At 58.4% G+C, this 56980-nt stretch carries 51 protein-coding genes, 1 tRNA gene and 2 pseudogenes (1 of these 54 cut by a window edge); 29 read left to right on the plus strand and 25 right to left on the minus strand.

Annotated elements, in window-relative coordinates:
- The 3 genes and pseudogenes from ACN1C3_RS00005 to hutC form a co-directional block, all read right to left on the minus strand.
- Positions 1-214 (minus strand): annotated as a pseudogene (locus tag ACN1C3_RS00005) (urocanate hydratase); the annotation flags it as partial.
- 530 nt (positions 215-744) lie between these two features.
- Positions 745-1317, minus strand: a complete 573-nt coding sequence (locus ACN1C3_RS00010) for a HutD family protein (protein ID WP_419113744.1) — start codon at positions 1315-1317, stop codon at positions 745-747.
- Between the two features lie 10 nt (positions 1318-1327).
- A complete protein-coding gene (gene hutC / locus ACN1C3_RS00015; RefSeq protein WP_419114212.1) occupies positions 1328-2038 on the minus strand; it encodes a histidine utilization repressor in 711 nt (236 codons plus the stop codon).
- A gap of 145 nt (positions 2039-2183) precedes the next feature.
- Between hutC and ACN1C3_RS00020 the strand changes: the two genes are divergently transcribed.
- The gene (locus tag ACN1C3_RS00020) at positions 2184-3548 is read left to right on the plus strand and encodes a formimidoylglutamate deiminase (RefSeq protein WP_419113745.1); all 1365 of its coding nucleotides are present in this window, start codon (positions 2184-2186) and stop codon (positions 3546-3548) included.
- Positions 3549-3710: 162 nt separating this feature from the next.
- Here the strand turns inward: ACN1C3_RS00020 and ACN1C3_RS00025 are convergent, their stop codons facing one another.
- Both ACN1C3_RS00025 and bamE read right to left on the minus strand, forming a co-directional pair.
- Positions 3711-4280: a lipocalin family protein gene (locus ACN1C3_RS00025; RefSeq protein ID WP_419113746.1), complete on the minus strand. Its 570-nt coding sequence runs from the start codon at positions 4278-4280 to the stop codon at positions 3711-3713.
- A 36-nt stretch (positions 4281-4316) separates the two neighbouring features.
- Complete coding sequence (gene bamE / locus ACN1C3_RS00030) at positions 4317-4571, minus strand: outer membrane protein assembly factor BamE domain-containing protein (RefSeq protein ID WP_419113747.1); 255 nt, start codon at positions 4569-4571, stop codon at positions 4317-4319.
- A 283-nt stretch (positions 4572-4854) separates the two neighbouring features.
- Between bamE and ACN1C3_RS00035 the strand changes: the two genes are divergently transcribed.
- Entirely contained in the window at positions 4855-6747 is a 1893-nt protein-coding gene (locus ACN1C3_RS00035) for a methyl-accepting chemotaxis protein (RefSeq protein ID WP_419113748.1), read from the plus strand.
- A 51-nt stretch (positions 6748-6798) separates the two neighbouring features.
- On the opposite strand, the gene ACN1C3_RS00040 is transcribed toward ACN1C3_RS00035, so the two are convergent.
- From ACN1C3_RS00040 to ACN1C3_RS00060, 5 genes are all read right to left on the minus strand, one after another.
- Entirely contained in the window at positions 6799-7401 is a 603-nt protein-coding gene (locus ACN1C3_RS00040) for a DUF924 family protein (RefSeq protein ID WP_419113749.1), read from the minus strand.
- A 4-nt stretch (positions 7402-7405) separates the two neighbouring features.
- A complete protein-coding gene (locus ACN1C3_RS00045; protein WP_419113750.1) occupies positions 7406-8416 on the minus strand; it encodes a class 1 fructose-bisphosphatase in 1011 nt (336 codons plus the stop codon).
- A gap of 208 nt (positions 8417-8624) precedes the next feature.
- Entirely contained in the window at positions 8625-9998 is a 1374-nt protein-coding gene (locus tag ACN1C3_RS00050) for a DUF3999 domain-containing protein (RefSeq protein ID WP_419113751.1), read from the minus strand.
- Positions 9995-13615, minus strand: coding sequence for a DUF2339 domain-containing protein (locus tag ACN1C3_RS00055; RefSeq protein ID WP_419113752.1), 3621 nt, complete (start codon positions 13613-13615; stop codon positions 9995-9997). Before ACN1C3_RS00055 ends, ACN1C3_RS00050 begins: the two co-directional genes overlap by 4 nt.
- Before the next feature lie 210 nt (positions 13616-13825).
- The gene (locus ACN1C3_RS00060) at positions 13826-16276 is read right to left on the minus strand and encodes a glycogen/starch/alpha-glucan phosphorylase (protein ID WP_419113753.1); all 2451 of its coding nucleotides are present in this window, start codon (positions 16274-16276) and stop codon (positions 13826-13828) included.
- Positions 16277-16547: 271 nt separating this feature from the next.
- Here ACN1C3_RS00060 and ACN1C3_RS00065 point away from each other — a divergent pair, with 271 nt between their 5' ends.
- Positions 16548-16982 (plus strand): YkgJ family cysteine cluster protein, encoded by a 435-nt coding sequence (locus tag ACN1C3_RS00065; RefSeq protein ID WP_419113754.1) that lies wholly within the window; start codon positions 16548-16550, stop codon positions 16980-16982.
- A 218-nt stretch (positions 16983-17200) separates the two neighbouring features.
- On the opposite strand, the gene typA is transcribed toward ACN1C3_RS00065, so the two are convergent.
- Together typA and thiI are read right to left on the minus strand one after the other, a co-directional pair.
- Complete coding sequence (gene typA / locus ACN1C3_RS00070; RefSeq protein WP_419113755.1) at positions 17201-19021, minus strand: translational GTPase TypA; 1821 nt, start codon at positions 19019-19021, stop codon at positions 17201-17203.
- 139 nt (positions 19022-19160) lie between these two features.
- Positions 19161-20615, minus strand: a complete 1455-nt coding sequence (gene thiI / locus ACN1C3_RS00075; RefSeq protein ID WP_419113756.1) for a tRNA uracil 4-sulfurtransferase ThiI — start codon at positions 20613-20615, stop codon at positions 19161-19163.
- A gap of 331 nt (positions 20616-20946) precedes the next feature.
- On the opposite strand from thiI, the gene glnA reads away from it, so the two are divergent.
- The 6 genes from glnA (at position 20947) to ntrC (ending at position 27193) form a co-directional block, all read left to right on the plus strand.
- Positions 20947-22353 carry a glutamate--ammonia ligase gene (gene glnA / locus ACN1C3_RS00080; RefSeq protein ID WP_419113757.1) on the plus strand — a complete coding sequence of 469 codons (1407 nt, stop codon included), beginning with the start codon at positions 20947-20949 and terminating at the stop codon, positions 22351-22353.
- Positions 22354-22557: 204 nt separating this feature from the next.
- Positions 22558-23178 (plus strand): hypothetical protein, encoded by a 621-nt coding sequence (locus ACN1C3_RS00085; RefSeq protein WP_419113758.1) that lies wholly within the window; start codon positions 22558-22560, stop codon positions 23176-23178.
- 87 nt (positions 23179-23265) lie between these two features.
- Positions 23266-23781 (plus strand): DUF4124 domain-containing protein, encoded by a 516-nt coding sequence (locus ACN1C3_RS00090; RefSeq protein WP_419113759.1) that lies wholly within the window; start codon positions 23266-23268, stop codon positions 23779-23781.
- Positions 23782-23803: 22 nt separating this feature from the next.
- On the plus strand, positions 23804-24421 hold the full coding sequence (locus ACN1C3_RS00095) for a DUF4124 domain-containing protein (protein WP_419114213.1): 618 nt from the start codon (positions 23804-23806) through the stop codon (positions 24419-24421).
- Between the two features lie 253 nt (positions 24422-24674).
- Positions 24675-25760: a nitrogen regulation protein NR(II) gene (gene glnL / locus ACN1C3_RS00100; RefSeq protein WP_419113760.1), complete on the plus strand. Its 1086-nt coding sequence runs from the start codon at positions 24675-24677 to the stop codon at positions 25758-25760.
- Positions 25757-27193 (plus strand): nitrogen regulation protein NR(I), encoded by a 1437-nt coding sequence (gene ntrC, locus ACN1C3_RS00105; protein ID WP_419113761.1) that lies wholly within the window; start codon positions 25757-25759, stop codon positions 27191-27193. Before glnL ends, ntrC begins: the two co-directional genes overlap by 4 nt.
- Before the next feature lie 468 nt (positions 27194-27661).
- Here the strand turns inward: ntrC and ACN1C3_RS00110 are convergent, their stop codons facing one another.
- On the minus strand, positions 27662-28102 hold the full coding sequence (locus ACN1C3_RS00110) for a hypothetical protein (protein WP_419113762.1): 441 nt from the start codon (positions 28100-28102) through the stop codon (positions 27662-27664).
- On the opposite strand from ACN1C3_RS00110, the gene ACN1C3_RS00115 reads away from it, so the two are divergent.
- The gene (locus ACN1C3_RS00115) at positions 28101-28556 is read left to right on the plus strand and encodes a tRNA (cytidine(34)-2'-O)-methyltransferase (protein ID WP_019691309.1); all 456 of its coding nucleotides are present in this window, start codon (positions 28101-28103) and stop codon (positions 28554-28556) included. The genes ACN1C3_RS00110 and ACN1C3_RS00115 overlap by 2 nt on opposite strands.
- 132 nt (positions 28557-28688) lie before the next feature.
- On the opposite strand, the gene secB is transcribed toward ACN1C3_RS00115, so the two are convergent.
- The 3 genes from secB to ACN1C3_RS00130 are packed head-to-tail and all read right to left on the minus strand — an operon-like array spanning position 28689 to position 29889.
- Complete coding sequence (gene secB / locus ACN1C3_RS00120; protein WP_419113763.1) at positions 28689-29177, minus strand: protein-export chaperone SecB; 489 nt, start codon at positions 29175-29177, stop codon at positions 28689-28691.
- A 42-nt stretch (positions 29178-29219) separates the two neighbouring features.
- Positions 29220-29474, minus strand: a complete 255-nt coding sequence (gene grxC, locus ACN1C3_RS00125) for a glutaredoxin 3 (RefSeq protein WP_419113764.1) — start codon at positions 29472-29474, stop codon at positions 29220-29222.
- 1 nt (position 29475) lies between these two features.
- Entirely contained in the window at positions 29476-29889 is a 414-nt protein-coding gene (locus tag ACN1C3_RS00130) for a rhodanese-like domain-containing protein (protein WP_419113765.1), read from the minus strand.
- A 153-nt stretch (positions 29890-30042) separates the two neighbouring features.
- On the opposite strand from ACN1C3_RS00130, the gene gpmI reads away from it, so the two are divergent.
- The 6 genes from gpmI to ACN1C3_RS00160 all read left to right on the plus strand — a co-directional run bounded on the left by gpmI (position 30043) and on the right by ACN1C3_RS00160 (position 37428).
- Positions 30043-31572 carry a 2,3-bisphosphoglycerate-independent phosphoglycerate mutase gene (gene gpmI / locus ACN1C3_RS00135; RefSeq protein WP_419113766.1) on the plus strand — a complete coding sequence of 510 codons (1530 nt, stop codon included), beginning with the start codon at positions 30043-30045 and terminating at the stop codon, positions 31570-31572.
- Positions 31573-31708: 136 nt separating this feature from the next.
- Positions 31709-32998 carry a murein hydrolase activator EnvC family protein gene (locus ACN1C3_RS00140; RefSeq protein ID WP_419113767.1) on the plus strand — a complete coding sequence of 430 codons (1290 nt, stop codon included), beginning with the start codon at positions 31709-31711 and terminating at the stop codon, positions 32996-32998.
- A 34-nt stretch (positions 32999-33032) separates the two neighbouring features.
- A complete protein-coding gene (locus ACN1C3_RS00145; RefSeq protein WP_419113768.1) occupies positions 33033-34349 on the plus strand; it encodes a S41 family peptidase in 1317 nt (438 codons plus the stop codon).
- A 1-nt stretch (position 34350) separates the two neighbouring features.
- Positions 34351-35148: a divergent polysaccharide deacetylase family protein gene (locus tag ACN1C3_RS00150; RefSeq protein ID WP_419113769.1), complete on the plus strand. Its 798-nt coding sequence runs from the start codon at positions 34351-34353 to the stop codon at positions 35146-35148.
- Between the two features lie 154 nt (positions 35149-35302).
- On the plus strand, positions 35303-36529 hold the full coding sequence (locus tag ACN1C3_RS00155; RefSeq protein WP_419113770.1) for a trypsin-like serine peptidase: 1227 nt from the start codon (positions 35303-35305) through the stop codon (positions 36527-36529).
- 110 nt (positions 36530-36639) lie between these two features.
- Positions 36640-37428, plus strand: a complete 789-nt coding sequence (locus tag ACN1C3_RS00160; protein ID WP_419113771.1) for a hypothetical protein — start codon at positions 36640-36642, stop codon at positions 37426-37428.
- A gap of 242 nt (positions 37429-37670) precedes the next feature.
- On the opposite strand, the gene ACN1C3_RS00165 is transcribed toward ACN1C3_RS00160, so the two are convergent.
- The 7 genes from ACN1C3_RS00165 to ACN1C3_RS00195 form a co-directional block, all read right to left on the minus strand.
- Positions 37671-38426 (minus strand): substrate-binding periplasmic protein, encoded by a 756-nt coding sequence (locus ACN1C3_RS00165; protein ID WP_419113772.1) that lies wholly within the window; start codon positions 38424-38426, stop codon positions 37671-37673.
- 78 nt (positions 38427-38504) lie between these two features.
- Complete coding sequence (gene hisF / locus ACN1C3_RS00170; RefSeq protein WP_419113773.1) at positions 38505-39275, minus strand: imidazole glycerol phosphate synthase subunit HisF; 771 nt, start codon at positions 39273-39275, stop codon at positions 38505-38507.
- 9 nt (positions 39276-39284) lie between these two features.
- Positions 39285-40022 (minus strand): 1-(5-phosphoribosyl)-5-[(5-phosphoribosylamino)methylideneamino]imidazole-4-carboxamide isomerase, encoded by a 738-nt coding sequence (hisA, locus tag ACN1C3_RS00175; RefSeq protein WP_419113774.1) that lies wholly within the window; start codon positions 40020-40022, stop codon positions 39285-39287.
- A gap of 42 nt (positions 40023-40064) precedes the next feature.
- Positions 40065-40319 carry a DUF2164 domain-containing protein gene (locus ACN1C3_RS00180; protein WP_419113775.1) on the minus strand — a complete coding sequence of 85 codons (255 nt, stop codon included), beginning with the start codon at positions 40317-40319 and terminating at the stop codon, positions 40065-40067.
- On the minus strand, positions 40319-40957 hold the full coding sequence (gene hisH, locus ACN1C3_RS00185) for an imidazole glycerol phosphate synthase subunit HisH (RefSeq protein ID WP_419113776.1): 639 nt from the start codon (positions 40955-40957) through the stop codon (positions 40319-40321). The genes ACN1C3_RS00180 and hisH overlap by 1 nt, the downstream gene beginning before the upstream one ends.
- Complete coding sequence (hisB, locus tag ACN1C3_RS00190) at positions 40957-41550, minus strand: imidazoleglycerol-phosphate dehydratase HisB (protein ID WP_419113777.1); 594 nt, start codon at positions 41548-41550, stop codon at positions 40957-40959. The genes hisH and hisB overlap by 1 nt, the downstream gene beginning before the upstream one ends.
- 269 nt (positions 41551-41819) lie before the next feature.
- Positions 41820-43481 carry an OFA family MFS transporter gene (locus tag ACN1C3_RS00195; protein ID WP_419113778.1) on the minus strand — a complete coding sequence of 554 codons (1662 nt, stop codon included), beginning with the start codon at positions 43479-43481 and terminating at the stop codon, positions 41820-41822.
- 221 nt (positions 43482-43702) lie between these two features.
- On the opposite strand from ACN1C3_RS00195, the gene ACN1C3_RS00200 reads away from it, so the two are divergent.
- The 5 genes from ACN1C3_RS00200 to ACN1C3_RS00220 all read left to right on the plus strand — a co-directional run bounded on the left by ACN1C3_RS00200 (position 43703) and on the right by ACN1C3_RS00220 (position 47924).
- Positions 43703-44101 carry an acetyl-CoA sensor PanZ family protein gene (locus tag ACN1C3_RS00200; protein ID WP_419113779.1) on the plus strand — a complete coding sequence of 133 codons (399 nt, stop codon included), beginning with the start codon at positions 43703-43705 and terminating at the stop codon, positions 44099-44101.
- A gap of 83 nt (positions 44102-44184) precedes the next feature.
- The gene (locus ACN1C3_RS00205) at positions 44185-46413 is read left to right on the plus strand and encodes an AsmA family protein (protein ID WP_419113780.1); all 2229 of its coding nucleotides are present in this window, start codon (positions 44185-44187) and stop codon (positions 46411-46413) included.
- On the plus strand, positions 46410-47477 hold the full coding sequence (gene mutY, locus ACN1C3_RS00210) for an A/G-specific adenine glycosylase (RefSeq protein ID WP_419113781.1): 1068 nt from the start codon (positions 46410-46412) through the stop codon (positions 47475-47477). Before ACN1C3_RS00205 ends, mutY begins: the two co-directional genes overlap by 4 nt.
- The gene (locus ACN1C3_RS00215) at positions 47474-47746 is read left to right on the plus strand and encodes an oxidative damage protection protein (RefSeq protein ID WP_095192313.1); all 273 of its coding nucleotides are present in this window, start codon (positions 47474-47476) and stop codon (positions 47744-47746) included. The genes mutY and ACN1C3_RS00215 overlap by 4 nt, the downstream gene beginning before the upstream one ends.
- A gap of 102 nt (positions 47747-47848) precedes the next feature.
- Positions 47849-47924, plus strand: a tRNA-Phe gene (locus ACN1C3_RS00220).
- Positions 47925-48043: 119 nt separating this feature from the next.
- Here ACN1C3_RS00220 and ACN1C3_RS00225 read toward each other — a convergent pair.
- A complete protein-coding gene (locus tag ACN1C3_RS00225) occupies positions 48044-48505 on the minus strand; it encodes a carboxypeptidase regulatory-like domain-containing protein (RefSeq protein WP_419113782.1) in 462 nt (153 codons plus the stop codon).
- A 297-nt stretch (positions 48506-48802) separates the two neighbouring features.
- On the opposite strand from ACN1C3_RS00225, the pseudogene ACN1C3_RS00230 reads away from it, so the two are divergent.
- The 4 genes and pseudogenes from ACN1C3_RS00230 to ACN1C3_RS00245 all read left to right on the plus strand — a co-directional run bounded on the left by ACN1C3_RS00230 (position 48803) and on the right by ACN1C3_RS00245 (position 51991).
- Positions 48803-49782 (plus strand): annotated as a pseudogene (locus tag ACN1C3_RS00230) (alpha/beta fold hydrolase).
- A 34-nt stretch (positions 49783-49816) separates the two neighbouring features.
- Complete coding sequence (locus ACN1C3_RS00235; protein WP_419114214.1) at positions 49817-50218, plus strand: hypothetical protein; 402 nt, start codon at positions 49817-49819, stop codon at positions 50216-50218.
- Between the two features lie 184 nt (positions 50219-50402).
- Complete coding sequence (locus tag ACN1C3_RS00240; protein ID WP_419113783.1) at positions 50403-51467, plus strand: PDDEXK nuclease domain-containing protein; 1065 nt, start codon at positions 50403-50405, stop codon at positions 51465-51467.
- Between the two features lie 65 nt (positions 51468-51532).
- The gene (locus ACN1C3_RS00245) at positions 51533-51991 is read left to right on the plus strand and encodes a hypothetical protein (protein WP_419113784.1); all 459 of its coding nucleotides are present in this window, start codon (positions 51533-51535) and stop codon (positions 51989-51991) included.
- An 86-nt stretch (positions 51992-52077) separates the two neighbouring features.
- Here ACN1C3_RS00245 and gabP read toward each other — a convergent pair whose 3' ends face one another.
- A complete protein-coding gene (gene gabP / locus ACN1C3_RS00250; RefSeq protein ID WP_419113785.1) occupies positions 52078-53469 on the minus strand; it encodes a GABA permease in 1392 nt (463 codons plus the stop codon).
- 555 nt (positions 53470-54024) lie between these two features.
- On the opposite strand from gabP, the gene ACN1C3_RS00255 reads away from it, so the two are divergent.
- From ACN1C3_RS00255 to ACN1C3_RS00270, 4 genes are all read left to right on the plus strand, one after another.
- The gene (locus tag ACN1C3_RS00255; RefSeq protein WP_419113786.1) at positions 54025-54798 is read left to right on the plus strand and encodes an ABC transporter ATP-binding protein; all 774 of its coding nucleotides are present in this window, start codon (positions 54025-54027) and stop codon (positions 54796-54798) included.
- A 13-nt stretch (positions 54799-54811) separates the two neighbouring features.
- Complete coding sequence (locus tag ACN1C3_RS00260) at positions 54812-55564, plus strand: ABC transporter substrate-binding protein (RefSeq protein ID WP_419113787.1); 753 nt, start codon at positions 54812-54814, stop codon at positions 55562-55564.
- An 86-nt stretch (positions 55565-55650) separates the two neighbouring features.
- Positions 55651-56346, plus strand: a complete 696-nt coding sequence (locus ACN1C3_RS00265) for an ABC transporter permease (protein ID WP_419113788.1) — start codon at positions 55651-55653, stop codon at positions 56344-56346.
- On the plus strand, positions 56343-56980 hold the 5' portion of the coding sequence (locus tag ACN1C3_RS00270; RefSeq protein ID WP_419113789.1) for an ABC transporter permease. Its footprint extends 52 nt past the window's final position; only the first 638 of its 690 coding nucleotides appear in the window; its start codon is at positions 56343-56345; its stop codon lies off the right edge, out of view. The genes ACN1C3_RS00265 and ACN1C3_RS00270 overlap by 4 nt, the downstream gene beginning before the upstream one ends.

The raw sequence follows: 56980 nt of genomic DNA on the forward strand, positions 1-56980 counted from the left end.
CGACGATCTTGTCGTAGCATTCCCAGTTACGTGCAGCGCGACCGATGCCACCGTAAACCACCAGTTCTTTAGGGTTCTCGGCGACTTGCGGGTCGAGGTTGTTCATCAGCATCCGCAGCGGCGCTTCCGTCATCCAGCTTTTAGCGGTCAGCTTGTTACCGCGGGCGGCGCGGATTTCAACGTTACGGTATTTGGTAGGTTTATTCTCGGTCACGAAAAAAACTCCTCAGCAGTCAATCCAAACCAGCCCAGGCAGTGGGCGAGCGAGCCTGCGCGCAGGGGCTGCGCTACAAGCGAATCAGGGGATGGTGCGAAGAGGGTATTCAGCAACTCTTACGCACACATCTTTACTTGTACATACAAGCATATGCAATCAAGCGGCCAACTCGCTGATTGAGCATTCAAGAAAATTTCAAAACGTGCGGGAAGCCGCCTGAATCAAGGGCTTTGAGACGAGATAAAATTTTTCGCGGGATTTTTTTGGAGGGGAAACATTTGTTACCGAAGCGTGGTTTTGCGCCACACTGGGGCGTTCGGTAACATTTTGGGAGATGTTGGTGCGCGATGGGGAACGACTGGGGCGAATGCTTTTGTGGCGAGGGGGCTTGTCGGAACGCCGCACCGCCCCGTTCGGCTGCGCAGCAGTCGTAAAACCGGCTGATGGGTTACGCCTGATAAAGCGCGGTTGCTGACTTTAGGGCTGCTTCGCACCCCAGCGGGAGCAAGCTCCCTCGCCACAGTAAATCAGTGTGCGGCCAGTTCGATCACGCAGCATTGACCGGTGACTGCTATTTCCAACAATCCGGCGTTACCGCCAAGCTGCAGGCAATCATGCCGCCCCAACACTTCAGGCGCACTGTTACCCAATTCGACCTGGGTCTGCTCAGCCACACTGAAGATCAGCACCGTACTCGCCGAGCTGAAAAACCGCTGCTCACCCTCAAGCCATTGCAACCGCGCGCTGTAGCGGTCCGGTGCATAGATCAGGTTGAAGTCGCGAATCGGTCCGCCGAGCAACGCACAGGAAACCTGGCTGGCACCACTGAAGGCAAACGGATCCAGCGGTAACAGCGGCCGCGTGTCCTGACCGTCGACCCGCAGTGTCATGCCCGCGCCTTGCAGCACAGTGATGACTCGCTGATAACCCGCAAAGGTAGAAAACCCGCCCGACTCACCGATATCGGCAATCGACAGGCGCCAGCCGAAGCCGTCCAGACCGGTGCCGGCGTCACGGGTGATTTCTTCGGTGCTACCGCCGCCGTTTTTCCACGGCATGCGCGGATAGTTGGCCGCGCGCAAAACGTTCAACTGACTCATGTATGTCTCTTTATTTGTGAAACCGTCCTTCCAGACGATGACGGGAACCGGGGTGAATCAAGCGTGCGGCGGTTACTGGCTGACGGCCGGACCAGGTCCGGCGACGAATCAGCAGACACGGCTCGCCGCGTTCGATCTGCAACAACCGGCACTCTTCCGGCTCGGCCAGAATCGCTTCGACTACGTGCTCGCCTTCGGTCAGCGGTGCGACCTGGGACAAATAGGCGTAGGGCGTTTGCAAGGTGAAGTCTTGTTTGAGGTAGTCCGGTGCAACCAACGCGTTGACGAAACGGTCTTCAATTTGCACAGGAATATCGTTTTCGAAATGCACGATCAGCGAATGGAAGACCTTCTGCCCTTCACGCATATCCAGCGCGACGGCGCGCTCGGAGCCGGCCGACTCCTCGCCAAGGGTAATCACCTTGCAGGTATGGCGATGGCCACGGGAGGCGATTTCATCGGCGATGTTGTGCACTTCGAACAAGGCCGACTGGCTTTTTGGCTCGGCGACAAATGTCCCGACACCCTGCATACGCACCAGCAGACCGTCTGCGGTCATCTCGCGCAGAGCGCGGTTGATGGTCATACGGCTGAAACCCAGTTGGCTGACCAGCTCGCTTTCCGACGGAACGCGATAGTGCGGAGGCCAGTTTCCACTCTCGATTTGCTGAGTGATCATCTGTTTGACGCGGGCGTACAAGGGCGCCGGACTGTCACCCATATGGGCAGCCAGCGGAGAGACGGCAGGCGGAGTCGGCACGGGAAATCCTTGTTCGTTGATTAAAGTGGATAGCTTGCCGGAGTTTACCGAGCAGGCAAACGTCTGTATATGTATATACAAATAACACACGATGGGGAACTGAACCATGTCCGCCTTCTTTGCCGAACGCGCGCTACTGCCTAGTGGATGGGCCAATAATGTACGTCTCGAGGTCAGTGCCGATGGCTTGCTGACCCACATCCAGGCTGATGCCAGTGCAGATGGCGCCGAACGGCTAAGCGGTCCGCTGCTGCCAGGCATGCCCAATTTGCACTCCCATGCGTTCCAGCGGGCGATGGCCGGGCTCGCGGAAGTCGCCGGTAATCCGAACGACAGTTTCTGGACCTGGCGCGATTTGATGTATCGCCTCGTCGGAAAAATCAGTCCGGAGCAACTCGGGATCATCGCCCGTCAGCTCTATATCGAAATGCTCAAGGCCGGCTACACCTCGGTCGCCGAATTCCATTACGTGCATCACGACACTCATGGCCAGCCCTATGCCGACCCGGCCGAACTGTCGTTGCAGATCAGCCAGGCCGCAAGCTCCGCCGGTATCGGCCTGACGTTGCTGCCTGTGCTTTACAGCCACGCAGGCTTTGGCGGGCAAGCACCGAATGAAGGCCAGCGACGCTTTATCAACAGCACTGAAAACTATCTGAATTTGCAGGCACGTTTGCAACCACTGCTGGCACAGCAGCCGGCGCAGCAATTGGGCTTGTGTTTCCACTCATTGCGCGCGGTAACACCGCAACAGATCAGCGAAGTGCTGGCGGCCAGCGATAAACAGTGCCCGGTGCATATCCACATTGCCGAGCAGCAAAAAGAAGTCGAGGACTGCCTGAGCTGGAGCGGTCGTCGTCCGCTGCAATGGCTGTACGAAAATACCGAGGTCGATCAACGCTGGTGTCTGGTCCACGCGACCCACGCCAATCCGGAAGAAGTCGCGCTGATGGCCAAGAGCAAGGCCATCGCCGGCCTGTGCCTGACCACTGAAGCCAACCTCGGCGACGGGATTTTCCCGGCGGTGGATTTCCTCGCCCAAGGCGGACGAATGGGCATCGGCTCCGACAGCCACGTCTCGCTGAGCGTGGTCGAGGAACTGCGTTGGCTGGAATATGGCCAACGTCTGCGCGACCAGCGGCGCAACCGCTTGTATCGCGGCGATCAACCGATGGTCGGCCGCACGCTCTACGACGCTGCACTGGACGGCGGCGCGCAAGCATTGGGGCAGCCGATAGGCGCCCTGGAAGTCGGCAAGCGCGCCGACTGGCTGGTGCTCGACGGCAATGACCCGTATCTGGCAACGGCAAATGGCGACGGGATTCTCAATCGCTGGCTATTCGCTGGCGGCGATCGCCAGGTTCGGGACGTGCTGGTCAACGGTCAATGGGTGATCCGCGACGGCCACCATGCCGGGGAAGAAGACAGCGGCCGGGCGTTTACCCAAGTGTTACGCGAGCTCTTAGGCTGAGTGCTGGTGATCATTTGTGGCGAGGGAGCTTGCTCCCGCTCGGCTGCGCAGCAGTCGTAAATCGGCAATTGCGTTATCCCTGATAAAACGCAATTGCCGATTTTGGGACCGCTTCGCGCTCCAGCGGGAGCAAGCTCCCTCGCCACAGTGAACGGCCACAGGCTAATTCGACGCCTTCGCCATCTTCGTATCCGACACTCGCCAGATCAGGCGGGTCGTATCATAACCCTGCTGACGCGCCCTGCTCAGCAGGTCCTCACGCTTGACCCCATTGACCTCAGGCGAACGTGACAGCAGCCAAAGGTGACGCCGATCCGGGCTGCCGACGATGGCAGTCTTGTAGTCATCGCTGACGTACAACACCCAATATTCGCCCTTGGAAAAGCCCGGTATCAGAGTGGTAAGCCAATTATCGAACTCAACCCACAGCTTGTCGGCTCTGCCGGGAATCTGCGGCGTTGCGGTGCCCTTGGCCTCTTCCCACTGCCAATCCGAAGTCAGGCAACGGTTTAACACCGCGATATCGCCATCGGCCTTAAGGGTGTAATGGGCTTCGGATTGCGCGCAGTTGCGCTGGAAATACATCGGCAGACGGGCCAACTCGTACCATGTCCCTTGGTAACGTTTGAGATTGACGCTGTTGACGGTCTTGGGCGCCAACGGGTCATTGCCAGAGGTGGCGCAGCCGGCCAATATCAGGCCGGCCAAAAGAACTATTAGGAACCGAATCATTATTTTTCTCCCGTGGGCGCGTGACCCCGGTGTTTTTTACTTCAGGCCTTGCCCGGAAAACATCAGTACTTTGTCACCGGCATACTGCACGCTGATAAAGCTGTTCTTGTTGCCCCAGGTGCAGCTGGACATGCCCAGGGCGCCAGAACAATCGGAAGGAGTCCCCAAGAGTTTTTCGACTTCAGCCTTGGGCATGCCGGTCGAAATTTTCGAGTAGTTTTCCTGATTGACCTTGCTGCATGCAGCTAACAGCACGCAGAACGACAACAGAGCGAGGGATCGCAGCGACATGGTGAAACTCCTGGGCGGAAGAGAGAAGGCATGGCTGCCAACCAGAAGCTTAGAAGAGAAAACCGCCATCTGGTTCCCCAAGCCACTGGCTATTTCTTACATCGCAAATCCCCCCATTTCCCCCTGAAATCAGCCACTTTCCCGCATTAACGGGTATTTCGTCGACTTTCTCAAAAACCGCCTAATCTTTGGCGCTGGGAAGCCGACATAAAAGCAGCACAAAGCCCCTCGATGGGCAAATTGACGCCCCCTCGTTGACCAGCCTCTTGCGGTAGCTCATTTAATGACCAGAAACATGAAATTCAGCCACAAGATTCTGCTGGCAGCCGCTCTTGTGGTCGCCGTTGCGTTCGCCTGCTTCATCTTGTTCAACGACTATCGACAACGCCAGACCTTGCGTAGCAACACCGAGTCCTCGATGCAGGAACTCGGCAGCCTGACCACCCGCAACATTCAGACCTGGCTGGAAAGCCGCATGCAATTGCTGCAATCGCTGGCCCAACAAATCGCCGTCGACGGCAGCGCACCCGACAATCTCAAGCGCAGCGTCGGCCTGCCTGCCTACACCAGCAATTTCCAGCTCAGCTACTTTGGCGGCCAGGACGGCGTAATGTTCTCGGTGCCGGCCGGTAACCGTGCGGCGGACTACGACCCGCGTTCCCGTGGCTGGTACAAGGCGGCCAACAGCGCCCAGCAGACCATCGTCACCGAACCCTATATCGCGGCGTCCTCGGGCAAGCTGGTGATCACCGTCGCCACCCCGGTGCAGCATCAGAACCAATTCATCGGCGTGGCCGGCGCAGACATCGACCTGTCCAGCGTCAGTGCGATCATCAACTCGCTGAACTTCGGCGGTCATGGCCACGCCTTTATCGTCAGCGCCGACGGCAAGATCCTGATCCATCCAGACAGCAAACTGGTGCTTAAAAGCCTCGCCGATGCTTATCCAAACGGCGCGCCGAACGTCAGCCCGGGCATGAAGGAAGTTGAAGTCGACGGCAAGTCCCAGTTCATCTCCTTCACCCACGTTAACGGCGTGTCGTCGGCGGACTGGTATGTGGCGTTGGTGCTCGACCAGGACACCGCGTTCTCGATGCTCAGCGAATTTCGCACCTCGGCAATCATCGCCATGGCCATCGCTGTCGTGATCATCATCACCCTGCTGGGCATGCTGATCCGCGTGCTGATGCAACCACTGCTGACCATGGGCCGCGCCATGCACGATATCGCCGAAGGCGAAGGTGATCTAACCAAGCGCCTGACCATTCATGGCCACGACGAATTCGGGGCTCTGGGCGTGTCTTTCAACCGATTCGTCGAGCGGATTCACACCTCGATTCGCGAAGTAGCGTCGGCCACCGGCCAAGTCAACGAAGTGGCCCTGCGCGTGGTCAGCGCTTCCAACTCGTCGATGTTCAACTCCGACCAACAGGCTTCGCGTACCAGCAGCGTCGCTGCGGCGATCAACCAACTCGGCGCCGCTGCCCAGGAAATCGCCCAGAACGCCGCCCTCGCCTCGCAGCACTCCAGCGACGCCCGCAGCCTGGCCGAAGACGGTCAACAGGTGGTGGATAGAACCATCGCCGCCATGCAGCAGCTGTCGGCCAAGATCAGCGATTCGTGCAGCAATATCGAGACGCTGAACAGCAATACGGTGAACATCGGGCAGATCCTCGAAGTGATCACCAGCATCTCGCAACAAACCAACCTGCTGGCGCTCAACGCCGCGATCGAGGCCGCCCGTGCCGGTGAAGCCGGACGCGGTTTTGCAGTGGTCGCCGATGAAGTGCGCAACCTCGCCCACCGCACTCAGGATTCAGCGCAGCAAGTGCAAAAGATGATCGAGGAATTGCAGGTCGGCGCCCGCGAAGCAGTCATCACCATGACCGACAGCCAGCGCCAGAGCGAAAGCAGCGTTGGCATCGCCAACCAGGCTGGCGAACGCCTGGGCAGCGTGACCCAACGCATCGGCGAGATCGACGGCATGAACCAGTCGGTGGCCACTGCGACCGAGGAACAGACCGCCGTGGTTGAATCGATCAACGTCGACATCACCGAGATCAACACTCTCAACCAGGAAGGCGTGGAAAACCTGCAATCGACCTTACGGGCATGTGCCGACCTTGAGCAGCAAGCGGCACGGTTGAAGCAATTGGTGGGGAGTTTCAGGATCTAGTGCCCTTCAGGGCCTCATCGCGAGCAAGTCGGCATCAGCAGCAACGAAAATCTAGAACCGCGACCCCGGTTCTTTCAAAAACGCCAACTCTTCAGGCGTGGAAACCCGCCCAAGCACTTCATTGCGATGGGGAAACCGGCCAAACCGGGCGATGATTTTTTGATGGCGTTCGGCGTAGTCGAGATGGTCGGCAAACACTGGCTGATCGGCCAGCGGTTGCTCTGCTTGCAAGGTAGCGAAGCGCGACACACCTTCGTTCTGCACCGCGAGGTTCTCGCAATGCTCAAACACCAGGTAAATGAACGCCCGACGCATGGCCGGCAGTTGCCGGTCGAAATCCGCAGCAATCCCTTGAGCCACTAACGCTTGAGCACGCAGGTCGCCCGAGAAGGCTTTTGGGGTGTCGCGAAAGATCATTCGCGGCAGTTGATCGAGCAATAACACTAGCGCCAGCCAACCTTGCGGGCATTGCGCCCACTCAGCCAATTCGCCGGCCAGTGCCTGCTCGACCTGAGCCCCGAAACGCTCACGCGCTTCGAGGTCCTGGCTGTCGCGCTTGCCGAACCACAGTCTGCCCTTGTCAGCCACTATCTCGGTGGGAGTCTCGGTTGAACCGAACCACCAATCGAGCAACGGCTGCCAAGGGGCGGACATGGGTTTATTCCTTGTGGTAAGCCGTGGCGCGTTCGACTTCTTCTTTCGAACCGAGGAACACCGCTACACGCTGGTGCAGGCCTTCGGGTTGAATGTCGAGGATTCGCTGGTGGCCATCGGTGGAAGCGCCGCCAGCCTGTTCGACCAAAAACGACATCGGGTTGGCTTCGTACATCAACCGCAGTTTGCCCGGTTTGGACGGCTCGCGGCTGTCGCGCGGGTACATGAACAGACCGCCACGGGTCAGGATGCGATGCACGTCGGCAACCATCGAGGCGATCCAGCGCATGTTGTAGTTCTTTTTCAGCGGACCTTCTTCACCCGCCAGCAACTCACCAACGTAGCGTTGTACCGGAGCTTCCCAGTGACGCTGGTTGGACATGTTAATCGCGAATTCCTGGGTGGTTTCCGGGATTTTGATGTCTTCGTGGGTCAGGACGAAGCTGCCCATTTCACGGTCCAGAGTGAAGCCTTTGACGCCGTCGCCCAAGGTCAGGATCAACATGGTTTGCGGGCCGTAGATCGCATAGCCGGCAGCGACTTGCTGGGTACCAGGCTGCAGGAAAGCCTTCTCGCTGAGGGTTTCGTTCTGGCTCAGGTGCTCATTCGGGCAACGCAGTACCGAGAAGATGGTACCCACCGAAACGTTGACGTCGATGTTCGACGAACCGTCCAGTGGGTCAAAAACCAGCAGGTAGGCGCCTTTCGGGTATTTGCCCGGGATCTGGTAGGCATTGTCCATTTCTTCGGACGCCATGCCGGCCAGGTGACCGCCCCATTCGTTAGCTTCGAGGAGGATCTCGTTGGACAGTACGTCGAGCTTCTTCTGCACTTCGCCTTGCACGTTTTCGGTGCCCATGCTGCCCAGAACACCACCCAGGGCGCCTTTAGAGACGGCGTGGCTGATTTCCTTGCAAGCACGCGCCACCACTTCGATCAGGAAGCGCAGATCGGCAGGAGTGTTGTTGCTGCGGGTCTGCTCAATCAAATAGCGACTTAGGGTAACGCGGGACATGGATGGCTCCGGATGAATAGGGGGGGCTAAAAACCCGCGCAGTTTAACGCGAGTCGAGGCGCATTTCCTCCTGTCAGACCCAGTTAAGGCAGATAGAGTTCATGCGCCGGGTTGAGCGTAGTCCGAAACCGACCGAAGGTGCCTGAAGATTCCTCACAGTTTCAGCATCTCGTCTGACTGAAAGAGTGCCTTCGCGGAGCGCCAAAAATCAGGTTTTCGCCGGTGGCTTACGCAACAAACTGAACGCCATTGCCGCGAGGAAAACCACGCCCAGCAAGAGCACGGCCCAAAGACCGACCCTCTTCCAATCGGTGCCAGAGGTAACCAGCGGCGGCGCCGTGGTCGGCTGAGTCGCCACCGGACCACCATCGACTTTGGCCTGGCCCAGTGAGGCCAATCGCTTGGCGCTGTAATCCGGAATCAATGTCGACAGCGACAGATTCGCCGCTTTCACCGTCGGACTACCCAGCGCCAGCGTGTACGGCCCTGCACCACGAGCCAGGAACACCAGCTGCGTCGCCCGCACAGCAAAGTGCAAGGCCGGGGCTTCGGCGCCCAAGCCGCCACCGCGTTCATCGACGATCAGTTTCAACTGCTGAACGGTCTGACCGGGCAATTGCAATTCGTCCTGCACCACATCCTGACCGTTCTGGGTCAGGCGATAGAGCAAACCGCTGCTCAGCAGCTGCCACGGCAGGCTGCTTTCGCGACGACCGAACAGGGTCACCGGCGCGAGGCTGTTGGCCTGGCTCAGCTCAATCCGCAAACGCTCGACGCTCAGGCCCATTGGCAGTTGCCAGGTGTATTCGCCCGCCTTCACGTTGCTGCCAGTCAGCGGCTGCGACCAAACCAACGGTAGCGGCAGACTATGGGTCCGGGCACTCTCCAATTGGGCTGAGGTAAGGACCGGCGCCAACTGCGGAGTCTTCCAAAGCAGGCGCAGATAGCGCGCCGACTGCCCAGGCAAACCGACCTCATGCTGCTCGACGCGTTCGTCGGCAAACGACAGGCGCGCCACCTGCCCTTCGCCCCACGACTGCCAATGCTGCAAGTCATCGCTGGCTTCAATGCTGAAACGCTGGAAGCCATCACGCTCGCTGGTCCAGTCAAGGATCAACTGCTGCAAGGGCGCTTTGATCGCGCTGGCATCCAGCAGCCAGCCACGGAGGATTTCTTCACCGGCCTCCAGCTGAGTGGAAGGCTGGACTTCAACCAAAGTGCCGTTGGCGCTCGATTGCACCCGGATACTCGGCGTGGCTTCGCTGGCGTCCGCTGCGTTATACAGCGGGAACCACTTCACGTCGTTCAGGGTACTGTTTTCGGCTCTCTGCGCCTGCTCACGAGCCAGCGCGTAGGCCTGGGCCTCACCGGCGGCGTTGAACACCCGAACGTCGCTGAGATCAGTCTGGCGTGCCTTCAGCTGCACCTCCATCGGCAACTCGAGGCGATACCAAGGGCCTTCGCCGCTCAAGGTCAACGGTACGTGGGTGGTGAAATCTCCCGGTTTATCCTGGGCATTTGCCGACAGCGCCACACACAACCCGACAGCCCCCAACCAACCCAGGCTCAGCTTCTGACTCAAGACGACACTCCTTCAGATTCATTGGCCGGTTTTTCAGTACCCGGCTCAGCTTCGGCACGCTTGGGCGGCAGCGGTGCGAAATAGCCCACCACCAGCAACAACACACCCACGCCGATAAACGACACGATCCGCGCCAGCCCGCCACGGTTGCTCAGCTCGACAAAGAACAGCTTGGCGACCACCACCGCGATCAGCGCCGCGCCGATCAGCCAGACTTCGCGGCGGTGACGCACATGGCCGCCGATCATCAGACTCAGGGCAATCAGCGTCCAGACGATCGACAGGCCGGCCTGCACCAGCATCGACTCGAGCAGCGCATCCAACTCAAACGGCACGCCGCCCCAATGGTGAGCGCTGCGCATCACCAGCGCGGTGAAGAAGGCGAACAGCGACACACCGGCCACCAGCTGCGTCGCGCGCTCGGCATAGTCGGCGCGGATCGCCCATTGCGTGACCGCACTTCGGGACCAGACATAAACCCCGAACAGCGCGAACAACAGACCCAACTCCAGCGGATTGAGCAGCGGCACATAGGGCAGTGGCTCGGCGGTACCGTCACTGACGATATTCGCCAGCCAGAACCAGCCGAGCATCAGCACTGCCAGTGGCAGCGCCGCGTACACACGGTATTCACGGGAATAACTCGAGACTGGCCAAGGCCAGGTGCGTGGGGCGGCCATCAACACCAGATACAGGCTCGGCAGAATCGCCCAGCCCAGCCAGCGCCAGGCGTTGTACTGCTCGGACAACAGCAGCAAGCCGTAACGCAACTCCAGCGCCAGCGCACCAATCAGCAGCCAGCAACCCAGCACATGGGCCGCACTCAACGCGGTAGCGGGCAGCATTGGTGCCAAGCGGCGCAACGAGATGAAATGCACGACGAACACCGCCGCCCATGCCAGCCAGCCGAAGTTCGCTGCCGGGTGAAAGCGAGCATGCCAGGCCGCGACCAGCACCAGACCCGCTGCCAGCACCAACAAGGTGCAGAGCAGGCCCAACGCCGGCCACTTCAGGCGCAAGGCCAGTACGGTCCACACGGCGACGCTCAGCGCCGCGACGCCGAGCAATAGCGTGGCTTGCAGATTCAGCGGTGCAAAACGCAACACTTCGCTGACCAACGCCAACGTCCACCAGGCCGCGCCCCACACCAACAGCAGTTCGGACAAACGCTGCAAACTCAAGGCATCGAACGCCGTCGCGTGATGACCGAGCTGCAAGCGCCAGGCCCCGACCATCGCCGCCAGCCCCAACACCATCGGTGTCCAGAAACCGCTGTGGGCCAGCGGGCGCAAGCCTTCGCTAGACAACGGCCCGAGCAACTCAGGCCCGGCAATCAGGAACGCCGCACCGCCAATCACCTGCAACAGCAGACCAAAAACGAAACTCACTCGCTGTTGCAAATACAAGCTCAACCAGATGATCAACAGACCGCTTGCGGCCCACACCGCACTCGCGGTTTGCCACGGCAGGACGAACAGCACGGCCAGATTGATCAGCACCAGCCCCGCCAGCAACACCACCGACAGACTGCGTAGTAGGCGTACATCGCTGCGCACCATGTCATCACGAGCCGCCAGCAACATGCCGCCAATTAATGCCAGTCCAATCAAGGACGCACCGAGCAAGCCACTCCAGCCGGCGCTGAACACCGCAGAGTCGCCCTGCGCGCCTTGCAGCCGTAACAGGAACAACGCGCCGCCCAGCAGCTGCACCGCGAAAGCGGTAAACAAAAAAGTCCGCGATTGCAGGCGCAGGCCGACAAACAGGGTCACCAGCCCGGCCAGCGCCCAACTGATGGCCGTGCCGTGAGTGAAGAAAAACAACGGCGCCAGCAGATAGAGGAATGCCAGGCCGCCGCAGGCCAATACCGGCAAGGCTTTGCGCTCCCGGTTCGAGGCTTGCTCGGGCGGGGCTTTACGCAACTGATAGAAACTGAACAGCAAGGCCGCGCCCAGCAATAGAGCCCCCAGCGGGGCGCCATCCAGCAGACTCGCCTCGCCAATACGCAGCTCACTGAGGAACGCCAGCGCCGAGCCCACTTGCAGCAGCAAGGCAAACGCCCGCGCCAAGGGTCGCTGCTGACGCAGGCCAAGCCAGAAAATGCCCGCGCCTTCTACCGCCCAGGCCGCAACGGTCCAACGCGCATCCAGTCCCAGCGGAATCGCCAGACTGGCGAAAATCACCCCCAATGCCAGGCAGGTTTCGCCCAGCATCAACGCTCGCCCACCGGCGAGTAAACGGGCCAGGCCCATGTAGATTATGCCCAGTGCCAGCGCGCTGAATGCCGCGGCAAATTCCAGATGCTGGACCAGCGCGAACTGCAAGCCGAAGCCAACCAGTGGAGGGCCGAACAGCATCGTACCGTCAACATAATCTCCCTTGCGCGCCGACCAGCGCAGTAGCGCCTCGCGGCTGTCGTCTTCAGGTGCATCGCTCATTTCGAGCAACTTGCGCCGCGCAAACAGCAACCCTATCGCCAGGTACATCAGGAAGAACAGAATCAGGAACGGCTCGGTGCTCCACAGCAACTCAGGCGTATAAGAACGCAGCCCCCAGGCGAAGCCAATGCCGAAGGTGCCGACGAAACCGATCAGGTTGAGCAGACGCCAGGCCTTGAACCAGGCGATGCCCAGAATGCCGGCATTCAGCAAAGCGAAATAGCTGAACAGCGCGACATGGTTACCGGCACCCGTGGAGGTCAGGATCGGCGCGGCAAAGCCACCCAGAGCCGCCGCTGCAGCCAGGCCCAGCGCGTCCTGTGTGATCGCCAGAATCGCCGAGAACACCGTGACGGCTACCAACAAACTCAAAGCGGCAGTCGGATCAAGCAACGGATGCAGACGCATGGCGGCGAACACCGTCAGGTACAGCACCGCGATCCCGGTACCTTGCAGCATCAACGCATAGCTGCTGTTGCGCAGACGCAGCCACCAGCCCACCCCGAGCAAGCCCAGGGCGCACGCTGCAACCCCGGCGTAACGCAGCTCGATCGGCACCACCATGCCTTCGGTGGCATAGCGCAGCAGGAACGCTAGCCCCAGGAACAACAACACCACACCGACCCGCAGCACGGTATTACCGCCGAACAACCAACTGCGCGCACCGGCGATGGTGCGCTCGATCAGGTTCGGTCCACGTGGTGCGGCCGGTTCTCTCGGTTCACGGGCGGCGGGTTCTGGTTTCCAGGCATCGGCAGGCAAAGGCTTGCTCGCCTCCGACACAACGGAAAATTGCTCGTGTTCAAGCTCGGCCGGCCATTCCCAGACCAGTTCGGGAACCGCATGCAAAGGCGCCGGAATCGATTCCGGCGCTTCGCTCACAATAAACTCAGGGGAATGGTCCGGTTGGACCGATTCGCTGGTAGCCATCGGCTCAGGCTGTCCGGCAGCGCCGACACCAGACATTTCAAGCAACGCCAGGCGTTGTTCGACAGCCGCCAAAGCCTTCTGCGCCAGTTCCAGTTGCTGGCGCTGCTGCGCCGCTTGCGAACTCAAACTCGCGAGGCGGATTGTCTGCCCAATGCCGAGCCCGATCAGTGCACCGAGCAGCGCATCGCTGAAGGACTCATCGAGCACCCAGCCCAGCACCAGCCCTATCAGCATGAAAATCCATTGCATGGTCGATATCCCTAAGCGCCATGGCCAACCGGAAAGGATTGGCGCAGCCCACATTGCCAAGATCGCAGCCTTCGGCAGCTCCTACAACGGCCGTGTTCACCAAAACTTTCTGTGAACACTGACCGTAGGAGCTGCCGCAGGCTCGGGCCGCGTTCGGACGATCTTTTCCGGGGCGCTAGTATATCGAGCCAATCAAACGGCGCCTAAAAGCTACTGAAGAGCCTTCCAGATATCCGTCGCATACTCACGAATCGTCCGGTCGGACGAGAACCAACCCATCCTCGCGCTGCTCAACACCGCCGAGCGCCACCACTCTTTCGAGTCGTGCCAGTGCGCTTCGACCCGCGCTTGAGCGTTCCAGTAGGAATCGAAGTCGGCGCAGACCAGGAAGCGGTCATAGTCGATCAATGAATCGATCAAACCGACATAACGCGCCGGATCGTCCGGCGAGAACACCCCGCCGCGAATCGCTTGCAGCACATCGTTGAGCCGATGGGAGGCAGCGATATCGGGAACGGCGCTGAACTCACTGTTGAGTTTGCGCGCTTCGACCTGCTGAGCGGTGAGGCCAAAGATAAACATGTGCTCGGCACCGATGCGTTCGCACATTTCCACGTTGGCACCGTCCAGCGTGCCGATGGTCAGTGCGCCGTTGAGGCCGAACTTCATATTACTGGTGCCCGAGGCTTCGAAACCGGCGGTGGAAATCTGCTCCGACAAATCGGCCGCCGGAATGATGCTCTCCGCCAGGCTGACGTTGTAGTTGGGCAGGAACACCACCTTGAGCAGGCCGCGTACGGTCGGGTCGTTGTTCACCGTGCGGGCGATGTCGTTGGTCAGCTTGATGATCAACTTGGCCTGGTGATAACTGGCCGCCGCTTTGCCGGCGAAGATCTTCACCCGCGGCACCCAATCGGTTTCAGGCTCTGCACGGATGGCCTGATAGAGCGCCACGGTGTGCAGCAGGTTGAGCAACTGGCGTTTGTATTCGTGAATACGTTTGACCTGTACATCGAACATGGCCGCCGGGTTGACGGCGATGCCCAGCTGATCATGGATGATTTGGGCCAAGGCCCTTTTGCTGTGCAGGCGCTGCTCGGCGAACTGCTTGCGGAATGCTGATTTCTCGGCGAACGGCTCCAGTTCAACCAGGCGTTGTTCGGGGTTATCCAGCAGATCAGGACCCAACGCCTCGACCATCATCGCGGTCAGTTCCGGGTTGGCCTGGTACAGCCAGCGGCGGAAGGTGATGCCGTTGGTCTTGTTGTTGATCCGTTCCGGATAGAGCTTATGCAGTTCAGAAAACACCGTGCTGCGCATCAATTGGGTATGCAGACCGGATACACCGTTGACGCTGTGAGAGCCGAGAAACGCCAGGTTGCCCATGCGGACCCGGCGACCGTTGTCCTCCTCGATCAGCGATACCGCGCGCAACACGTCGAAGTCGTGGATGCCCTTGGCCCGCAGCGAGTCGATGTGCTGGGCGTTGATCAGGTAAATGATCTGCATGTGCCGCGGCAGCATCCGCTCCATCAGCCCCACCGGCCAGGTTTCCAGCGCCTCGGGCAACAACGTGTGGTTGGTGTAGGACAGCGTGTCGACGGTGACCTGCCAGGCCGCGTCCCATGCAATATCATGCAAATCGACCAACTGGCGCATCAGCTCGGCCACAGCAATCGAGGGATGGGTGTCGTTGAGCTGGATCGCGGCATGCTCGCCAAGACTCAACACCGAGCCATGCATGTTCTTGTGCCGACGCAACAAATCCTGCAGGGATGCCGAGACAAAGAAATACTCCTGACGCAGCCGCAGCTCTTGGCCCGCATCGGTGCTGTCGGCCGGATAGAGTACGCGCGAGATACTTTCTGCCCGCGCCACCTCGGCTACCGCGCCCAAGTGGTCGCCAGCATTGAAGCGCTCCAGATGCAGGTCTTCCATCGCCCGAGCCCGCCACAACCGCAGGGTGTTGACGCTGGCACCCTGCCAACCGACCACCGGCGTGTCATAGGCCACCGCCCGCACGGTTTCCGCCGGATACCAAACTTGCTTGGTCTTGCCGGTCTCATCCTGCACCGTCTCGACACCGCCACCGAAGCCGATCGGGTAGATCACCTCAGCCCGTTCGAACTCCCAAGGGTTGCCGAAATCCAGCCAGTGTTCGGTCTGCTCCTGCTGCCAGCCATCGACGATGGCCTGGCGGAACAATCCGTGCTCATAACGAATACCGTAACCATGGCCGGCGATACCGAGTGTGGACATGCTTTCCATGAAACAGGCGGCCAATCGGCCAAGGCCACCATTGCCCAGCGCCGCATCCGGTTCCAGCAGACGAATGCGCTCAAGGTCAACGCCCAGTTCGGTCATGGCGTCCCGCGCCACGTCCAGCAGCCCAAGGTTGCTCAAACTGTCATAGAGCAGACGACCGATCAAAAACTCCAGGGAGAGGTAGTACACACGCTTTTGACCCTTGCGGTAGATCTGCCGCGTGTGGTCCATCCAGTGTTCGACCATATGATCCCGTGCTGCCAAAGCAATGGCTTCGAACCAATCATGGTCAAAGGCGTGATCCGGGTCTTTACCCACCGCGTAGGTGAGCTTGGTCAAGACGGCGTCGCGAAATGCGGCCACCTCAGCTTCTCGTACAAGCGGTTCCTGAGACATCGATGCGACCTCGAGCGAGATAGAAGGAGCGAGCATGGAATTGCTTGAGCCTAGTCGGTCTGACACGAGGCAAAGGCTCTGGTTCGGCAGTTTTTTCAAATGCCCATGTAAAGCTTTTTGTCCCGGCAGGTAACGCCCTAAAAAGATGCAGATGCCGTGCCGATTTGCCCTAAATGCCCTGAGCGGACGAAAAACCGGCAAATGGTTGTCCACACCTCCACCAACCCCGGTATCATCGCGCGCCCTGATACACCCCCTGGAAACACACCTGATGAAGCCCCAACTGATCGCCGCCGCGGAAATCGACCGACTCGATACCTGGGCGAAATACTCCAGCTATATGTGCGGTGGCTGTGTTTCCAGCTGTTGCACCCTGCCGGTCGAAGTGAAGATCAAAGACTTGATCCGCATTGGCATCGTCGATGAATTCGAGCGCGGCGACCCGCCGAAGAACATCGCCAAGCGCCTGCAAAAAGAAGGCATCGTCGAGCGCTACAACCAGAAGTCTGAAATCTTCACACTTCAGCGCATGAGCAACAACGATTGCCTGTACCTGGACCGCAAAAGCCGTCTATGCACCATTTACGAAAAGCGCCCGGACACCTGCCGCAATCACCCGAAGATCGGCCCACGGCCAGGGTATTGCGCGTATAAGCCCAAAGAAGTCGAGCGCGACACCAGCCGCAAGGCCCTGGACAAGTTTTGATCAAGGCTGGAAGTTGATCGTTCCCACGCTCCTGCGTGGGAATGCATCCGGTGACGCTCTGCGTCACTGCCGAAGCGGACGCGGAGCGTCCAGTGAGGCATTCCCACGCAGAGCGTGGGAACGATCCTGGAACGCGAAGCCTCCGATCAAAACCCAGACAAACAAAAACGCCCCCGACCGCAAGGTCGGGGGCGTTTTTTTAACAGCTAACTAATGAATCAGTTGCCGCTTTTCTTGGCAGCGCGGGTGCGCTCGCTTTCGCCCAGGATCTTCTTACGAAGACGGATGGACTTCGGCGTCACTTCACACAACTCGTCTTCTTGAACGAATTCCAGAGCTTGCTCCAGAGTGAAGCGGATAGGCGGAACCAGTGCGATGGTTTCGTCTTTACCGGAAGCACGCATGTTGTCGAGCTTCTTGCCTTTGGTTGGGTTTACACCCAGGTCGTTATCGCGGCTGTTGATGCCGACGATTTGACCTTCGTACACGTCTTCGCCGTGGCCCAGGAACAGCTTGCCACGAGCCTGCAGGGTTTCCAGCGAGTAAGTCAGAGCCTTACCGGTAGCAACCGAAACCAGCACGCCGTTCTGACGGCCGGACATGTCGCCGGACTTCATCACGTCGTAACGGTCGAAGATCGAGGTCAGGATGCCTGCACCGGAGGTCAGGGTCAGGAACTCGTTACGGAAACCGATCAAGCCACGAGCCGGGATGTTGTACTCAAGGCGCACACGGCCCTTGCCATCCGGAACCATGTTGGTCAGGTCGCCTTTACGGATACCGATCTGTTCCATGATCGCGCCCTGGGATTCTTCCGGCAGGTCGATGGTCACGTTTTCGTACGGTTCGTGTTTCACGCCGTCAACCATACGGATGATCACTTCCGGACGACCAACACCCATTTCGAAGCCTTCGCGACGCATGGTTTCGATCAGTACCGAGAGGTGCAGCTCACCACGGCCGGAGACTTTGAACTTGTCGGCGGTGTCGCCTTCTTCAACGCGCAGAGCAACGTTGAACAGCAGTTCTTTGTCCAGACGTTCCTTGATGTTACGGCTGGTGACGAACTTGCCTTCTTTACCACAGAAAGGCGAGTCGTTTACCTGGAAGGTCATGGAAACGGTTGGTTCGTCAACGGTCAACGGCTTCATCGCTTCAACATTCAGTGGGTCGCACAGAGTGTCGGAGATGAACAGCTGGTCGAAGCCGCTGATGCAGACGATGTCGCCTGCAGCTGCTTCGTCAACGTCGATACGGTGCAGACCGTGGTGACCCATCAGCTTGAGGATACGACCGTTACGGCGCTTGCCGTCAACGTCGATGGCCACAACTTGAGTGTTCGGCTTGACGCGACCACGAGCGATACGGCCAACGCCGATAACACCCAGGAAGCTGTTGTAGTCCAGTGCCGAGATTTGCATCTGGAACGGACCGTCACGGTCGACTTTTGGAGCTGGAACGTGGTCGACAATCGCCTGGTACAGCGGGGTCATGTCTTCCGCCATGGCGGTGTGTTCCAGACCGGCAATACCGTTCAGGGCCGAGGCGTAAACGACTTGGAAGTCGAGTTGCTCTTCGGTAGCACCCAGGTTGTCGAACAGGTCGAAGATCTGGTCCAAAACCCAGTCCGGACGCGCGCCTGGACGGTCAACCTTGTTGATCACCACGATTGGACGCAGGCCGGCTTCGAAAGCCTTCTTGGTCACGAAACGGGTTTGCGGCATAGGGCCGTCTTGAGCGTCAACCAGCAGCAGAACGGAGTCAACCATCGACATTACACGTTCAACTTCGCCGCCGAAGTCGGCGTGGCCCGGGGTGTCCACGATGTTGATGTGGTAGCCGTTCCAGTTGATGGCGGTGTTTTTCGCCAGAATGGTAATACCGCGCTCTTTCTCCTGGTCGTTGGAGTCCATCACGCGTTCGTCGTTGAGCTCGCCGCGTTCCAGGGTGCCGGATTGACGCAAGAGTTTGTCTACCAGGGTGGTTTTACCATGGTCAACGTGAGCAATGATGGCGATGTTGCGTAGATTTTCGATCACTTGTGTATCTCGATCAGAGGATTCGGTGTGCTGACAAGTCTTGGCAGCTATTTACAGTAGAGTCCGGCAAAGCCGTTACAGCTTGACGGCGGCGTCGGGGGGCCGGTGACGCAGGCCACAGGCATACAGCCCCGGGCTCTTAGCTCGGTCGATAAACGCGCACATTGGCATGCCCCTCACTGAGCAAATGGTGGGCATGCAGGCGACTCATCACGCCTTTGTCGCAATACAACAGGTACTGGCGAGTAGGGTCCAGTTCCTTGAAACGAGCGTTCAATGCATAAAACGGCATCGCTTGTACCTCGATGCCAGGCAGCACCAGCGGCTCGTCGTCCTGAGCATCCGGATGACGGATGTCGATCACGATCTGACCGGCCAGCGCTTCACTGACTTCTTCGACCTGCAAATCCTGGCCCAATTCATCGATAACCCGATCGATTGGCACCAGTTTGGCGTTCTCGAGCGCACGCTCAAGCACCGCCATATCGAACTGCTGTTCTTCGTACTCCACGCGATTGCGCTTGGCGTGGGTCTTGGGGTTGACCGAAATCACCCCGCAATACTCCGGCATGTGCTTGGCGAAATCGGCAGTGCCGATCTCGTTCGCCAGATCAATGATGTCCTGCTTGTGACTGGCGATCAGCGGGCGTAGCACCAGCTTCTCGGTCACACAGTCGATCACCGACAGATTCGGCAGCGTCTGGCTGGAAACCTGGGAGATCGCCTCACCGGTCACCAGCGCGTCGATTTCCAGCCGATCGGCAATCCTGGACGCAGCGCGCAACATCATACGCTTCAATACTACGCCCATATGACTGTTATCGACTTTACCGAGAATTTCTCCGAGCACTTCCTCGAACGGCACGCTGACAAATAGCACGCGTTGGGAGCTGCCGTACTTTTTCCAGATAAAGTGCGCGACTTCCATCACGCCCAGCTCGTGGGCACGACCGCCAAGATTGAAGAAGCAGAAATGGCTCATCAGCCCGCGGCGCATGATCTGGTAAGCCGCCACCGTCGAATCGAAACCGCCGGACATCAATACCAGGGTCTGTTCGAGGGCGCCCAGCGGATAGCCGCCGATGCTGTTGTGCTGGCTGTGAATCACAAACAACCGTTGGTCGCGAATTTCCATCCGCACTTCAATTTCTGGCTCTTTCAGGGAAATTCCGGCGGCGCCGCACTGACGACGCAGCTGGCTACCGACGTATTTCTCGACTTCCATCGAGGTAAATTCGTGCTTGCCGGCGCGCTTGCAGCGCACTGAAAAGATCTTGCCCGGCAAGGCATCACCGAAGTGCTGCTTGCACTTGGCGACGATGTCATCGAAGTCGCCCAATGGGTACTCATCGACCTGCAGGAAATGCGCGATGCCCGGCATGCAGCTCAGGCGATCCATCATGTCCTTCAAGGCTTTCGGCTCGCTGACACGGGTTTCCATGACGAGGTTGTCCCACACACCGCTCACCACCACAGCCGGGTCCAGATCGCGGAGCACGGCACGGATGTTTTTGGCCAACTGGCGGATGAAACGCATCCGTACCGGGCGGCTCTTGATGATGATTTCGGGAAAGACTTTTACGATTAATTTCATGAAAACAGCGCGCGAAGGGCCAGCCGAAAAAGGGGGGCGCGGATTATAGCGGAAATTGCTCAAGGTTTAACCAGTTAATATGCAGATGGCCCTGCACGCACTAAAACGGGGCATTCGAGGTTTTAAGCGCAACATTGCAGTGCGCTATTTTCTCGATTTTCCCGTTCTGCACGTTTATATGCGTGAGTTTGGGGCAGAAAACCCAAGTCGGGGCACTGGCATGCAATTTGCTCCCTTGTGAGGCAGGTTGCCATGGCAGAGTATTCGCGCCGGCATCACCCACATTCTAAGGGCACTCCACTACTAGCCCGAAGCCACCCCGGAGGACACTATGTCGAAGTCGGTTCAACTCATCAAAGATCATGACGTCAAATGGATTGATCTGCGCTTCACTGACACCAAAGGCACTCAGCACCACGTGACCATGCCGGCTCGCGATGCGCTGGATGAAGCCTTCTTCGAAGAAGGCAAAATGTTTGACGGCTCCTCCATCGCCGGCTGGAAAGGCATCGAAGCCTCCGACATGATCCTGATGCCGGACGACTCTACCGCCGTTCTCGACCCGTTCACCGAAGAGCCGACCCTGATCCTGGTTTGCGACGTGATCGAACCTTCGACCATGCAAGGCTATGACCGTGACCCACGCGCCATTGCCAAGCGCGCCGAGGAATACCTGAAGTCCACCGGTATCGGCGACACCGTTTTCGTCGGTCCGGAGCCTGAGTTCTTCATCTTCGACGAAGTGAAGTTCAAGTCCGACATCTCCGGCTCCATGTTCAAAATCTACTCCGAACAAGGTTCGTGGATGTCCGACCAGGACGTGGAAGGCGGCAACAAAGGCCACCGTCCAGGCGTCAAAGGCGGCTACTTCCCTGTTCCGCCGTTCGACCACGACCACGAAATCCGTACCTCCATGTGCAACGCCATGGAAGAAATGGGCCTGGTCATCGAAGTTCACCACCACGAAGTGGCGACTGCCGGTCAGAACGAAATCGGTGTGAAGTTCAACACCCTGGTTGCCAAGGCTGACGAAGTTCAGACCCTGAAGTACTGCGTACATAACGTTGCCGACGCTTATGGCCGCACCGCGACCTTCATGCCTAAGCCTCTGTACGGCGACAACGGTTCGGGTATGCACGTTCACCTGTCCATCGCCAAAGATGGCAAGAACACCTTCGCAGGCGAAGGCTATGCCGGCCTGTCCGATACCGCCCTGTTCTTCATCGGCGGCATCATCAAGCACGGTAAGGCACTGAACGGCTTCACCAACCCGTCGACCAACTCCTACAAGCGTCTGGTCCCAGGTTTCGAAGCTCCGGTAATGCTGGCCTACTCGGCTCGCAACCGTTCCGCTTCGATCCGTATTCCTTACGTGTCCAGCCCTCGCGCTCGCCGTATCGAAGCTCGCTTCCCGGATCCAGCAGCCAACCCGTACCTGGCCTTCGCTGCTCTGGTAATGGCCGGCCTGGATGGTATCCAGAACAAGATCCACCCAGGCGACGCCGCCGACAAAAACCTGTATGACCTGCCGCCTGAAGAGGCCAAAGAGATCCCACAAGTTTGCGGCAGCCTGAAAGAAGCCCTGGAAGAGCTGGACAAAGGTCGTGCGTTCCTGACCAAAGGCGGCGTTTTCAGCGACGACTTCATCGACGCTTACATCGCTCTGAAAAGCGAAGAAGAAATCAAAGTACGTACCTTCGTACACCCACTGGAATACGAGCTGTACTACAGCTGCTAATCCCGTGACGCCGGTACACGCGGCGTAACAAAAGAGGCCTCCTTCGGGAGGTCTTTTTTTATCTTTAAAAACAATGAGTTAGATACAGATTACAAAGCCCGTCACCGTCAAACCGAGCAACTTACTCACTCATGACTCGCCTCAAGCGCGCAAACCTTTACGATCCGCCGCATTAACTCTTCCCCCTCCCTGGCGGATTTCGCGATGAACCTCCCCCGTAAAATACTTTTCTCGCTGACGCTTATGCTCAGCGTGCTGCCCTGCGCCCAGGCTGCTGGCAGCCTCTCAACCACTCGTTTTCAGGGGACAGGCTGGAGCGTAGAGCAACCTGATCAGTCCATCCCCTTATTCAGCGCCCGTCTGAATGGAGAAGCGAGTCATGGCGATAAAACCAGTGCTGCCATACTGCAAGTCTCCTGCTATCGCTCCCCCCTGCGCCCCGTCATCTCGCTACTCACATCAACGGATCAACTGGGATTCAACCCTGGCGCCTTTGAAGGCCCCGCCGCCGAATCCACAGGCCCCCTGAGCCTCACAAGCGGCACACTTGCACCCCGCGACTATTCAGTAAACGGTGTTTACTCGGCGGAATTCGCGCAAAGAGGCGATCTGGTTTTTGTATTGAATATGCCAGCCAATCGCCAAGAGCTGCATTACTGGACCACCGAGGCCGCTCGGGGCCAACCGGTAAAAATGACGCTACCTTCAGCCATAAAAGAGGGCCTGCCACTGACCGCCAGGTTTATTCTGCCGCAAGACGACAGCGGACTGCGCGAGGTGATCGGGCCTTGCATGAAGGCATCCAGATCGGCAGATCGGCGCTGACTTCAACATCGGGATGCAAGCAATCTGTGCCAAGCCAGTACCCGTCGCCTATGCTCCCACCCAACGCTTTAGTTTCTGGTCGATTTTATGGGTCGTGGTTTTCTATTTATTTTTCTGTTGATCGCCCTGCCCGCCGCAGCGCAGATCTATAAGTACACCGACGCAGCTGGCAACACCGCTTACAGCAATCAACCGCCCGATGGCGCCAAGGCCCAGCCTGTGGAGTTGCCGCCTCTCAATAGCGTCCAACGCCAGCCACCGAGCAAACCTGCGCCACCTGTCGAAGCCGGCAGCCGTGAACAGCCGCGCAGCGCCTACGAGGTGCTGGAGCTGACCGGCCTGCCCAGCGAAGAAGCTCTGCGCGCCAACAATGGCACCTTCACGGTGGACGTTCTGCTGCAACCGCGTCTGCAAGGCGGGCATCGCCTGCGCCTGCTGCTGGACGGCCAGCCCTATGGTCAGCCGAGCAATGTCCCACGCCTGCAGCTGGTAGATATCGATCGCGGCGAACACAGCCTGGCGGTGCAAGTGCTGGATGGAGACAGCGTGGTGCAACAAAGTCCGACCGCCACCTTTACTGTGCAACGGGTGCATACGCCTTGAAGCCTTCATGAAACGGATGCCCATGCGCGCTCTATTGCTGTGCCTGTCGCTGATTGCCCTGCCAGCTGCCGCCGAGGTCTACACCTACGTCGACACCCAAGGAAACAGGGTCTTCACCGACCAACCACAGCCAGGCAACGCCAAACGCGTTCAATTGACGCCGGGCAATCGCATGTCCACTCCCCCCAGCGGAGCCGCCCCGGCGCCGACAGCCAAAAAAGCCCAGGACAAACCGCTCTTCCACTATCAGATGCTGCGCGTTCTGGTACCCGATCCGGACGCTACTATTCGCAACATCCAAGGTGAGTTGATTGTCAGTGTCACCAGTGAGCCCGGCCTGCAACGCGGTCATCGCTATCGCTTGTTGCTGGACGGCCAACCTACCGCCGATCCAGGCCCCAGCCCGGTATTCGCCCTGAGCAACATCGACCGAGGCACTCATCACCTGGCGGTGGAGATTCTCGATGAACAAGGGCGGATGGTCGAACGCACACCCAATCAGCCCTTCCATATGCTGCGCATCTCCCTTGCCCAGAAGCGCCAGGTCAAACCTTGCACGCTTGCTGATTACGGCCAGCGGCCGGAATGTCCTTTGGCAGACAAACCCAAAGAAGAGAAAAGCTTCTTTTCATTCTTTTAAACGCCGTTCAGGTTTGCGCACTATATTGGTGCAATGAGTTGCACCCTACCCACTAATCAACCCATTTTGGTTCGAAAATACCCGGCGAAGCTGGCAGAACGCCACGCAATCGAGCTTTAAACGCCTGTTTCAAGGGTTTAACGCTTCTTTTCGGAGCCTTGGTTTGGTTTTTGCATTTTCCTCGCATCAGCGCTTTATTCGCGCGCGCAATCCGGGACCGGCCCTGAATTGCTCTGCTCCAAAAGAGGTCCTAATGACCATCAGCGACGCACTGCACCGTTTGCTACTCGACAACCTGACCACTGCAACCATTCTGCTCAACGCCGACCTGCGCCTTGAGTACATGAACCCGGCAGCGGAAATGCTGCTGGCCATCAGCGGCCAGCGCAGTCATGGGCAATTCATCAGCGAGCTGTTCACCGAATCAGCCGAAGCCCTGAGTTCCTTGCGCCAGGCCGTTGAGCAGGCGCATCCGTTCACCAAGCGTGAAGCAATGCTCACCGCCCTGACCGGCCAGACCCTGACTGTCGATTACGCCGTAACGCCAATCCTCAGCAATGGCGCCACCCTGCTGCTGCTGGAAGTCCACCCCCGTGACCGCTTGCTAAGGATCACCAAGGAAGAGGCCCAGCTGTCCAAACAGGAAACCAGCAAGATGCTGGTGCGCGGCCTGGCCCATGAGATCAAGAACCCTCTGGGCGGGATTCGCGGCGCCGCGCAGTTGCTGGCCCGCGAGCTGCCAGAAGACAGCCTCAGGGACTACACAAACGTCATCATTGAAGAGGCCGATCGCCTGCGTAACCTGGTGGATCGCATGCTCGGCTCGAACAAACTGCCGTCACTTGCAATGACCAATATCCACGAAGTGCTCGAGCGTGTGGGCAGCCTGGTAGAAGCCGAAAGCCAGGGTTGCATCACCTTGGTGCGCGACTACGACCCGAGCATTCCCGACGTACTGATTGACCGCGAACAGATGATTCAGGCCGTGCTCAACATCGTGCGCAACGCCATGCAGGCCATCAGCAGCCAGAACGAACTGCGCCTGGGCCGAATCAGCCTGCGCACCCGTGCGATGCGCCAGTTCACCATCGGTCATGTACGCCATCGGCTGGTGACCAAGATCGAAATCATCGACAACGGCCCAGGCATCCCCGCCGAATTGCAAGAAACCATCTTCTTTCCAATGGTCAGCGGCCGCCCGGACGGTACCGGGCTGGGCCTGGCCATTACTCAGAACATCATCAGCCAGCACCAGGGCCTGATCGAATGTGACAGCCATCCTGGCCACACCACGTTCTCGATCTTTCTGCCACTGGAACAAGGAGCCCAATCGACATGAGCCGTAGTGAAACCGTGTGGATCGTCGATGACGACCGTTCTATCCGTTGGGTTCTGGAAAAGGCCTTGCAGCAAGAAGGCATGACCACGCAAAGCTTCGACAGCGCCGATGGCGTGATGAGCCGCCTGGCTCGCCAGCAACCGGACGTGATCATCTCCGACATCCGCATGCCGGGCGCCAGTGGCCTGGACCTGTTGGCGCGGATTCGTGAACAGCACCCGCGGTTGCCTGTGATTATCATGACCGCTCACTCCGACCTGGACAGCGCTGTCGCGTCCTATCAGGGTGGCGCTTTCGAGTACCTGCCCAAGCCGTTCGATGTCGACGAAGCCGTCTCCCTGGTCAAACGCGCCAACCAGCACGCCCAGGAACAGCAAGGTCTGGAAGTGGTGCCGACCCTGACCCGCACCCCGGAAATCATCGGCGAAGCGCCGGCGATGCAGGAAGTGTTTCGGGCGATCGGTCGTCTCAGCCACTCCAACATCACCGTACTGATCAACGGCGAATCCGGTACCGGTAAAGAGCTGGTGGCCCACGCCCTGCACCGTCATAGCCCTCGGGCGGCATCGCCGTTCATTGCCTTGAACATGGCAGCGATCCCCAAGGACTTGATGGAGTCCGAACTGTTCGGCCACGAGAAAGGGGCGTTCACTGGTGCAGCCAACCTGCGTCGCGGGCGCTTCGAACAAGCAGATGGCGGGACGCTGTTTCTCGATGAAATCGGCGACATGCCGGCCGACACCCAGACGCGTCTGTTGCGGGTACTGGCCGATGGCGAGTTCTACCGGGTCGGTGGTCACACGCCAGTCAAGGTTGATGTGCGGATCATCGCCGCGACTCACCAAAATCTGGAAACCCTGGTTCACGCCGGGAAATTCCGTGAGGACTTGTTCCACCGCCTCAATGTGATCCGCATCCACATCCCTCGGATGTCGGATCGCCGCGAAGACATTCCGACCTTGGCCAAGCACTTCCTCGCCCGCGCTGCGCAAGAACTGGCGGTCGAGCCAAAACTGCTGAAAACCGAAACCGAGGAATACCTGAAAAACCTGCCGTGGCCCGGCAACGTGCGCCAACTGGAGAACACCTGCCGCTGGATCACGGTGATGGCTTCGGGTCGCGAAGTGCATATCAGCGACCTGCCGCCGGAGCTGTTGAACCTGCCGCAAGATTCTGCACCGGTGACCAACTGGGAGCAGGCGTTACGCCAATGGGCCGATCAGGCGCTGGCACGCGGCCAATCAAGCCTGCTCGACAGCGCCGTGCCGAGCTTCGAGCGGATCATGATCGAAACAGCCCTCAAACACACCGCCGGCCGCCGCCGCGACGCCGCCGTATTGCTGGGTTGGGGCCGTAACACCCTGACCCGCAAGATCAAGGAGCTGGGGATGAAGGTCGATGGCGCAGATGATGACGAGGGGGATGAGGGCTAAAGCAACCCGATCGTTCCCACTCCTACGTGGGAACGATCATCGCGAGCTTTCGTGCACCGCAATGGTGTGACGTGCACTGCCTCAATGCATCGCGAGCTGCGATCAAAACCTCAAAAACTTGGTTTTTCTTCCCGAAAATAAAATCCCCTAAAACGCAAAAGCCCCGAAATACGGGGCTTTCAGCGGTATTAAAAGAGTTTTCAATTCGATTTACCCAAAACTGGCACGCCCCCTGCAATAACCTAATCACAACCCAGTTTCGGGGACCTTGGTACAGGCAGGCCGGGGATTCCCCTCTTTTACACCGGGGCTCATCACGCAGACAGCGACGAGCTCCATCCCGTTTTGGGGTCCTTGGTACAGGCAGGCCGGGGATTCCCTCTTTACACCGGGGCTCACGACGCACACAGCGACGAGCCCCATCCCGTTTTGGGAACCTTGGTACAGGCAGGCCGGGGATTCCCTCTTTTATTGCTCCCGGAGATGGATCTCCAGCCGCCAGCGGTTGTCGACCTCAGCGCCAGCCCACTCGCCATGTAATGGCCGAGCCGCCACCAGCGTCAGCAACAAGCCCCCATCACTCAAACGCACCCGCCAGTTCACGTCTTTGTCGTTGACCTTCAACTGACCTTTCTGCGCCTTGCCCGTCGCATCGAACAACAGCGCGACGGTCCCGTCGATAGGCTCACCGTGGATCTTCGGCTCATTATTGAACCACACCACCAAACCGTCAGAGGCAACCTCCACCTGCTGCAGCTCAGTAGGCTCAGGTGCCGTCAGGCGACCGATCATCAGCCCCACCATCACACCAAAAATGGCCATCGCGCCGAGCACCTTTGGGAATAGCTTCGGCCGTGGGTCTTCTTCCGGCGTAGAATGCAGTCCATCTTTACCTTCGGAGCCGTGCATGTTTCACGTCATCCTTTTTCAACCAGAAATTCCGCCGAATACCGGCAACGTTATCAGGCTGTGCGCCAACAGTGGCTGCCACCTGCATTTGATCGAACCGCTGGGCTTCGAGATGGACGATAAACGCCTGCGCCGGGCCGGTCTCGATTACCACGAGTATGCCACCCTGCAGCGCCATGCCGACCTGGCCAGCTGTCTGGAAAGCCTTGGTCACCCACGCCTGTTCGCCTTTACCACCAAGGGCTCGCGGCCGTTCCACGACGCCAGCTTCGCCGAGGGTGATGCTTTTCTCTTTGGCCCGGAAAGCCGCGGTCTGCCCGCCGAGGTTCTGGACGCCCTACCGGCCGAACAACGCCTGCGCCTGCCGATGCGCGAAGGCTGCCGCAGCCTGAACCTGTCGAACACGGTCGCCGTGGCGGTTTACGAAGGCTGGCGGCAACTGGGATTCAAGTAACACCACATAACAAATGTGGGAGCGGGCTTGCTCGCGAAGGGGCCATCAGCTTCAACATTAATGTTGACTGACACACCGCTTTCGCGAGCAAGCCCGCTCCCACATTGGACTTGCTTAGACGCTCAGGAGCGTTTATTGCACGGTCGGCGTTTCGCCAGCTGCCTGCATGCGTTGCAGTTCTTGCGCATACAGTGCGTCGAAGTTCACCGGAGCCAGCATCAGGGCCGGGAACGAACCACGAGTCACCAGGCTGTCCAGGGTTTCGCGAGCGTACGGGAACAGGATGTTCGGGCAGAACGCACCCAGGGTGTGGCTCATCGAAGCGTCGTCCAGGTTCTTGATCAGGAAGATCCCGGCCTGTTGCACTTCAGCGATGAACGCGACTTCTTCACCGTTCTTCACGGTAACCGACAGGGTCAGCACAACTTCGTGGAAGTCACCTTCCAGAGCCTTCTGACGGGTGTTCAGATCCAGACCGACGCTCGGTTCCCACTGCTGGCGGAAGATCGCCGGACTTTTCGGGGCTTCGAAAGACAGGTCACGCACGTAGATGCGCTGCAGGGAGAATTGCGGAGCAGTTTCGTCTTCGCTGGCAGCAGCAGTGTTCTGTTCATCAGTCATTGCAGATCCTTCTCACTTTTAGGGTCTTGTAGGGTTTTGGATTCAAGCCTCGAGCAGCGCGTCCAGCTTACCGGCGCGCTCCAGGGCGTGCAGCTCATCACAACCGCCGACATGGGTGCTACCGATCCAGATTTGCGGTACGGAAGTCCGGCCGGCCTTCTGGGACATTTCAGCGCGCACCTGCGGCTTGCCATCGACTTTGATCTCTTCGAAGGCTACGCCTTTGCTCTCGAGCAGATACTTGGCACGCGAGCAATAAGGGCAGTAATCGCTGGAATAGACGATGACGTTTTTCATGTCACTTCACCAGCGGCAGGTTGTCGGCTTTCCAGCTGGAAACACCACCAGACAGCTTGGCCGCAGTGAAACCGGACTTCAGCAGTTCGCGGGCATGAGTACCGGAATGCTGGCCTTGGGCGTCGACCAGGATGATGGTCTTGGCCTTGTGCTTTTCCAGCTCGCCAACGCGGGCGGTCAATTTGTCTTGAGGAATGTTCAGCGCACCGACGATATGCCCGGCAGCGAAATCCTTGGTCGGGCGGATGTCAATCACTACGCCCTGGTCGTTGTTGACCAATGCGGTCAGCTCACGGGTACTGAGGCTGCGACCGCCGCCTTTCATCTCATGGGCGATCAGCAGTGCCAGCAGAACGGCGAAGATACCGACGAGCAGATAGTGGGTAGTGGCGAATGCAATCAGGTGATCAACCATCGAAGGAGGTTCCAGGGCGTTAAAATGTCGGCCAGTATACACAGCCGCCTTGGCCGACCACACCCCGCCCGGCGGTGACGCGGTCGGAACTTAGCTTTAAACTGCCACTCCCTTTTCCATCGACTTCTTTTAATCCAGCCACGAGTGGAATCTATGACTACCACGCCTAAACCTTTGGTCCTGATGATTCTGGATGGCTTCGGTTACAGTGAAAGCCAAGAACACAACGCCGTCTATTCGGCCAAGAAGCCAGTCCTTGACCGTCTGTGCGCCACTGTCCCGAACGGTTTGATCTCGGGTTCAGGCATGGACGTTGGCTTGCCAGACGGGCAAATGGGCAACTCAGAAGTCGGCCACATGAACCTCGGCGCCGGCCGCGTGGTGTACCAGGACTTCACCCGGGTGACCAAATCTATCCGCGACGGCGAGTTTTTCGAGAACCCGACCCTCTGCGCGGCCGTGGATAAAGCCGTTGCCGCTGGCAAAGCGGTGCATATCCTCGGTTTGCTGTCCGACGGCGGCGTGCACAGCCATCAGGACCACTTGGTGGCCATGGCCGAACTGGCATTCAAACGCGGCGCCGAAAAAATCTACCTGCACGCCTTCCTCGATGGCCGTGACACGCCGCCGAGAAGCGCCCAGTCGTCGATTGAACTACTGGACGCGACCTTCGCCGCCCTCGGCAAAGGCCGGATAGCCAGCATCGTTGGTCGTTATTTCGCCATGGACCGTGACAACCGCTGGGATCGCGTATCCCAGGCCTACAACCTGATCGTCGACGGCAACGGCGAATTCAATGCCGCCACTGCTCAGGAAGGCCTGCAAGCGGCGTACGAACGCAGCGAGAACGACGAATTCGTCAAAGCCACGACCATCGGCGAGCCGGTCAAGGTCGAAGACGGTGATGCCATCGTGTTCATGAACTTCCGCGCCGACCGCGCCCGCGAGCTGACCCGAGTGTTCGTTGAAGACGACTTCAAGGACTTCGAGCGCGCCCGCCAGCCGAAACTGGCTGCTTTCGTCATGCTGACCCAATACGCGGCCAGCATTGCGGCACCGTCGGCGTTCGCGCCAGGCAGCCTGGAAAACGTGCTCGGCGATTACCTGGCGAAAAACGGCAAAACCCAGCTGCGCATTGCCGAGACCGAAAAGTACGCCCACGTGACTTTCTTCTTCTCCGGCGGTCGTGAAGAACCCTTCCCGGGCGAAGAGCGCATCCTGATCCCATCGCCGCAAGTCGCCACTTATGACCTGCAGCCAGAAATGAGCGCACCGGAGGTCACCGACAAAATCGTCGACGCCATCGAAAACCAGCGTTACGACGTCATCATCGTCAACTACGCCAACGGCGACATGGTTGGCCACAGTGGCGTATTCGACGCGGCAGTGAAGGCCGTTGAATGTCTGGACCTGTGCGTTGGCCGGATTGTCGATGCGCTGGAAAAAGTTGGCGGCGAAGCACTGATCACCGCTGACCACGGTAACGTCGAGCAAATGTCGGACGAGTCCACCGGTCAGGCCCATACCGCCCATACCACCGAGCCAGTACCGTTCATTTATGTCGGCAAACGCGACTTCAAGGTCCGCGAAGGCGGTGTATTGGCCGACGTGGCGCCGACCATGCTCAAACTGCTGGACCTCAAGCAACCTGAAGAAATGACTGGCACTTCGATATTGGTCTGATAGTAAAACGACTCAATAAAGGGCCATAAATGGCTTTTTATGACGAACGCCTCAAAGCAGTAGCTTTGAGGCGTTTTTTTTGCGGTCCGCGGCGGGCATACTAGGCTTGTCCCTTTCCCTGGTGTCGCCCGCCTCTATGCTTCGCGCCCTGATAGCCCTTGCTCTTGTCTGCCTGCTCCAACCGGCCTTTGCCGATGAGCGCGCGCAAACCCAACAACAGTTGGACGCCACGCGTCAGGATATTGCCGAGCTGAAAAAGCTCCTGGGCAAGCTGCAGGAAGAAAAATCCGGCGTGCAGAAAGACCTGCGCGGTACCGAAACCGAGATGGGCAAGCTGGAGAAGCAGGTCGAGGCTCTGCAAAAAGAGCTGAAAAAAAGCGAAACCGAGCTGCAGCGACTCGATGAAGAGAAAAAAAAACTCCAGAGCGCGCGCATTGAACAACAACGACTGATCGCCATCCAGGCCCGAGCGGCCTACCAGAACGGCCGTCAGGAATACTTGAAGCTGTTGCTGAACCAGCAAAATCCGGAAAAATTCGCCCGGACCCTGACCTATTACGACTACCTGAGCCAGGCACGCCTGGAGCAGCTGAAAAACTTCAATGAAACCCTGCGCCAACTGGCCAACGTCGAACAGGACATCGCCCTGCAGCAAGCCCAGCTATTGGTGCAGAAGAGCAGCCTCGACAGCCAGCGCGACGAACTCGATAAAGTCCGCAAAGAGCGCCAATTGGCGCTGGCCAAGCTCAGCGACGACGTCAAGGCCCGCGACCAGAAGCTGCAAGCCCGCGAGCAGGACCAGGCCGACCTGTCGAAAGTCCTGAAAACCATCGAAGAAACCCTGGCCCGTCAGGCCCGTGAGGCAGAAGAAGCGCGCCAGAAAGCGCTGATCGCCCAGCAGGAAGCCGAAAAAAAGCGCTTGCTTGAGGCCCAGGCAGCCGCCAACGACGATAGCCCGCGCAAACCGGCTAAAGCAGCGCCCGGCCCCTTGGTTTCAAGTGCCGGAGCTTCCTACGGTGGCCCTTTTGCATCAGCGCGCGGCAAACTTCCATGGCCAGTTGATGGTCGACTGCTTGCGCGCTTTGGCGAAACCCGTGGTGATGATGCCCGTACCAAATGGGATGGGGTGATGATCAGCGCCGCCGCTGGCAGCCAGGTGCATGCCGTACACGGCGGTCGTGTGGTATTTGCCGACTGGTTGCGAGGGGCCGGATTGCTGGTCATTCTCGACCATGGCAACGGTTATTTGAGCCTGTACGGGCATAACCAGACATTACTTAAAGAAGCTGGCGACATTGTCAAAGCCGGTGAATCCATCTCCACTGTCGGTAACAGTGGCGGTCAGGACACACCAGCGTTGTACTTCGCTATTCGTCAGCAGGGTCGCCCGAGCGATCCGGCACAATGGTGCCGCGCGCAAGGATAGGCGCTGATTCACCTAATTTAGGAGTTCGTTCGACATGCTGCATTTGTCTCGCCTTACCTCGCTGGCCCTGACGATCGCCATAGTGATCGGTGCGCCCCACGCGTTTGCCGCCCAAGCCACTCCTGCGCCAACAGCAGCCACCACCAAGGCGCCATTGCCGCTCGATGAACTGCGCACCTTTGCCGAGGTCATGGACCGGATCAAGGCAGCGTATGTCGAACCTGTAGACGACAAGACCCTGCTGGAAAATGCCATCAAGGGCATGCTCAGCAACCTCGACCCGCACTCGGCCTACCTCGGCCCGGAAGACTTCGCTGAGTTGCAGGAAAGCACCAGTGGCGAATTCGGTGGCCTGGGCATCGAAGTCGGCGCCGAAGACGGCTTCATCAAGGTCGTCTCGCCGATTGACGATACCCCTGCCTCCAAAGCAGGCATTCAGGCCGGCGACTTTATCGTCAAGATCAATGGCCAGCCGACTCGCGGCCAGAGCATGACGGAAGCAGTCGACAAGATGCGGGGCAAGATCGGCGAAAAAATCACCCTGACCCTGGTTCGCGACGGCGGCGCGCCATTCGATGTGACGCTGGCCCGCGCCACGATCCAGGTCAAGAGCGTGAAGAGCCAGTTGCTCGAGTCCGGCTACGGTTATCTGCGCATCACCCAGTTCCAGGTCAAGACCGGCGAAGAAGTTTCCAAGGCGCTGGCCAAGCTGCGCAAGGACAACGGCAAGAAGCTCAACGGTATCGTCCTCGATCTGCGCAACAACCCGGGTGGCGTGTTGCAAGCGGCGGTTGAAGTGGTCGACCACTTCATCACCAAGGGCCTGATCGTCTATACCAAGGGCCGCATCGCCAACTCCGAACTGCGCTTCTCCGCAACTGGCAAAGACGAAAGCGAAGCCGTTCCAATGGTGGTGTTGATCAACGGCGGCAGCGCCTCGGCGTCAGAAATTGTCGCAGGCGCCCTGCAGGATCAGAAACGCGCTGTCGTAATGGGCACTACCAGCTTCGGCAAGGGCTCGGTGCAAACCGTGCTGCCGTTGAACAACGATCGCGCGCTGAAGATCACTACTGCGCTGTACTACACCCCGAACGGTCGCTCGATCCAGGCTCAAGGCATCGTGCCCGATATTGAAGTGCGCAAGGCCAAGATCACCAACGAGCAGGACGGTGAATACTTCAAGGAAGCGGATCTGCAAGGTCACCTGGGCAATGGCAACGGCGGCGCCGACAAGCCAACCAAATCGACCAAATCGACCGGCAAGGCCAAGCCAATGCCACAGGACGATGACTATCAGTTGGCCCAGGCCCTGAGCCTGCTCAAAGGCCTGAGCATTACTCGCAGCAACTGAGATGCGCTTTGGGCTCATTCTCAGTCTGCTGAGCTGTCTGGCGGGTGCTGCTCATGCGGCAACCGCCGAGACGGAAGCAACTCCACACAAGGCTTACCTGAGCCTGATCATCGATGACCTCGGGCAAAACCTGCCACGCGACCGCCGCGTGCTGGCGCTGCCCGGGCCGGTGACCACGGCGATCATGCCTGACACTCCCCACGCTACCGAATTTGCCCGCGAAGCCCACCGCGCCGGCAAGATCGTCATCCTGCACATGCCCATGGACCCGGCCACCGGTCCGTTCGCCTGGCATCCCGAGCTTCCCATAGAAGAACTTGAGAAACGCCTGAATGCGGCGTTCAAAGCCGTGCCTTACACCAGTGGCATCAACAATCACATGGGCAGCCGCATGACTGCTGAACCCCAGGCCATGGCCTGGCTGATGGCCGACCTGCAGCGCCGACACAAATTCTTCGTCGACAGCCGCACCAGCGCCAAAACCGTGGCCGCCGCCGAGGCGCAGAAAATTGGACTGGCGAGTGTTTCGCGGGATGTGTTTCTGGATGACGAGCGTGCTGAGGCAGCGATCTTCACTCAGCTACAGACCGCTATCAACCTGGCTCGCAAGCAGGGCTCGGCGGTAATGATTGGTCACCCCTACCCGCAAACCCTCGCCGTGCTCGAACGAGAGCTGCCCAAGCTCAAGGCCCAAGGCATCGACTGGATAAATATAAAGTTGATGATCAGCGTGCGCGGCAATCGCGCGACAGCAGCCCACGGCACAGATGGAAACTACCGCACCCCCCGAGACCAGTAGCTGAGCCTCGATTAATGCGTCCGCTCGGACACCGTCCGAGCGCACCCGTGCCTTCCTCTCCTTCAGCCAAGACGCAATAACTATCTACACCTCAAGGCACTCAGGCGTGTGCCAGGATAGGGCTCGCTCTGAATTTCATCACCAAGGAATGGCCATGAATTACATAAAAACGCTAGCTCTTTGCTGCCTGTTTATCGCCAGTACTTGCCTGCATGCGCGGGATCTGGGAGAAGGCGCCGTCAACGGATCGACCTCAAAAGCCCTGCAAAACAGCGATAAGCGCTATTCACTCTGGAGCGGTATCGGACGCCTGACGTTCAGTTCCGGCGCTTCATGCACCGCCTCCCTGCTCGACACCCGAAACAGCCAAGGCAACGCTGTGGGGCCTGCGTATCTGATCACCAGCGGTCATTGCGTGCTCTACGAATACGGTACCGCACGCACTAACGTGCCCATCGTTGCAAACATCACCTTCAACTATTTCTATGACGAGCCTGAGCGGCAGATCACCTACCCAGTACGCACCGCCCTTTGGAGCAGCACCGTCGGCACCGATCTCGCAATAATCAAGGTTGAAAGATCACTGGCAAGCCTCATCAATGCAGGTGTCAAACCACTCCAACTTGCCGCCCACCAGAATGACGAGAGTCGTGACGTGCTCAACATTGGAGCTCCCCCAGGGTTCAACGAACAAGGCCTGCGCATGAGCGCTTGCTCGGAACAATCGGCCGGTAGCTTTATTGGACATCCGGGTGTGTTTGCCCTGGCAATCAGAAATCGATGCGACGCAATCCGCGGCGGCAGCTCCGGAAGTCCGATGCTGGATCGTAGCAACAGTGAGATCACCAGTATCGTCAGCAAGTACGCACTGCCTGCTGATGAAACAGACCGATCAGAGTGCAGTTACAGTGATTCCTGTGAGGCGAGTACCTACAACTACAGTTACTCTGCCAACTTTCTGCACCACTGCTTTATCAATGGTGTATTCGACGGCAACTCGACAACCTGCTTATTACAACCCGTGGACATCGCTGTCGAAGCCCCCTGGAATATAAGAAGCCACGTATACAGGGAGCGGAGTGCTGTTCAGGAACATATTTTGCCAACCTGGAATTACAGGTTTTCAATCAGCTCACCATTCTATCGATATAAAACCACACGCACTGCAAAAGATTGCCATGTGCCGGGTCATTACAGTGCAACCTTTGACTCCGCCGCGCCGTATATCAACCAGACCATAGGGCCTCAACCCGGCGCTCACGTACTGTGTATCATTGGACTTGCAAGCGCAGACCAAACTATCACCAGGGCATTATTACAAAATGCATTCACGTGGGCGACTTACCTTATTGATCGCACGCCAACCGTCGAAAGGCACTAACCACTAGACACACATACACACAGCCGAAGCTTTATATTTAAATTACACTTTCCTTTCACACCTTAGCTACCTAAACCATACAAGCCCACACTCACAACCAAGAATCGGTTATGACATTTAGACTTCATCTATTTAAAGCCTGCACTTTAGCCACACTAGGATTTTCTCAAGCGGCTTGCGCTGGCGGTATCGTCGGGGCACCAGAGAGCGTTTTACTAAAAAATGCAGACGGCCAATATAACCACTGGAATGGCATTGGCAAACTATTCTATAACGGCGAGCCATCTTGCACGGCAAGCCTGTTGGATACTCGCAATAATGACAACAAAGCAACAGGCCCCGCTTACTTGCTCACCGATGGTCATTGCGCCTTGCGCAGATATGATCCAAACCCGGACGCCACTTTAAAATTAAGTGTTACATTTAACTACTTCAACGATACTCTTGACTCTCACAAAAGTTACGAAATTCATAAAGTAAACTGGACGACCTTTTCCAACACCGATTTTGCTATCGTGGAGCTTGCCACCCCGCTTGACACGTTACTAAAAGACGGAATAACGCCGCTAAAGCTTTCAACTGATGCGGCTTCTATCGTTGGCGACATTCTCATCGTTGGCGCGCCTCACGGGCTCCCGGAAATCGGTCTTCGTCTTGCAACCTGCACCCAGCAGCCAACAGATGCCGTCTTGGTCCAGAGCGGACTAATCTATCCAGACACTCGGAAAAACAATTGCCAAGGTATACGCGCTGGCTCTGACGGAAGCCCTGTACTTGAACCGAAAACAGGGAAAATTGCGGGTATGATTTTTACATCGACATATGACGCCAAACCAGAAAACTTATGTTTTAACGGCAGCCCTTGTAATGCCAGAGCCAACAATCAAACGCACAACTGACGGAAACTACCATGTCACCTGGCGCACCGATCATCCTCTGTTCTTTAATATTCACTATTACGCCGGCCCTGCTGACACAACTGATTGCGCCGGTATAGAACGTAAGGATTTTAGCTATTTCAGCGGTAGTGTTACGTTTAACGCAGAACAACTTCCTCTCGCCCTTTGCAGTTACAACAAGAACCTGGCCTTGCGTAACTCCGAAGTGCGCACAGACCTGCTGCCACAGGCCTCGAAAGTACTCACAGATAGCGCGCCATGATGTCGTCCACCACGCCTTCCTTGCGCAGTTGATCCAGCGCAGACTGAAGCTTGGCCACGATGTCATCCGGTACATCTTTGTTCAGCGCCAGGTACAACTCGGCACTATTGAACCGCAACACAGTCTTCAGTCCGCTCACGCCTTCCAGGCGCGCCAGGTAACGCCCGGCCGGGTCGCCGGTGGCCCAGAGGTCGATCTGGCCGTGAACCAGCTTCTTCGCGTTGTCCTGATCGCGCAGGACCAACACGGGAGCTAAACCTTGCTTAGTCAGGGTCTCGGCAATCGCGTCACCCTTGTAGGCGCCGATCTTGTACTTACGCGCTTGATCGAGTGACTCCAGGGTGATCTTGCTGTCAGCCTTGGCCAACATGATCCAGTCGTCGGGGCCAATGGGGCCGACCCATTTGAAGAGTTTCTCGCGATCCGGCAACCGCGCCATGACGAACACGCCGTACCCTGGTTTTTCCAGGGCGAGCTTGTAGATTCGCTCCCAAGGGAAGCGCAAGGTCAGGGTGTAGTTGATTTCCGCACGCTTGAACATTTCACGGATGATATCCACGGCGATACCGTTGATATTTTCGTCTTGAGCAAAGTTTTTGCCGTTTTTCGCCATGTTGTATGGCGGGAAGTTTTCCGTCAGCAACACCAGGGAGGTGTCGGCATTGTCTGCTGCGTGAGCGACGCCGGTGAGCAATACCGTAGTGCTGGCAAGTACAAGGAGAAGGCGTTTGAACATGACGGGCTACCCAAATCCATGGCGTGCCCAAGAGTGCCGTGAGCCCGCCATGCTGTCCAGTGGCCTTTACTGGAACGACTATCGAACGACGATGCCGCGCTGCGCCATATAGGCCTTGGCCTCTGGCACGGTGTATTCGCCGAAATGAAAAATACTCGCTGCCAATACCGCACTGGCGTGACCTTCCAGAATCCCGTCAGCCAGATGCTGCAGATTGCCAACACCGCCGGATGCGATCACTGGAATCCCTAACGCATCGCTGATGGCGCGAGTGACGCCCAGATCGAAACCGTTTTTCATGCCGTCCTGATCCATGCTGGTCAGCAGGATTTCACCGGCACCCAGGCCTTCCATCTTCTTCGCCCACTCCACGGCATCCAGGCCTGTCGGCTTGCGACCGCCGTGGGTGAAGATTTCCCAGCGCGGGGTTTCGCCCGGCAATGAAACCTTCTTGGCGTCGATGGCGACGACGATGCATTGCGAGCCGAAATGCTGCGCCGCTTCACCCACAAACTCAGGATTGAACACCGCTGCGGTGTTGATCGAGACCTTGTCCGCGCCGGCATTGAGCAGATTGCGAATGTCCTGCACGGTGCGCACACCGCCGCCCACCGTCAGCGGGATAAACACCTGGCTCGCCATGCGCTCGACAGTATGCAGCGTGGTATCGCGGCCATCGACGCTGGCGGTGATGTCGAGAAAGGTAATTTCGTCCGCGCCCTGCTCGTCGTAGAGACGAGCAATTTCCACCGGGTCGCCGGCGTCACGGATGTTCTCGAACTTGACGCCCTTGACCACACGGCCGTTGTCGACGTCCAGGCAAGGGATGATGCGTTTGGCCAGCGCCATGGTGAGTCCTCAGCCTTTGTACGAATCGCAGAAAGCTTGCGCTTCAGCGACATCGAGAGTGCCTTCGTAGATCGCCCGGCCGGTGATGGCGCCGATGATCCCCGGCGCCTTGGCGTCGAGCAGCGACTTGATGTCACCCAGGTTGTGGATGCCACCGGAGGCAATTACCGGGATCCGCGTCGCCGCGGCCAGCGCTGCGGTGTACGACACATTGCAGCCCTGCATCATGCCGTCTTTGGCGATATCGGTATAAACGATGGCGGACACGCCGTCGGCTTCGAAACGCTTGGCCAGGTCGATCACCTGCACGGTGCTGATTTCAGCCCAGCCGTCGGTGGCGACAAAACCGTCTTTGGCGTCCAGACCGACAATCACCTTTCCCGGAAACGCGCGGCAGGCCTCGGCAACGAAGGCCGGATCCTTGACCGCTTTGGTACCGATGATCACATAGCTGACGCCAGCTTTGACGTAGTGTTCGATGGTTTCCAGCGAGCGGATACCGCCGCCAATCTGGATCGGCAGGTTCGGGTAACGCTTGGCAATCGCGGTGACCACTTCGCCGTTGACCGGCTGACCTTCGAAAGCACCGTTCAGATCGACCAGATGCAGACGGCGGCAACCACCCTCCACCCACTTGGCAGCCATGCTAACCGGGTCATCGGAGAATACTGTGGAATCTTCCATGCGGCCCTGGCGCAGACGTACACAGGCACCGTCTTTAAGATCGATAGCGGGAATAATCAGCATCTGGCAAACCTTCAAATTCGATTTTTCAGCTTCACTCGGAAATCAGTTTTTCTCGAGCGCCCACAAGTCGCTTTCGATGCTTTCGAACCTCTCTTTGAGGTGCGTCTGCACATCGAAAATCGCCCTGTTGTAATAGTGCGGAGCAATTTCGCGGGTAAACAGATCAAGAATTTCGGCCGCCTCGAACGAGCCCAGGTCGAGCTCGAAGCGATCTTCCATAAAGCGCTTGATCTTGCTGTTGGCTTCGTTCTCCTGCTCAGACGTGAGCGTGAGAATCGGCGGCTTTTTCCTGGCCATTACCAGCGACCGTCCCATGCGGCGAAGTTCTGCAGCAATTGCAGGCCATGGGTATGGCTCTTCTCCGGGTGGAACTGCACGGCGAAACGCGAGCCATCGGCCAGCGCTGCAGCGAAATCGACACCGTAATGACCGCCACCCACCACCTGCCGCGGATTGCCGGCAGCGATGTAGTAGCTGTGCACGAAGTAGAACCGCGCCAGGTCCGGAACGTTGTGCCACAGCGGGTGATCCACCGCCTGCCGCACTTCGTTCCAACCCATATGCGGGACCTTCAGGTGTTCGCCATCTTCGTGCAGACCTTTGCCGAAAAACTTCACCTGGCCTGGAAACAGGCCGATACAGTCAACGCCATCGTTCTCTTCACTGTGGTCGAGCAAGGCTTGCATGCCGACGCAGATACCAAGAAACGGACGATCCTGGCTGACTTCACGCACCAGCGAGTCGAAACCCAGACGACGGATTTCCGCCATGCAATCGCGAATCGCGCCAACACCGGGGAATACCACCCGGTCGGCTTCGCGAATCACGTTGGCATCGCTGGTGATCAACACCTTGCCGGCACCGACGTGCTCGAGGGCCTTGGCCACCGAGTGCAGGTTGCCCATGCCGTAATCGATAACCGCGACGGTCTGCATCAGAGCACGCCCTTGGTCGAAGGCATTTGCCCGGCCATGCGGTCATCCAGTTCGACGGCCATGCGCAGCGCGCGACCGAACGCCTTGAACACAGTCTCGATCTGGTGGTGGGTGTTGTGCCCACGCAGATTGTCGATGTGCAAGGAGACGTTGGCGTGGTTGACGAAGCCCTGAAAGAATTCCTGGAACAGGTCGACATCGAAGCCGCCGACAGTAGCGCGGGTATAGGGCACGTGCATCTGCAGGCCTGGACGGCCGGAGAAGTCGATCACCACGCGCGACAGCGCTTCATCGAGCGGCACATAGGCGTGACCGTAACGACGGATGCCTTTTTTGTCGCCGATGGCTTTGCTGAAGGCTTGACCCAGAGTGATACCGACGTCTTCCACGGTGTGGTGGTCGTCGATATGCAGGTCGCCCTTGCTTTCGATATCAATGTCGATCAGCCCGTGACGGGCGATCTGATCCAGCATGTGCTCAAGAAAAGGAACACCGATATCAAATCGGGCCTTTCCGGTGCCATCCAGGTTAATCGAGGCTTTGATCTGGGTTTCCAGAGTGTCGCGCTCGACGGACGCCTTACGTTCGGCCATCACCAGCTCCGCAAAATCATTGGGCGAAAAAGGCAGCCATTATAGGCTCGCGGGCGCCAAACAGAAACACGAAGGACGATATCACTGACGAGCTGAAAACAGCGCCGCCAGCGATGTACATGTCAATACAAGCCGGCAAACACAGATTTTGTGTCTTGTGGAGATCAAATGTGGGAGCGGGCTTGCTCGCGAAGGCGGTGTGTCAGGCAACATTGATGTCGACTGACACTTCCTCTTCGCGAGCAAGCCCGCTCCCAAAGGGTTCTGCGTTAGTGGAAGAGAACCGCAGTCTTCTGCAAGGTCACCCAAACACCCCACGCCAGCGGGATACCCACTACCAGCCACGCAGCAACCGCCAATGGCACGCTGCCCGAAGAGGCTTTCCACTCCAGCACGGTAGTGCTGTTTGCCCCTTTGTCATGACCCAGCGCCTGCTCAGCGGCCAGCTCGGCATCGGTCATGAAGTACTTGTCGGCCACCGGGCTCACCAGCAGGTTGCAGATGAAACCCAGTACCAGCAGACCTGCGAGGATGTACAAGGTGATGTCATACGCCGCGGCGCGCTCAACGCCGATGCTCAGCTGATACTCACGCAGGTAGTTCACCAGGACCGGACCCAGTACGCCGGCTGCGGCCCAGGCGGTGAGTAGACGACCATGGATCGCGCCGACCATTTGCGTGCCGAACAGGTCCGCCAGGTAAGCCGGAACCGTCGCAAAACCGCCGCCGTACATCGACAGAATGATGCAGAACGCCGTCACGAACAGCGCAATGTTGCCCAGGTGACCGAGGTTCGGTATCAACGCGTAAAGCGCAAAACCCAGGGCGAAGAACACGAAGTATGTGTTTTTACGGCCCAGATAGTCCGAAAAGGTCGCCCAGAAGAAACGTCCACCGATATTGAACAGGCTCAGCAATCCAGTAAAACCAGCCGCGATGACCGCGATCTGCCCCAACTGAGCGGCGTCCAGCTGACCGAATGCCAGGCCATTGCCGAGCAACTTGCCGGCGAAGACTTCCTGCAACAGCGGCGAAGCCATGCCCAGGATGCCAATACCGGCAGATACATTCAGGCACAACACCAGCCAGACCAGAATGAACTGCGGGGTTTTCCACGCGACGCTAACGTGAACATGGCGATGGGTGATCATCGCATTGGCTGTTTTTTTCGCCGGAGCAGTCCAGCCTTCAGGCTTCCAGCCAGTGGGCGGAACACGATAGGACAGCGCGCCACCGATCATGAACACGAAGTAAATCGCGGCCATCACCAGAAAGCTCTGCCACACACCGACGCCGTTTGGCGAAGCGAAGTGCCCCATCAAGGCTGCCGCCAGCGGAGCCCCCACCATCGCGCCACCACCGAAACCCATGATCGCCATGCCAGTCGCCATGCCGCGCTTGTCCGGGAACCACTTGATCAGCGTCGAGACAGGCGAGATATAACCCAACCCCAGCCCGATGCCCCCAATGACTCCGGAACCGATCCACATCAGCCAGATCTGGTGGGTATAAATGCCCAATGCAGAAATCACCAGGCCGCCGCACCAGCACAACGCCGAAACGACGCCAGCCTTACGTGGACCAGCATGTTCCAGCCAACCGCCCCAAATGGCTGCGGAACAGCCGAGGAAGATGAAGAACAACGTAAAAATCCAGCCGAGCATGGAAATCGGCCAGTCACACTTGGCCGAAAAGACTTGTGCGATAAAGCTCATGTCCGCCGAGCACGCCACCGCTGCAGTCACACCCAAGGCTTTGGACAGCGGCAACCAGAACACCGAGAAGCCATAGGCCATACCGATGCACAAGTGGATGGCCAGAGCGGCCGGTGGCACCAGCCAACGGTTGAAACCGGGCCTGGCGATGATGCGTTCTTTAGACAAGAACGCTGTCTGGGCGGCAATAATGCCCGCCTCAGTGCTAGTGCTCATTCGTGTTTCCCCCAATTATTAATGGATCCGCCAGCCACCCTCCACCCACAGCCTTAAAGCACGCAGGCATGACCGTTTTATCGAGTGAAGCTTCTGAGCGCGACATCAAGTCGCAGAAGGACGGACGAACTGCGAAAGGTTACCATTTGCTTGCGACAGAAAAACCAAACTGACATCACCTTTTCTGTGTCATCTGTTCTTGTATCGCTCAAGGAAATCCCATGCCCATCGCTGTCGAGTCGCTGAACGAAGCCACCTTTCAAGATCAGCAGGATCTGCAGAAGATCTATCGCGACGCCCCGGACTGGCTGTTCGCGCCCTTCAAAGATGACCTGCACCTGATCGAAAGCAATTTGCGCGACGGCACGCTGCTCGCCGGGCGCTTCAATGACCGACTGCTGGGTGCCGCGCGCCTGCAACGGGCCCCAGACGTCTGGCACCTGTCCCAATTGTGCGTACGAAAAATCACCAGACGCCGCGGTGTGGCCGAGCGTCTGGTGAGCGAAGCACAAAGAATGGCTGCGCAGAGCGGCGCGCAACTGCGTCTACTGGCACCTGCCGGACACCTGGAAGCTCAGGCGCTGGCAGCCAAGCTGCACCTGCCGCTGGATGTGATCTAGAGGCGATCCGTGACCAGCCGTCAGGTTCTGAGCGCTATACTCCCCGGCTAAATACGAATTCGACACACTACAAGGACTCGCCCATGAAAGCGTTTGGCAAAATCCTGGGTCTGGTAATTCTCGGGCTGTTGCTGATTATTGTGGCTCTGGGCTTCGCCTTGACTCACCTCTTCGATCCCAACGACTACAAAGACGAGATTCGCCAGATTGCCCGCAACAGGGCCCATATTGAGCTGACGCTCAATGGCGATATTGGTTGGAGCCTGTTCCCCTGGCTTGGCCTGGAACTGCATGAGGCCACCGTTGCGACCCTGGTCAACCCGACCCAACCTTTCGCCGACCTGCAGATGCTCGGTCTGTCAGTGCGAGTCCTGCCGCTGTTGCGCCGCGAAGTGCAGATGAGCGATGTCCGCGTCGAAGGGCTGAACCTGCGCCTGAATCGCAACAAGGACGGCCACGGCAATTGGGAAGATATTGGCAAGGTCGCGCCAGTGGCCACACCCGCTGACAGCAGCGCGCCAGCGCCCGCTGAGCCGGTGTCCGCTACGCCCTCAGCCCCCGACAAATCGGCCCAGCCGATCCGCCTGGACATCGACAGCCTGACCGTGAACAACGCTCGTGTTGAATACCTCGATGAGCAGAGTGGCAAGCAATTCAGCGCCGAAAGCATCCAGCTGAGTACCGGGCCGGTGCATGACGCAACGAACATCCCGGTCAAACTGACCGCGTTCCTGGGCAGCAATCAGCCCGTGTTGCGCGTCAGGACCGAACTCAACGGCGAACTGCGCTACGACCGCGCACTCAAGCGTTATCAGTTCGAAGACATGAAACTGTCCGGCGAAGCCTCTGGCGAACCGCTGCAAGGCAAGACCATGACCTTCGCCGCTCAAGGCCAGTTGCTACTGGACAGAGCAGCCAACATTGCTGAATGGACCGGGCTGAAAATCTCCGCCAACCAACTGCGCGCCTTGGGCGAGCTGAAGGTCAATGATCTGGACAAGACGCCGCAAATCAGCGGCGGACTATCGATTGCACAGTTCGACCTGGCCAAGTTTGTCGACAGCATCGGCCAGAAACTTCCGACCATGGCCGAGGGCAGCCTGAGCAAGGTCGAGCTGGTCAGCCGCCTCAGCGGCACGCCGACCAGCATAGCCTTCGAAGACCTGAATCTGAAGCTCGACGACAGCACCTTCACCGGGCGCATCGCGGTCGACGACTTCGCCAAGCAGTCACTGCGCGTGCAGCTCAAAGGCGACACGTTCAACGTTGATCGCTACCTGCCGCCAAAATCTGCAGAAGCCAACAGCGCTGCGGTGGCCCGCAAGGCTGAAGTGAAAAGCAGCGAAGCCACTGCCATGGCCGGTCCCGCTACCTCACCACTGCCAGACGCACCAACCAAGGGCGCCTGGAGCACTGAAAAACTGCTGCCGGTCGAACGCCTGAGCAAACTGGATATCGACGCCGACCTGAGCTTCGGTCAACTGACCCTCGACAAGTTGCCGATCCAGAACGCAGCGCTGAAAGCTTCCGGCCAGGGCGGCCTGCTCAAGCTCGAAAACCTGCGCGGCGAACTCTACAGCGGCAGCTTCGAAGCCAATGGCAACCTTGACGTGCGTCAGCCACTGCCGTTGTTGAGCCTGCAGACGCGCATCAGCAAAGTGCCAGTCGAGAGCATCCTCGAAAGCCAGGGGCAAACGCCTCCAGTCAAAGGTCTGGTCACCTTGAACAGCAACCTGACCGGCACCGGTAATAGCCAGAAAGACCTGATCGACAGCCTCAACGGCACCGCAAGCTTCGTCATCAACAATGGCGTGCTGCTCAATGCCAACCTCGAACAGCAACTCTGCCAGGGCATCGCCACGCTCAATCGCAAAACCCTCAGCGGTGCACCGCGGGGCAAGGACACACCGTTCGAGGAGCTCAAGGGCAACCTGACCTTCCATAACGGCGTGGCCAGCAACCCGGACCTGAAAGTGCGCATCCCCGGCCTGACCGTCAACGGCAACGGTGATGTCGATCTACGGGTGCTGGGTATGGATTACCGCGTAGGCATCGTCATCGAAGGCGACAAGAGCGATATGCCGGACCCGGCCTGCCAGGTCAACCAACGCTACGTTGGCATTGAGTGGCCGCTGCGTTGTCGTGGTCCGCTGGAGCTGGGCGCTAAGGCCTGCCGCCTGGACAACGAGGGACTGGGCAAGGTTGCAAGTAAACTGGCGGGTGAAAAGCTGGGCGAGAAGGTTGAAGAGAAACTCGGCGATAAAGTCAGTCCAGAACTGAAAAATGCTCTCAAGGGGTTGTTCAAACGATGAGAGCCGAGCAATTTTCAACGGCGGTACTGGATTGGTACGATCGCCACGGGCGCCACGATTTGCCCTGGCAGCAGGGCATCACGCCGTATCGGGTGTGGGTCTCGGAAATCATGCTGCAGCAGACTCAGGTCAGCACCGTGCTGAACTACTTCGACCGCTTCATGGCGTCCTTGCCAACGGTCGAAGCCCTGGCCGCAGCGCCCGAAGACGAAGTGCTGCACCTGTGGACGGGCCTGGGTTACTACACCCGTGCCCGTAACCTGCAAAAGACCGCGAAAATCATTGTCGCCAACTATGGCGGCGAGTTTCCCCGCGACGTCGAGAAGCTCATCGAGCTGCCCGGCATTGGCTTGTCCACCGCCGGTGCCATCGCCAGCCTGAGCATGGGCCTGCGCGCGCCGATCCTCGACGGCAACGTCAAACGGGTGCTGGCGCGCTTTACCGCGCAAGAGGGCTACCCTGGCGAACCCAAGGTCGCCAAACAGCTGTGGGCCAATGCCGAACGCTTCACGCCTCACAGCCGGGTGAACAACTACACCCAGGCGATGATGGACCTCGGCGCTACGCTGTGTACCCGCAGCAAACCCAGCTGCCTGCTTTGCCCGCTGGAAAGCGGCTGCGAAGCGCACATGCTTGGCCTGGAGACTCGCTACCCGGTTCCCAAACCGCGCAAGAGCGTGCCGCAAAAGCGCACCCTGATGCCGATGCTGGCCAACCGCGACGGCGCCATTCTGCTTTACCGACGCCCCTCCACGGGCCTCTGGGGCGGTCTCTGGAGCTTGCCGGAGCTGGATGACCTCGGCGACCTGGAACATCTGGCCCTGCAGCACTCGCTGGAACTGGGCAAGCATCACGCACTGCCGAGTCTGATTCACACCTTCAGCCATTTCCAATTGGCTATCGAACCCTGGCTGGTCCAGGTCCAAGAGTCCGGCCATCACGTGGCCGAGGCCGACTGGCTCTGGTATAACCTCGCCACCCCGCCGCGCCTGGGCCTTGCCGCCCCGGTGAAAAAGCTGCTCAAACGCGCGGCCGACGTATTGAACGCAGGAGAATTGTCATGACCCGCACCATCATGTGCCGCAAGTACAAAGAAGAACTGCCCGCCCTTGAGCGCGCTCCGTTTCCAGGCGCCAAAGGCCAGGACATTTTCGATCACGTCTCGGCCAAGGCCTGGGCCGACTGGCAGAAGCACCAGACCCTGCTGATCAACGAAAAACGCCTGAACATGATGAACGCCGAAGACCGCAAATACCTGCAGGGCGAAATGGATAAGTTCTTTTCCGGCGAGGATTACGCCAAGGCCGAAGGCTACGTTCCACCCGCTGAATAAGCCGCCACAAAAGGGCTTGGGTCGTAAGCGACGGTAATAATTAAACTTTTTTTGAAAACTTGCTTGACGACCCCCTGAAAAACCAGTTTAATGCGCCCCGTTGCCCAGATAGCTCAGTCGGTAGAGCAGGGGATTGAAAATCCCCGTGTCGGCGGTTCGATTCCGTCTCTGGGCACCACATTCAGCTTTGATGTGGTGTTAACCATCACATCAAAGCCCACAAAAAACCCGCCTAGTGCGGGTTTTTTGTTGCCTGTAGTTTTTGACGCAATGCTAACGGCTACCAGGCATCAACGGTCAATAGCTATCACTCCAGTGGAATTGCAGATCACGAACCGCTCCGCTTTTGACTTCAACATCACTTCGTTTTTCCTGGCCACTGCGAGCGGTGACAACGAGGTATTTACCGGGCGGCAACTGAACGTAAACGATAGGACCGACCTGGCTTAGCTTCAGCACTGAGCTCCCCTGCATGTTCTGAATCGCTACATCGACATCAGGGATATATTGATTTGCCGAACCGACAGAAAAGGTCATGTGCAGGTTGTAACCCTTGGTCTGCAGAATGGCCCGCGACTCATCCAGTCCAATACCGCCTGACAGATAGGTCACTCCATTTTGCTGTTGCGGCTCCAACTGCACGCCGGACGTATCGATCGGCTCGTTGGTGACAGTGGCAGCCTGAACCACCGTTGCGGGCAATCCCGACAGCATGGCCACGACAGCTCCTGAGAACGCTAGTAAGTGGAAGGACTTCATGATGACAACTCCCAGGTTCGTACAGAACCCATGATTGGGATGCCACCACTGAGCGCTACGCCATAAAGCGGCGGCATTCCGATTAAGTCTCCCCCTGTACTGTTGATCCCTCTGGCTCTAATAAGTTTATATCTCGCTCATTGGCTGCTTAGATCAGCCCGGTGCAGGATTTCCACACAACAAGCGTCGATGAGCCGGGCTGTGACGCCATTAAAAAACACAGACGATGTTTTAAGCCTTCCCTATAGTGAGCAACTTGATCGCTTTTGCGTCTCTCCTGAAAAAGAGCAAGTGCCCATGAGTCTGCAAAGCCCATCCTCGCTCTCGCCATCGACGACCGCCCAAGCCCCATCGCCATTGCTCATGTCCGGGCCTAGCGAGGCATTCAAGGAGCCGGCCGCCGACGGCTTCGTCCTGGGTGGCTTCACCTGGCGCCATCGCCATAGAGACACCGAGCGCCCGGTGGTGGTGATCAACGCGGCGACTTCAGTACGCTGCCGGCATTACTTTCGCTTCGCTGATTACCTGTTCGGCAACGGCTTCGATGTCATCACCTACGACTATCGCGGAATCGGCGAGTCGCGACCGGCATCGTTACGTGGCTTCAACGCATCATGGTCGGACTGGGGCGCGCTCGATTTCGAGGCCATGTTGCAACGGGCGACGCGGGAGTTCCCCGGCCAACCCATAGACGTCGTCGGCCATAGCTTCGGCGGCTGTGCGGCGGGGCTGGGGGCCTCGGGACACCTGATCCGGCGTTTGGTGACCGTGGGCGCTCAATTCGCCTACTGGCGCGACTACGCCCCGGCCAGCCGTTGGCGGATGTTCTGCAAGTGGCATCTGCTGATGCCGCTGGTGACGATGTTCTGCGGCTACTTCCCCGGCAAGCGTCTGGGCTGGCTTGAAGACACCCCTGCCGGCGTAGTCCGGGACTGGAGCACCCCGACCGCACTGTACGAGAGGCGTCCCAGCGGGCGAATGCTTGATGAGCTGCCCTTCTCCACCGTTACCGCGCAAACACTTGCCATCAGCCTTAGCGACGATCCCTACGGCACAATTTCAGCCATCGAGCGACTGCTTGGTTACTTCACTGCCAGTACGAACACGCACCTGCGAACGCCCCAGAAGACATCGGCGAAGTGGAAGTCGGACATTTCGCCTTTTTTCGCAGCGCTTACCAAGCCACACTATGGCCCATTGCATTGTCCTGGCTGCAAAACGGCGAGCTTGCCCCCGGTACGCACGGGCGGCTAATGCCACGTCATGCACCTGATTGACCTGCCCCTCTCAACGAAATACGGAACGAAGCCCATGGCATCCGCGAACAAACAACACAAACGCGCCTCCCGCGCTAAAGCCAAGGCTAAACAGAACCGAACTCAGCGCGCGGGCGCTTCAGTCGAAGCGCTGGACCCAAATGACGATCGTATCGACTTTGAATCGGTGGACTTGACCGAGCTGTTCAAAAAAATGCGCGCAGCCGAAACCACCAGCCAACAGGCGATGTGTGCGGCTTTCCTGGGGGATCCGCTGCTTGAGCTGGTGCTTGAGCAGGAAGGTGAAGAAGGCGCGACCGACTTCATACTCGCGGCACTCATCGAGTATCGCCAGTGGTCCACCGAGGCGGACGAGGCAGCGGCTCTTGCCTGGATCGAGAGCCCGCAATTTCAGGCCGATTACGTTGCTGCGTCAGAGGCTTTGTTGAAGTCGTAACCCTGACCCTTTCGAACTGACCAAAAATGGCCGCCGTCATCACTGACGGCGGCCGTTTTCGTTTACCGCCTTTTCCTTCCGATTAATCAGACCCTTCCCGCAAAGCCTGATCAGCGCTTGCTGGCATCCTCTTCTGCCTGCTTCGGTCATCGACCGCGCACCAGCCCTCACTGCGGAAGATTCCATGAGCCCCCTCTCCTCAACCCACGATCAAAATCTACAACTCGCGCCACTGCTTGGCAGCCTCGGCGAGTTGATCCGCCAGGCACGCCAGAAGGCGCTGCGGGCGGTGGATACGCTCCAAGTGCAGACTTGCTGGCACATCGGCCGGCATATTGTTGAATTCGAGCAGGAGGGCGCTGAGAGAGCCGCCTATGGCAAGCGATTGCTGCCAACGCTGGCCAAGCTGCTGACGGCGGAGTTTGGGAAGGGCTTTGATACGACTAATCTGCGGCACATGCGTGGCTTTTTCATAGCGTTCCCAATATGCGACGCACTGCGTCGCGAATTGAGTTGGACCCACTACCGCACCCTGCTACGAGTCGAAAACAGCAACGCCCGCCAGTGGTACATGGACGAAACAGCCACACTTAACTGGTCAACCCGCGCACTGGAACGACAAATCGCAACGCTCTACTACGAGCGTCTGCTGGCCAGCAAAGATCGCCCTCCGGTCGAGCAGGAGGCCGCCACCCACATCCAGACACTCAACAAAAGCCCACGAGAGTTCGTACGCGACCCTGTGGTGCTGGAGTTCCTTGGTCTGCCTAACGCCGGAACCCTTCTGGAAAACGACCTTGAACAAGCGCTGATCAATCAGCTGCAAGGATTCTTGCTGGAGCTTGGCAAAGGCTTCGCCTTCATCGCTCGACAGCAACGCATCAGTACCGAGAGCAAAGACTTTTACCTGGACCTGGTGTTCTACAACTACCTGCTCAAATGCTTCGTGATCTTCGACCTCAAACGCGGCGAACTGAGCCATCAAGACATCGGCCAGATGGACATGTATGTGCGTATGTACGACGACCTCAAACGCGGGCCGGACGATGGACCGACGGTCGGCATTATTCTCTGCGCGCAGAAAGATGAGTCCGTGGTGCGCTATTCGGTACTCCAAGGCAACGAACAGCTGTTCGCCAGCAAATACAAGCTTGTGCTACCGAGCGAAGAAGAGCTTCGCGCCGAACTGGATCGCGAGCGAGCAGCATTGGAAGAGCGCCTACTCAATCAGAATCTACAATCGGGATGATTTATCGATTCTTCACTTTGCGCTTTAATGCTCAGCAATCTCTCTCCTGAAAATGACCGAAACCAATGGCATCCCTGAACAAACAACAGAAACGCGCCAAACGCGCGAAGGCCAAAGCCAAGCAACTGCGCATGGGAACCAGAAAACCCATAGCAATGTACGACGATCCGACCGGAGTAAACGATGAGCAAATTCCGGAAGACATCCTGAATATGTTCATCTTCATGCAGGATGCGGAAGAGACCACCAATCGCGTAGATATGCTGATAAGAATGCTCCACTCGCTCAGCAAGATTATCGAAGACCAGCCAGAGCTGCTGGACATGGAAAATGCCGAGAACGAGGCGATGGCTGCCACCCACCTGGCTGCGGACATGCTGATTGATTACCGCATGTGGGCTGACGGTATTGATCGCGAGCAAGCCCAGCGCTGGCTTGAAAATCCTGAAGTCATAGCGGATTTCGGGACTGCGCTGGACAGCTACAAAAAGGCCCTCGATGTGCTTCTGGAAACGAACGAGTAAATCCATTCGTTAAAGCACCCAGAAACAAAAACGGCCGCTGTCATCCCTGACAGCGGCCGTTTTCATTACGCGATTGAATCAAGCCATCAGGTCAACACTACCGCCGCCCGCTTCTCGAGCTTGCGACGACGTGCCACCAGCAGGCCTGCTGCGACCACCAAAATGCTCAGCAGCCCCGTGGCGAGGATTTCCACGCGGTGCTCTTCCTGAAACAGCATGATGGCCAGTATACCGACGATGAACACAATCACCGCGTAGGTCAGGCCCGGGAATAGCCACATCTTGAAGGCGATTTTCTCGCCGACAGCCATGCGCTTCTGGCGCATGCGCAGTTGGGATACAGCGATCACCAGGTACACCAGCAAGGCGATGGCGCCGGAGCTGGCGAGCAGGAATTCGAACACCGCAGCCGGGGCCACGTAGTTGGCGAATACCGCGAGGAACGCTGCAGCAGTGGACAGGATCACTGCCCAGTAAGGCGTGCCGCTGTTGTTGGTGATTTTGGCCACGGCCGGTGCATCGCCACGATTGCCCAGGGAGAAGAGCATGCGCGAGGCAGTGTACAGCGCCGAGTTGAGGCAACTGGTCACGGCAACCAGGACCACCAGATCAACGATCATTTTGGCATTAGGAATACCCATGCGGTCGAGCACAGTCTGGTAGGAACCGACCTGCGCCAGGCCCGCGTCGTTCCATGGCACCAGCGCCACAACGAGGAAGATCGATACCAGGTAGAACAAGCCAATCCGCCAGATCACCGAGTTGGTGGCCTTGGAGATTTGCTGGCCTGGGTTCTTCGACTCGGCGGCGGCGATGGTGACGATTTCGGTGCCCATAAACGAGAACATCGTGGTCAGCATCGCGGCCAGAACCGCGCCCATGCCGTTGGGCAGGAAGCCTTGGGTATCGAACAGATGCGAGACGCCGCTGACCTGGCTGCCCGGCAGAAAACCGAAGATCGCCAGAACGCCGAGGATGATAAAGCCGATGATCGCGACAACCTTGACCAGCGCAAACCAGAATTCGAACTCGCCGTAATTCTTCACGCTGAACAGGTTAGTCACCGTCAACAGCAGAGTAATGACCAGCGTGAAGGCCCAAATCGCCACGCCGGGGAACCAGGCGTGAAGAATGGTCGCGGCGGCGTTGGCTTCCAGCGGGATCACCAACACCCAGAACCACCAGTACAGCCAGCCGATGGTGAAACCGGCCCAGTGACCGATCGCCCGATCGGCATATGTAGAAAACGAGCCGGTGTCCGGCGAAGCAATGGCCATTTCGGCCAGCATGCGCATAACCAACACCACCAGCGTACCGGCGGCGGCATAGGCCAACAGCACAGCGGGACCGGCCGCGGCAATGGCGTGTCCGGAGCCGACGAACAGTCCTGCGCCGATAACTCCGGCGATCGACAGCATGGTCACATGCCGCGGTTTGAGCCCCTGTTCGAGGCCATTAGAGCTTTGGGTATTGCTCATTGAAACTACCTTTGCGATGAAGAGCGATTCAGTCCACTCCGTCTGCAGACTTTCTCGTAAAAAGAATCCAACGGAGCGTTCCTTATTTTTTACGCAAGATTTGCGCCAAAATGTTACAAAACCCCTGACTACGGGGCCTCCGGGACGAACGGTCGGCTATCGCAAGTCATTGAGTTTAATGGCTATTCGCCACAGCGTTACCCAGCACCCCACTTCTAGAACGAAACGCCGCACCAGAAACACACTGAAAAAGTCAGTCGCGCACAATAAAGGTGCGTATCGGCAACCTTTGGCCGCCTGGCGCTTCCAACACCCGGCCAAAGCTGGCACCATCGCGCCCTTTTTTACGCGACACCCGCCGGGGTAAAGGTTCAAACGAGTGTTCGGTTGTTGATGGCGCGACAGACTGCTGCGCCGATGCGACAACCTGCTACATACCACCCGTTTACCCCCTGTAGCGCTGTTGGCTGTCATTCAAACGCTATGCTAGCTTGGCCGCCTCGCCAGGAAGGCCACCAACAGCAGGAGTGCAATAGAACACAATGAGGACCGCACATGGCTGAGGCCACGCCCGCGCTTGAAATCCGCAACTTGCATAAACGCTACGGCACGCTTGAGGTACTTAAAGGTATCTCGCTGACCGCACGCGACGGCGATGTGATCTCGATCCTGGGTTCCTCCGGTTCCGGCAAGTCCACTTTCCTTCGCTGCATCAACCTGCTGGAAAACCCGCATCAGGGCCAGATTCTGGTGGCCGGCGAAGAGCTCAAACTCAAGGCCGCGAAAAACGGCGAGCTGGTCGCTGCCGATGGCAAGCAGATCAACCGCATGCGCAGCGAAATCGGTTTTGTATTTCAAAACTTTAACCTCTGGCCACACATGAGCGTGCTCGACAACATCATCGAAGCACCGCGCCGTGTACTTGGGCAGAGCAAAGCCGAAGCCACCGAAATCGCTGAAGCCCTGCTGGCCAAAGTCGGCATCGCTGATAAACGCCACGCCTACCCCGCGCAGCTCTCCGGTGGGCAGCAGCAACGCGCGGCTATCGCCCGCACCCTGGCGATGCAACCCAAAGTCATTCTGTTCGATGAGCCGACCTCGGCCCTTGACCCGGAAATGGTTCAGGAAGTACTTAATGTGATCCGCGCGCTGGCCGAAGAAGGCCGCACGATGCTACTGGTCACCCATGAAATGGGCTTCGCCCGTCAGGTTTCCAGTGAAGTCGTGTTCCTTCATCAAGGTCTGATCGAAGAGCAAGGATCGCCACAGCAGGTTTTCGAAAACCCGCTTTCGGCACGCTGCAAACAATTCATGTCCAGCAACCGCTAACGGAGCAACTCCCATGCAGAGCTATAAAAAATTCCTCTTGGCCGCTGCCGTTACCCTGGCTTTCAGCGCCACCGCTGCTGCCGAGACCTTGAAGATGGGCATCGAAGCGGCCTACCCGCCGTTCAACAATAAAGATGCCAGCGGCCAAGTCGTCGGTTTTGACGTCGAAATCGGCAACGCCCTGTGCGCCAAGATGAAGGCCGAGTGCACCATCGTCACCTCCGACTGGGACGGCATCATCCCGGCCTTGAACGCCAAGAAGTTCGACTTCCTGATCTCCTCGATGTCGATCACTGAAGAACGCAAGCAAGCCGTCGACTTCAGCGACCCGTACTACTCCAACAAGCTGCAATTCATCGCGGCTAAAGACAAAGCCGACTTCAAAACCGACAAAGACTCCCTCAAAGGCAAAGTCATCGGCGCCCAACGCGCAACCCTGGCCGGCACCTGGCTGGAAGACCACTTGGGTGACACGGTCGAGGTCAAACTCTACGACACCCAGGAAAACGCCTACCTGGACCTGACTTCCGGCCGCGTCGACGCGATCCTGGCGGACAAGTACGTCAACTATGAGTGGCTCAAAAGCGACGCGGGCAAGCCTTATGAATTCAAGGGCGACCCGGTTGAAGAAAGCGACAAAATCGGTATCGCTGTACGCAAAGGCGACCCGATTCGCGAGAAGCTGAACGCCGCACTGAAAGAAATCGTGGCTGACGGCACCTACAAGAAAATCAACGACAAGTACTTCCCGTTCAGCATCTATTGATACTGACTTGCCTGACCGGCGGCGCAGCCTGACGCTCGCGCCGCCGGTCCTTAGCAAAGCCTGCTGCGATTTAAAAAAAGAATTCCATGAATATCGATCTCTACGGATTCGGCCCGGCGCTCGCCGCTGGCGCGCTGATGACCGTCAAACTGGCTCTCTCGGCATTGTGCCTGGGGTTGGTTCTCGGTTTGCTCGGCGCCTTGGCCAAGACTTCCCCGTACAAGCCGTTGCAATGGCTTGGCGGTACTTACTCGACGCTGGTGCGCGGCATCCCGGAACTGCTTTGGGTACTGCTGATTTACTTCGGCACGGTCAATCTGATGCGTGCGCTGGGCGAGTTTTTTGGCAATCCTGATCTGGAGCTCAATGCCTTCGCCGCGGGCGTGATCGCTCTTGGCTTGTGCTTTGGCGCCTACGCCACGGAAGTCTTTCGCGGCGCGATCCTGGCGATCCCCAAAGGCCACCGTGAAGCGGGTGTGGCCCTCGGCCTGTCGAAGTTTCGGATTTTCACCCGGCTGATCATGCCGCAAATGTGGCGCATCGCCCTGCCTGGGCTGGGCAATCTATTCATGATCCTGATGAAGGACACCGCGCTGGTGTCGGTGATCGGCCTGGAAGAAATCATGCGTCACGCGCAAATCGCGGTGAACTTCTCCAAACAGGCGTTCACCTTCTATATGTTCGCTGCCTTCATGTACCTGGGCCTGACGGTTCTTGCCATGACCGGCATGCACTTTCTGGAACGACGCGCCGCTCGCGGCTTCGCGAGGAGCACGCAATGAACTGGGAAGTGATCATCAAATGGCTGCCGAAACTGGCGCAGGGCGCGACCCTGACCCTGGAACTGGTCGCCATCGCCGTCGTCCTCGGTTTGCTGCTGGCCATTCCGCTGGGCATCGCCCGCTCGTCGCGGAACAGGTACGTGCGCGCCCTGCCTTACGCCTACATCTTCTTCTTCCGTGGCACGCCGCTGCTGGTGCAGTTGTTCCTGGTCTACTACGGCCTGGCGCAGTTCGACGCTGTACGTGAGAGCGCCCTGTGGCCTTACCTGCGCAACCCGTTCTGGTGCGCCACCGCCACCATGACCTTGCATACCGCGGCCTATATCGCCGAGATCCTGCGCGGCGCGATCCAGGCCATTCCACCCGGCGAGATCGAAGCGGCACGGGCCCTGGGCATGTCACGGCCCAAGGCGCTGTTCTACATCATCCTGCCGCGTGCGGCGCGGATCGGTTTGCCGGCCTACAGCAACGAAGTGATCCTGATGCTCAAGGCCAGCGCCTTGGCCAGTACCGTGACCTTGCTGGAGCTGACCGGCATGGCCCGGACCATCATTGCGCGAACCTATCTGCCCGTGGAGATCTTCTTCGCCGCAGGCATGTTCTATCTGCTGATGGCCTACGTGCTGGTGCGCGG

It is taken from the genome of Pseudomonas sp. H11T01 (genome assembly GCF_048515765.1).
GTDB lineage: Bacteria > Pseudomonadota > Gammaproteobacteria > Pseudomonadales > Pseudomonadaceae > Aquipseudomonas.

Excerpts from the sequence above, each read along its gene's own strand:
- ACN1C3_RS00010 (WP_419113744.1), bottom strand. The coding sequence starts at position 1,317 with ATGAGTCAGTTGAACGTTTTGCGCGCGGCCAACTATCCGCGCATGCCG.
- hutC (WP_419114212.1), bottom strand. The coding sequence starts at position 2,038 with ATGGGTGACAGTCCGGCGCCCTTGTACGCCCGCGTCAAACAGATGATC.
- ACN1C3_RS00020 (WP_419113745.1), top strand. The coding sequence starts at position 2,184 with ATGTCCGCCTTCTTTGCCGAACGCGCGCTACTGCCTAGTGGATGGGCC.
- ACN1C3_RS00025 (WP_419113746.1), bottom strand. The coding sequence starts at position 4,280 with ATGATTCGGTTCCTAATAGTTCTTTTGGCCGGCCTGATATTGGCCGGC.
- bamE (WP_419113747.1), bottom strand. The coding sequence starts at position 4,571 with ATGTCGCTGCGATCCCTCGCTCTGTTGTCGTTCTGCGTGCTGTTAGCT.
- ACN1C3_RS00035 (WP_419113748.1), top strand. The coding sequence starts at position 4,855 with ATGACCAGAAACATGAAATTCAGCCACAAGATTCTGCTGGCAGCCGCT.
- ACN1C3_RS00040 (WP_419113749.1), bottom strand. The coding sequence starts at position 7,401 with ATGTCCGCCCCTTGGCAGCCGTTGCTCGATTGGTGGTTCGGTTCAACC.
- ACN1C3_RS00045 (WP_419113750.1), bottom strand. The coding sequence starts at position 8,416 with ATGTCCCGCGTTACCCTAAGTCGCTATTTGATTGAGCAGACCCGCAGC.
- ACN1C3_RS00055 (WP_419113752.1), bottom strand. The coding sequence starts at position 13,615 with ATGCAATGGATTTTCATGCTGATAGGGCTGGTGCTGGGCTGGGTGCTC.
- ACN1C3_RS00060 (WP_419113753.1), bottom strand. The coding sequence starts at position 16,276 with ATGTCTCAGGAACCGCTTGTACGAGAAGCTGAGGTGGCCGCATTTCGC.
- ACN1C3_RS00065 (WP_419113754.1), top strand. The coding sequence starts at position 16,548 with ATGAAGCCCCAACTGATCGCCGCCGCGGAAATCGACCGACTCGATACC.
- thiI (WP_419113756.1), bottom strand. The coding sequence starts at position 20,615 with ATGAAATTAATCGTAAAAGTCTTTCCCGAAATCATCATCAAGAGCCGC.
- glnA (WP_419113757.1), top strand. The coding sequence starts at position 20,947 with ATGTCGAAGTCGGTTCAACTCATCAAAGATCATGACGTCAAATGGATT.
- ACN1C3_RS00085 (WP_419113758.1), top strand. The coding sequence starts at position 22,558 with ATGAACCTCCCCCGTAAAATACTTTTCTCGCTGACGCTTATGCTCAGC.
- ACN1C3_RS00090 (WP_419113759.1), top strand. The coding sequence starts at position 23,266 with ATGGGTCGTGGTTTTCTATTTATTTTTCTGTTGATCGCCCTGCCCGCC.
- ACN1C3_RS00095 (WP_419114213.1), top strand. The coding sequence starts at position 23,804 with ATGCGCGCTCTATTGCTGTGCCTGTCGCTGATTGCCCTGCCAGCTGCC.
- glnL (WP_419113760.1), top strand. The coding sequence starts at position 24,675 with ATGACCATCAGCGACGCACTGCACCGTTTGCTACTCGACAACCTGACC.
- ntrC (WP_419113761.1), top strand. The coding sequence starts at position 25,757 with ATGAGCCGTAGTGAAACCGTGTGGATCGTCGATGACGACCGTTCTATC.
- ACN1C3_RS00115 (WP_019691309.1), top strand. The coding sequence starts at position 28,101 with ATGTTTCACGTCATCCTTTTTCAACCAGAAATTCCGCCGAATACCGGC.
- ACN1C3_RS00110 (WP_419113762.1), bottom strand. The coding sequence starts at position 28,102 with ATGCACGGCTCCGAAGGTAAAGATGGACTGCATTCTACGCCGGAAGAA.
- secB (WP_419113763.1), bottom strand. The coding sequence starts at position 29,177 with ATGACTGATGAACAGAACACTGCTGCTGCCAGCGAAGACGAAACTGCT.
- grxC (WP_419113764.1), bottom strand. The coding sequence starts at position 29,474 with ATGAAAAACGTCATCGTCTATTCCAGCGATTACTGCCCTTATTGCTCG.
- ACN1C3_RS00130 (WP_419113765.1), bottom strand. The coding sequence starts at position 29,889 with ATGGTTGATCACCTGATTGCATTCGCCACTACCCACTATCTGCTCGTC.
- gpmI (WP_419113766.1), top strand. The coding sequence starts at position 30,043 with ATGACTACCACGCCTAAACCTTTGGTCCTGATGATTCTGGATGGCTTC.
- ACN1C3_RS00140 (WP_419113767.1), top strand. The coding sequence starts at position 31,709 with ATGCTTCGCGCCCTGATAGCCCTTGCTCTTGTCTGCCTGCTCCAACCG.
- ACN1C3_RS00145 (WP_419113768.1), top strand. The coding sequence starts at position 33,033 with ATGCTGCATTTGTCTCGCCTTACCTCGCTGGCCCTGACGATCGCCATA.
- ACN1C3_RS00150 (WP_419113769.1), top strand. The coding sequence starts at position 34,351 with ATGCGCTTTGGGCTCATTCTCAGTCTGCTGAGCTGTCTGGCGGGTGCT.
- ACN1C3_RS00155 (WP_419113770.1), top strand. The coding sequence starts at position 35,303 with ATGAATTACATAAAAACGCTAGCTCTTTGCTGCCTGTTTATCGCCAGT.
- ACN1C3_RS00160 (WP_419113771.1), top strand. The coding sequence starts at position 36,640 with ATGACATTTAGACTTCATCTATTTAAAGCCTGCACTTTAGCCACACTA.
- ACN1C3_RS00165 (WP_419113772.1), bottom strand. The coding sequence starts at position 38,426 with ATGTTCAAACGCCTTCTCCTTGTACTTGCCAGCACTACGGTATTGCTC.
- hisF (WP_419113773.1), bottom strand. The coding sequence starts at position 39,275 with ATGGCGCTGGCCAAACGCATCATCCCTTGCCTGGACGTCGACAACGGC.
- hisA (WP_419113774.1), bottom strand. The coding sequence starts at position 40,022 with ATGCTGATTATTCCCGCTATCGATCTTAAAGACGGTGCCTGTGTACGT.
- ACN1C3_RS00180 (WP_419113775.1), bottom strand. The coding sequence starts at position 40,319 with ATGGCCAGGAAAAAGCCGCCGATTCTCACGCTCACGTCTGAGCAGGAG.
- hisH (WP_419113776.1), bottom strand. The coding sequence starts at position 40,957 with ATGCAGACCGTCGCGGTTATCGATTACGGCATGGGCAACCTGCACTCG.
- hisB (WP_419113777.1), bottom strand. The coding sequence starts at position 41,550 with ATGGCCGAACGTAAGGCGTCCGTCGAGCGCGACACTCTGGAAACCCAG.
- ACN1C3_RS00195 (WP_419113778.1), bottom strand. The coding sequence starts at position 43,481 with ATGAGCACTAGCACTGAGGCGGGCATTATTGCCGCCCAGACAGCGTTC.
- ACN1C3_RS00200 (WP_419113779.1), top strand. The coding sequence starts at position 43,703 with ATGCCCATCGCTGTCGAGTCGCTGAACGAAGCCACCTTTCAAGATCAG.
- ACN1C3_RS00205 (WP_419113780.1), top strand. The coding sequence starts at position 44,185 with ATGAAAGCGTTTGGCAAAATCCTGGGTCTGGTAATTCTCGGGCTGTTG.
- mutY (WP_419113781.1), top strand. The coding sequence starts at position 46,410 with ATGAGAGCCGAGCAATTTTCAACGGCGGTACTGGATTGGTACGATCGC.
- ACN1C3_RS00215 (WP_095192313.1), top strand. The coding sequence starts at position 47,474 with ATGACCCGCACCATCATGTGCCGCAAGTACAAAGAAGAACTGCCCGCC.
- ACN1C3_RS00225 (WP_419113782.1), bottom strand. The coding sequence starts at position 48,505 with ATGAAGTCCTTCCACTTACTAGCGTTCTCAGGAGCTGTCGTGGCCATG.
- ACN1C3_RS00235 (WP_419114214.1), top strand. The coding sequence starts at position 49,817 with ATGGCATCCGCGAACAAACAACACAAACGCGCCTCCCGCGCTAAAGCC.
- ACN1C3_RS00240 (WP_419113783.1), top strand. The coding sequence starts at position 50,403 with ATGAGCCCCCTCTCCTCAACCCACGATCAAAATCTACAACTCGCGCCA.
- ACN1C3_RS00245 (WP_419113784.1), top strand. The coding sequence starts at position 51,533 with ATGGCATCCCTGAACAAACAACAGAAACGCGCCAAACGCGCGAAGGCC.
- gabP (WP_419113785.1), bottom strand. The coding sequence starts at position 53,469 with ATGAGCAATACCCAAAGCTCTAATGGCCTCGAACAGGGGCTCAAACCG.
- ACN1C3_RS00255 (WP_419113786.1), top strand. The coding sequence starts at position 54,025 with ATGGCTGAGGCCACGCCCGCGCTTGAAATCCGCAACTTGCATAAACGC.
- ACN1C3_RS00260 (WP_419113787.1), top strand. The coding sequence starts at position 54,812 with ATGCAGAGCTATAAAAAATTCCTCTTGGCCGCTGCCGTTACCCTGGCT.
- ACN1C3_RS00265 (WP_419113788.1), top strand. The coding sequence starts at position 55,651 with ATGAATATCGATCTCTACGGATTCGGCCCGGCGCTCGCCGCTGGCGCG.